General features: G+C 40.1%; 63 protein-coding genes and 1 riboswitch (1 of these 64 running past the window's edge). Of the genes, 37 read left to right on the top strand and 26 right to left on the bottom strand.

Annotation, left to right across the window (positions count from 1 at the left end; translation table 11 throughout):
• Positions 1 to 183, bottom strand: partial view of a signal peptide peptidase SppA gene (gene sppA, locus KO530_RS05890; RefSeq protein WP_216047487.1) — the start only. Its footprint begins 1680 nt before the window's first position; 183 of the gene's 1863 nt are visible here — the first part of the coding sequence; its start codon is at positions 181 to 183; the stop codon falls past the left edge of the window.
• 257 nt (positions 184 to 440) lie between these two features.
• On the opposite strand from sppA, the gene KO530_RS05885 reads away from it, so the two are divergent.
• Positions 441 to 992, top strand: coding sequence for an NAD(P)H nitroreductase (locus tag KO530_RS05885; protein WP_216047486.1), 552 nt, complete (start codon positions 441 to 443; stop codon positions 990 to 992).
• A gap of 144 nt (positions 993 to 1136) precedes the next feature.
• On the opposite strand, the gene KO530_RS05880 is transcribed toward KO530_RS05885, so the two are convergent.
• From KO530_RS05880 to KO530_RS05870, 3 genes are all read right to left on the bottom strand, one after another.
• Positions 1137 to 2309 (bottom strand): saccharopine dehydrogenase family protein, encoded by a 1173-nt coding sequence (locus tag KO530_RS05880; RefSeq protein ID WP_216047485.1) that lies wholly within the window; start codon positions 2307 to 2309, stop codon positions 1137 to 1139.
• 257 nt (positions 2310 to 2566) lie between these two features.
• On the bottom strand, positions 2567 to 4003 hold the full coding sequence (pyk, locus tag KO530_RS05875; protein WP_216047484.1) for a pyruvate kinase: 1437 nt from the start codon (positions 4001 to 4003) through the stop codon (positions 2567 to 2569).
• A 200-nt stretch (positions 4004 to 4203) separates the two neighbouring features.
• The gene (locus KO530_RS05870; RefSeq protein WP_216047483.1) at positions 4204 to 5055 is read right to left on the bottom strand and encodes a MurR/RpiR family transcriptional regulator; all 852 of its coding nucleotides are present in this window, start codon (positions 5053 to 5055) and stop codon (positions 4204 to 4206) included.
• 287 nt (positions 5056 to 5342) lie between these two features.
• Here KO530_RS05870 and zwf point away from each other — a divergent pair, with 287 nt between their 5' ends.
• The 5 genes from zwf to KO530_RS05845 are packed head-to-tail and all read left to right on the top strand — an operon-like array spanning position 5343 to position 10976.
• Positions 5343 to 6836, top strand: a complete 1494-nt coding sequence (zwf, locus tag KO530_RS05865) for a glucose-6-phosphate dehydrogenase (RefSeq protein ID WP_216047482.1) — start codon at positions 5343 to 5345, stop codon at positions 6834 to 6836.
• Position 6837: 1 nt separating this feature from the next.
• Positions 6838 to 7530, top strand: coding sequence for a 6-phosphogluconolactonase (gene pgl / locus KO530_RS05860; RefSeq protein WP_216047481.1), 693 nt, complete (start codon positions 6838 to 6840; stop codon positions 7528 to 7530).
• Positions 7531 to 7538: 8 nt separating this feature from the next.
• Complete coding sequence (edd, locus tag KO530_RS05855; protein ID WP_216047480.1) at positions 7539 to 9374, top strand: phosphogluconate dehydratase; 1836 nt, start codon at positions 7539 to 7541, stop codon at positions 9372 to 9374.
• The gene (locus tag KO530_RS05850; protein ID WP_216047479.1) at positions 9364 to 10317 is read left to right on the top strand and encodes a glucokinase; all 954 of its coding nucleotides are present in this window, start codon (positions 9364 to 9366) and stop codon (positions 10315 to 10317) included. Before edd ends, KO530_RS05850 begins: the two co-directional genes overlap by 11 nt.
• A gap of 5 nt (positions 10318 to 10322) precedes the next feature.
• Positions 10323 to 10976 carry a bifunctional 4-hydroxy-2-oxoglutarate aldolase/2-dehydro-3-deoxy-phosphogluconate aldolase gene (locus tag KO530_RS05845; protein WP_216047478.1) on the top strand — a complete coding sequence of 218 codons (654 nt, stop codon included), beginning with the start codon at positions 10323 to 10325 and terminating at the stop codon, positions 10974 to 10976.
• Between the two features lie 122 nt (positions 10977 to 11098).
• Here the strand turns inward: KO530_RS05845 and KO530_RS05840 are convergent, their stop codons facing one another.
• The 8 genes from KO530_RS05840 to KO530_RS05805 all read right to left on the bottom strand — a co-directional run bounded on the left by KO530_RS05840 (position 11099) and on the right by KO530_RS05805 (position 20290).
• The gene (locus KO530_RS05840; protein ID WP_216047477.1) at positions 11099 to 12466 is read right to left on the bottom strand and encodes an MATE family efflux transporter; all 1368 of its coding nucleotides are present in this window, start codon (positions 12464 to 12466) and stop codon (positions 11099 to 11101) included.
• Positions 12463 to 13689, bottom strand: a complete 1227-nt coding sequence (gene moeA, locus KO530_RS05835) for a molybdopterin molybdotransferase MoeA (protein ID WP_216047476.1) — start codon at positions 13687 to 13689, stop codon at positions 12463 to 12465. Before moeA ends, KO530_RS05840 begins: the two co-directional genes overlap by 4 nt.
• 155 nt (positions 13690 to 13844) lie before the next feature.
• Positions 13845 to 14702, bottom strand: a complete 858-nt coding sequence (locus tag KO530_RS05830) for a TraB/GumN family protein (protein ID WP_216047475.1) — start codon at positions 14700 to 14702, stop codon at positions 13845 to 13847.
• Positions 14703 to 14997: 295 nt separating this feature from the next.
• Positions 14998 to 15207 (bottom strand): hypothetical protein, encoded by a 210-nt coding sequence (locus KO530_RS05825; RefSeq protein WP_216047474.1) that lies wholly within the window; start codon positions 15205 to 15207, stop codon positions 14998 to 15000.
• 334 nt (positions 15208 to 15541) lie between these two features.
• Entirely contained in the window at positions 15542 to 17302 is a 1761-nt protein-coding gene (locus tag KO530_RS05820) for a sugar phosphorylase (RefSeq protein WP_216047473.1), read from the bottom strand.
• 18 nt (positions 17303 to 17320) lie between these two features.
• Positions 17321 to 18544, bottom strand: coding sequence for a glycosyl transferase (locus tag KO530_RS05815; RefSeq protein WP_216047472.1), 1224 nt, complete (start codon positions 18542 to 18544; stop codon positions 17321 to 17323).
• Entirely contained in the window at positions 18537 to 19379 is an 843-nt protein-coding gene (locus KO530_RS05810; RefSeq protein ID WP_216047471.1) for an HAD-IIB family hydrolase, read from the bottom strand. Before KO530_RS05810 ends, KO530_RS05815 begins: the two co-directional genes overlap by 8 nt.
• Positions 19376 to 20290, bottom strand: a complete 915-nt coding sequence (locus KO530_RS05805; RefSeq protein WP_216047470.1) for a kinase — start codon at positions 20288 to 20290, stop codon at positions 19376 to 19378. The genes KO530_RS05810 and KO530_RS05805 overlap by 4 nt, the downstream gene beginning before the upstream one ends.
• Before the next feature lie 250 nt (positions 20291 to 20540).
• A riboswitch (molybdenum cofactor riboswitch) is annotated at positions 20541 to 20712 on the top strand.
• Between KO530_RS05805 and moaA the strand changes: the two genes are divergently transcribed.
• The 11 genes from moaA (at position 20703) to KO530_RS05750 (ending at position 29114) form a co-directional block, all read left to right on the top strand.
• On the top strand, positions 20703 to 21671 hold the full coding sequence (gene moaA, locus KO530_RS05800; RefSeq protein ID WP_216047469.1) for a GTP 3',8-cyclase MoaA: 969 nt from the start codon (positions 20703 to 20705) through the stop codon (positions 21669 to 21671). Its footprint overlaps the riboswitch before it by 10 nt.
• Before the next feature lie 2 nt (positions 21672 to 21673).
• Positions 21674 to 22270, top strand: coding sequence for a molybdenum cofactor guanylyltransferase (gene mobA, locus KO530_RS05795; protein WP_216047468.1), 597 nt, complete (start codon positions 21674 to 21676; stop codon positions 22268 to 22270).
• Positions 22271 to 22301: 31 nt separating this feature from the next.
• Complete coding sequence (moaB, locus tag KO530_RS05790; protein WP_216047467.1) at positions 22302 to 22841, top strand: molybdenum cofactor biosynthesis protein B; 540 nt, start codon at positions 22302 to 22304, stop codon at positions 22839 to 22841.
• A gap of 1 nt (position 22842) precedes the next feature.
• Positions 22843 to 23358 carry a cyclic pyranopterin monophosphate synthase MoaC gene (gene moaC, locus KO530_RS05785; protein WP_216047466.1) on the top strand — a complete coding sequence of 172 codons (516 nt, stop codon included), beginning with the start codon at positions 22843 to 22845 and terminating at the stop codon, positions 23356 to 23358.
• Between the two features lie 7 nt (positions 23359 to 23365).
• On the top strand, positions 23366 to 23611 hold the full coding sequence (gene moaD / locus KO530_RS05780) for a molybdopterin converting factor subunit 1 (RefSeq protein WP_216047529.1): 246 nt from the start codon (positions 23366 to 23368) through the stop codon (positions 23609 to 23611).
• A gap of 2 nt (positions 23612 to 23613) precedes the next feature.
• Complete coding sequence (gene moaE / locus KO530_RS05775; RefSeq protein ID WP_216047465.1) at positions 23614 to 24087, top strand: molybdopterin synthase catalytic subunit MoaE; 474 nt, start codon at positions 23614 to 23616, stop codon at positions 24085 to 24087.
• Positions 24088 to 24356: 269 nt separating this feature from the next.
• Positions 24357 to 26612, top strand: coding sequence for a TonB-dependent receptor (locus KO530_RS05770; protein ID WP_216047464.1), 2256 nt, complete (start codon positions 24357 to 24359; stop codon positions 26610 to 26612).
• Between the two features lie 10 nt (positions 26613 to 26622).
• Positions 26623 to 27696 carry a dienelactone hydrolase family protein gene (locus tag KO530_RS05765; RefSeq protein WP_216047463.1) on the top strand — a complete coding sequence of 358 codons (1074 nt, stop codon included), beginning with the start codon at positions 26623 to 26625 and terminating at the stop codon, positions 27694 to 27696.
• Positions 27697 to 27717: 21 nt separating this feature from the next.
• Positions 27718 to 28194, top strand: a complete 477-nt coding sequence (locus KO530_RS05760; RefSeq protein WP_216047462.1) for a Rid family detoxifying hydrolase — start codon at positions 27718 to 27720, stop codon at positions 28192 to 28194.
• A 95-nt stretch (positions 28195 to 28289) separates the two neighbouring features.
• Positions 28290 to 28640, top strand: a complete 351-nt coding sequence (locus KO530_RS05755; RefSeq protein ID WP_216047461.1) for a RidA family protein — start codon at positions 28290 to 28292, stop codon at positions 28638 to 28640.
• A gap of 75 nt (positions 28641 to 28715) precedes the next feature.
• The gene (locus KO530_RS05750) at positions 28716 to 29114 is read left to right on the top strand and encodes a YkgJ family cysteine cluster protein (protein ID WP_216047460.1); all 399 of its coding nucleotides are present in this window, start codon (positions 28716 to 28718) and stop codon (positions 29112 to 29114) included.
• Positions 29115 to 29237: 123 nt separating this feature from the next.
• Here KO530_RS05750 and cmoB read toward each other — a convergent pair whose 3' ends face one another.
• Entirely contained in the window at positions 29238 to 30209 is a 972-nt protein-coding gene (gene cmoB, locus KO530_RS05745; protein WP_216047459.1) for a tRNA 5-methoxyuridine(34)/uridine 5-oxyacetic acid(34) synthase CmoB, read from the bottom strand.
• Positions 30210 to 30211: 2 nt separating this feature from the next.
• Complete coding sequence (cmoA, locus tag KO530_RS05740; RefSeq protein WP_216047458.1) at positions 30212 to 30940, bottom strand: carboxy-S-adenosyl-L-methionine synthase CmoA; 729 nt, start codon at positions 30938 to 30940, stop codon at positions 30212 to 30214.
• Positions 30941 to 31137: 197 nt separating this feature from the next.
• On the opposite strand from cmoA, the gene KO530_RS05735 reads away from it, so the two are divergent.
• The 3 genes from KO530_RS05735 (at position 31138) to KO530_RS05725 (ending at position 33706) form a co-directional block, all read left to right on the top strand.
• Entirely contained in the window at positions 31138 to 31776 is a 639-nt protein-coding gene (locus KO530_RS05735) for a response regulator transcription factor (protein ID WP_216047457.1), read from the top strand.
• Between the two features lie 45 nt (positions 31777 to 31821).
• Positions 31822 to 32817 carry an adenosine deaminase gene (gene add, locus KO530_RS05730; protein ID WP_216047456.1) on the top strand — a complete coding sequence of 332 codons (996 nt, stop codon included), beginning with the start codon at positions 31822 to 31824 and terminating at the stop codon, positions 32815 to 32817.
• 142 nt (positions 32818 to 32959) lie between these two features.
• On the top strand, positions 32960 to 33706 hold the full coding sequence (locus KO530_RS05725) for a hypothetical protein (protein WP_216047455.1): 747 nt from the start codon (positions 32960 to 32962) through the stop codon (positions 33704 to 33706).
• A 164-nt stretch (positions 33707 to 33870) separates the two neighbouring features.
• On the opposite strand, the gene fadE is transcribed toward KO530_RS05725, so the two are convergent.
• The 4 genes from fadE to purM all read right to left on the bottom strand — a co-directional run bounded on the left by fadE (position 33871) and on the right by purM (position 38944).
• Complete coding sequence (fadE, locus tag KO530_RS05720; protein ID WP_216047454.1) at positions 33871 to 36333, bottom strand: acyl-CoA dehydrogenase FadE; 2463 nt, start codon at positions 36331 to 36333, stop codon at positions 33871 to 33873.
• Between the two features lie 219 nt (positions 36334 to 36552).
• Entirely contained in the window at positions 36553 to 37293 is a 741-nt protein-coding gene (locus KO530_RS05715) for a DUF3108 domain-containing protein (protein ID WP_252728898.1), read from the bottom strand.
• Positions 37253 to 37903 (bottom strand): phosphoribosylglycinamide formyltransferase, encoded by a 651-nt coding sequence (gene purN, locus KO530_RS05710; protein WP_216047453.1) that lies wholly within the window; start codon positions 37901 to 37903, stop codon positions 37253 to 37255. Before purN ends, KO530_RS05715 begins: the two co-directional genes overlap by 41 nt.
• Positions 37904 to 38944 (bottom strand): phosphoribosylformylglycinamidine cyclo-ligase, encoded by a 1041-nt coding sequence (purM, locus tag KO530_RS05705; protein WP_216047452.1) that lies wholly within the window; start codon positions 38942 to 38944, stop codon positions 37904 to 37906.
• Positions 38945 to 39189: 245 nt separating this feature from the next.
• On the opposite strand from purM, the gene KO530_RS05700 reads away from it, so the two are divergent.
• Both KO530_RS05700 and hda read left to right on the top strand, forming a co-directional pair.
• The gene (locus KO530_RS05700) at positions 39190 to 40299 is read left to right on the top strand and encodes a DUF2066 domain-containing protein (RefSeq protein WP_216047451.1); all 1110 of its coding nucleotides are present in this window, start codon (positions 39190 to 39192) and stop codon (positions 40297 to 40299) included.
• 1 nt (position 40300) lies between these two features.
• Complete coding sequence (gene hda, locus KO530_RS05695) at positions 40301 to 41023, top strand: DnaA regulatory inactivator Hda (protein ID WP_216047450.1); 723 nt, start codon at positions 40301 to 40303, stop codon at positions 41021 to 41023.
• Positions 41024 to 41115: 92 nt separating this feature from the next.
• Here the strand turns inward: hda and KO530_RS05690 are convergent, their stop codons facing one another.
• From KO530_RS05690 to arsC, 3 genes are read right to left on the bottom strand one after another with little or no spacing between them, the layout of a single operon-like run.
• The gene (locus KO530_RS05690; protein ID WP_216047449.1) at positions 41116 to 41538 is read right to left on the bottom strand and encodes a DUF2069 domain-containing protein; all 423 of its coding nucleotides are present in this window, start codon (positions 41536 to 41538) and stop codon (positions 41116 to 41118) included.
• A complete protein-coding gene (wrbA, locus tag KO530_RS05685) occupies positions 41535 to 42125 on the bottom strand; it encodes an NAD(P)H:quinone oxidoreductase (protein WP_216047448.1) in 591 nt (196 codons plus the stop codon). Before wrbA ends, KO530_RS05690 begins: the two co-directional genes overlap by 4 nt.
• On the bottom strand, positions 42125 to 42478 hold the full coding sequence (arsC, locus tag KO530_RS05680) for an arsenate reductase (glutaredoxin) (protein ID WP_216047447.1): 354 nt from the start codon (positions 42476 to 42478) through the stop codon (positions 42125 to 42127). The genes wrbA and arsC overlap by 1 nt, the downstream gene beginning before the upstream one ends.
• Before the next feature lie 135 nt (positions 42479 to 42613).
• Here arsC and KO530_RS05675 point away from each other — a divergent pair, with 135 nt between their 5' ends.
• Positions 42614 to 43108: a TlpA family protein disulfide reductase gene (locus KO530_RS05675; RefSeq protein WP_216047446.1), complete on the top strand. Its 495-nt coding sequence runs from the start codon at positions 42614 to 42616 to the stop codon at positions 43106 to 43108.
• Here KO530_RS05675 and KO530_RS05670 read toward each other — a convergent pair.
• Positions 43105 to 44565 (bottom strand): beta-barrel assembly-enhancing protease, encoded by a 1461-nt coding sequence (locus tag KO530_RS05670; RefSeq protein ID WP_216047527.1) that lies wholly within the window; start codon positions 44563 to 44565, stop codon positions 43105 to 43107. The two genes, KO530_RS05675 and KO530_RS05670, sit on opposite strands and share 4 nt — an antisense overlap.
• 319 nt (positions 44566 to 44884) lie before the next feature.
• On the opposite strand from KO530_RS05670, the gene KO530_RS05665 reads away from it, so the two are divergent.
• Complete coding sequence (locus tag KO530_RS05665) at positions 44885 to 45958, top strand: AI-2E family transporter (protein WP_216047445.1); 1074 nt, start codon at positions 44885 to 44887, stop codon at positions 45956 to 45958.
• A gap of 66 nt (positions 45959 to 46024) precedes the next feature.
• On the opposite strand, the gene bcp is transcribed toward KO530_RS05665, so the two are convergent.
• Both bcp and KO530_RS05655 read right to left on the bottom strand, forming a co-directional pair.
• A complete protein-coding gene (gene bcp, locus KO530_RS05660) occupies positions 46025 to 46492 on the bottom strand; it encodes a thioredoxin-dependent thiol peroxidase (protein WP_216047444.1) in 468 nt (155 codons plus the stop codon).
• Between the two features lie 71 nt (positions 46493 to 46563).
• A complete protein-coding gene (locus KO530_RS05655) occupies positions 46564 to 47091 on the bottom strand; it encodes a glycine cleavage system protein R (RefSeq protein ID WP_216047443.1) in 528 nt (175 codons plus the stop codon).
• Between the two features lie 230 nt (positions 47092 to 47321).
• On the opposite strand from KO530_RS05655, the gene dapA reads away from it, so the two are divergent.
• The 4 genes from dapA (at position 47322) to KO530_RS05635 (ending at position 51184) form a co-directional block, all read left to right on the top strand.
• Positions 47322 to 48209 (top strand): 4-hydroxy-tetrahydrodipicolinate synthase, encoded by an 888-nt coding sequence (dapA, locus tag KO530_RS05650; protein ID WP_216047442.1) that lies wholly within the window; start codon positions 47322 to 47324, stop codon positions 48207 to 48209.
• A gap of 22 nt (positions 48210 to 48231) precedes the next feature.
• Positions 48232 to 49338 carry an outer membrane protein assembly factor BamC gene (gene bamC, locus KO530_RS05645; protein WP_216047441.1) on the top strand — a complete coding sequence of 369 codons (1107 nt, stop codon included), beginning with the start codon at positions 48232 to 48234 and terminating at the stop codon, positions 49336 to 49338.
• A gap of 36 nt (positions 49339 to 49374) precedes the next feature.
• A complete protein-coding gene (locus KO530_RS05640; protein WP_216047440.1) occupies positions 49375 to 50478 on the top strand; it encodes a phosphoribosylaminoimidazolesuccinocarboxamide synthase in 1104 nt (367 codons plus the stop codon).
• A gap of 91 nt (positions 50479 to 50569) precedes the next feature.
• The gene (locus tag KO530_RS05635) at positions 50570 to 51184 is read left to right on the top strand and encodes a flavin reductase family protein (protein ID WP_216047439.1); all 615 of its coding nucleotides are present in this window, start codon (positions 50570 to 50572) and stop codon (positions 51182 to 51184) included.
• A 17-nt stretch (positions 51185 to 51201) separates the two neighbouring features.
• Here KO530_RS05635 and KO530_RS05630 read toward each other — a convergent pair whose 3' ends face one another.
• On the bottom strand, positions 51202 to 51600 hold the full coding sequence (locus tag KO530_RS05630; RefSeq protein ID WP_216047438.1) for a hypothetical protein: 399 nt from the start codon (positions 51598 to 51600) through the stop codon (positions 51202 to 51204).
• A 270-nt stretch (positions 51601 to 51870) separates the two neighbouring features.
• Positions 51871 to 52251, bottom strand: a complete 381-nt coding sequence (locus tag KO530_RS05625) for a hypothetical protein (RefSeq protein ID WP_216047437.1) — start codon at positions 52249 to 52251, stop codon at positions 51871 to 51873.
• 608 nt (positions 52252 to 52859) lie between these two features.
• On the opposite strand from KO530_RS05625, the gene KO530_RS05620 reads away from it, so the two are divergent.
• From KO530_RS05620 to KO530_RS05580, 9 genes are all read left to right on the top strand, one after another.
• Positions 52860 to 53039, top strand: coding sequence for a hypothetical protein (locus KO530_RS05620; protein ID WP_216047436.1), 180 nt, complete (start codon positions 52860 to 52862; stop codon positions 53037 to 53039).
• A gap of 8 nt (positions 53040 to 53047) precedes the next feature.
• Positions 53048 to 53443 carry a hypothetical protein gene (locus KO530_RS05615; protein ID WP_216047435.1) on the top strand — a complete coding sequence of 132 codons (396 nt, stop codon included), beginning with the start codon at positions 53048 to 53050 and terminating at the stop codon, positions 53441 to 53443.
• A gap of 284 nt (positions 53444 to 53727) precedes the next feature.
• Positions 53728 to 53907, top strand: coding sequence for a hypothetical protein (locus KO530_RS05610; RefSeq protein ID WP_216047434.1), 180 nt, complete (start codon positions 53728 to 53730; stop codon positions 53905 to 53907).
• A gap of 21 nt (positions 53908 to 53928) precedes the next feature.
• Complete coding sequence (locus tag KO530_RS05605) at positions 53929 to 54348, top strand: hypothetical protein (protein ID WP_216047433.1); 420 nt, start codon at positions 53929 to 53931, stop codon at positions 54346 to 54348.
• A gap of 124 nt (positions 54349 to 54472) precedes the next feature.
• Complete coding sequence (locus tag KO530_RS05600) at positions 54473 to 55207, top strand: hypothetical protein (protein ID WP_216047432.1); 735 nt, start codon at positions 54473 to 54475, stop codon at positions 55205 to 55207.
• 452 nt (positions 55208 to 55659) lie between these two features.
• Positions 55660 to 55971 carry a hypothetical protein gene (locus KO530_RS05595; RefSeq protein WP_216047431.1) on the top strand — a complete coding sequence of 104 codons (312 nt, stop codon included), beginning with the start codon at positions 55660 to 55662 and terminating at the stop codon, positions 55969 to 55971.
• Positions 55972 to 56057: 86 nt separating this feature from the next.
• Complete coding sequence (locus tag KO530_RS05590; protein ID WP_216047430.1) at positions 56058 to 56504, top strand: DUF6174 domain-containing protein; 447 nt, start codon at positions 56058 to 56060, stop codon at positions 56502 to 56504.
• Positions 56505 to 56735: 231 nt separating this feature from the next.
• On the top strand, positions 56736 to 57155 hold the full coding sequence (locus KO530_RS05585; protein ID WP_216047429.1) for a DUF6326 family protein: 420 nt from the start codon (positions 56736 to 56738) through the stop codon (positions 57153 to 57155).
• 109 nt (positions 57156 to 57264) lie between these two features.
• Positions 57265 to 57657, top strand: a complete 393-nt coding sequence (locus tag KO530_RS05580; RefSeq protein WP_216047428.1) for a hypothetical protein — start codon at positions 57265 to 57267, stop codon at positions 57655 to 57657.
• Positions 57658 to 57671: the final 14 nt, after the last annotated feature.

The following is a 57671-nucleotide window of genomic DNA, read 5'->3' as shown; positions in this document are numbered from 1 at the left end:
AATATTGAGAACTAATGCTGTACTTTTAGGAACCAACACTTTGCCATCATCTTTCATTAGCATCGCAATGAAACCGATAGCCAAAATAATAAAGATAATATTAAAAAATGCTTTTCGACAGAAATTTAAAACTGTCCAGATTCCAACAAAAAAAGATTTAGTCCAACTACTACCATTTGCCATATAGAAATTCACCTGAAATTGTACAATTTGCTTATCCTAACGAATTTTAATAATTAAGCGACAATACAAATGTAATTTTTTATGAATGAAATGACTTTTGTGGTAATTGTGCTCAATTAAACGGCAAAAGATTCGAAACCTCGGGCGCTAAAGCTTTAACGACAATTAAATTCACAAGGAAATTCAGATTGCAGTTGCAGTAAAACAGTGAAGTTTGCATACTAATATATCAATTCTGATTTAGTCACTGGGTTAATATGCAAGCTATTGAATTATTGTTAAACAGACGCTCTCAACCAAGATTGAAAGGGCCAGCCCCTCAAGGTCAGCAGCTTGAAATAATTATGCAGGCAGCATTGCGCGCGCCTGATCATGCCGGTTTAACACCGTGGAAGTTTGTTGTTTGTCAGGGAAGGGGACTAATTAAGTTAGGTGAGATTTTCGAAGAAGCGGCAATTAATGAAGATCTAGATGAAAACCAGATTAAACGGGCACCACAAATGCCGCTTCGAGCTCCTATGGTTATTGTCGCTATCGCCAAATACTCAGAGCATGAGAAGGTGCCATGGATTGAACAAGTTGCTTCCGCTTCGTGTGCCGTCCATGCAATGCAAATGGCTGCGGTAGCACAAGGTTTTGGCGGTGTATGGAGAACAGGAACATTCGCTCAAAATGAAGATGTTAAATGTGCATTTTTCTTAGAAGAAAAAGATGAAATTGTCGGTTTTCTCTATTTAGGTACGCCTACAACAGAAGCGATGCCAGCCCCGCAGCGCAGCAGCAATGATTATTTTGAGTTTTGGAATTAGTTACTCAGACCATAATTTTGCCTAAGCGCTAAACGACTGAAAGAAAAAACGCCCCATTTTGAGGTGGCCCTCAGTAATTGGATTGTCCAACTATTGAGGCCTCGTTAGATTTGGGGCGTTTTAGATGGCTAGATAAAAAGCTATTTATTCGACATTAAATGTCATGCCTGCTTTGTCAATTAATCGGCTGATCAATTTATCTCCCATTGCTGGCGCCGTAGTCCAAATACCACCTTTCACCGTTAGCTCATCCTTAGCAAGGCAAACGGCAGACTCCGAAATCATTTTAGAGGTTGTGCCATAGCCCGGGTCCATGTTGCCTTTTACTGAAACAGTTAACTGATTTTGGTTTTCTTGAGCTGAGAAAATAACATCAAAAAAGCCTGCTTCACGTTCCTCTTTACTTGGCCCTTCACCAGGTTTTGGTCCCTCGTCACTGGCCATGCTTTTGTCTGCAGCAACGTGGTCTGCAATTGCTTTGCCTTTTTCACCAGGGCCGGTAAACATCATTTCGTCGTATACAAAATCCTCGCCATACTGATGGGATAATAAATAATTTGAACGATGTATATTCCGAGTATTGATTGCCGCCATAATAAAAGGAGCAGACCAACTATTAAACTCTTCTTCATATATAGGTTTATTACCCAAAGGCTGTTCAGGGCCGTTAAACGTCGGCGTTAGTGCAAATGGATTTAATAATACCTGCATTACCGATTTATCTTTTCTCGCGGCCGCCATGGTAGCTTGTAGACTGGCTTTAGTGCCACCAGAAAACGTACCTTTCATACCTCTTACGCGACCTTTAACTCGGCTAAAGGTATGTGAGAATTTTTCTTTTGCTTTTTGCTGAAGAAAATACACACCCAAGTCAAAGGGGATTGAATCGAAACCGCATGAAAATACGATTCTAGCGCCACTTTTTTCCGCGCTATCTTGGTGTGCGGCTATCATGTCATGCATCCATGTAGGCTCACCACATAGATCCACATAGTCGGTACCAGTTTGTGCACACAATGCGACTAAATCATTGCCATATAACTGATATGGGCCGACAGTCGTCAACACTACTTTGGTGCTTTGTACAAGAGATTTCAGGCTGTCTACGTCGTTTGAATCAGCGATTATGCAATCTACATCGGAACTTAGGTTTAAGTTCGATTTTATTTCGTTTAGTTTGTTGAGGTTTCTGCCCGCGATAGCCCAGTTTAGATCTTGTTTGCTTGGGTAAGTTTTTGCTAAATATTCTGCAACGAGTTGACCGGTAAAACCTGTTGCGCCATATACAATCACATCATAAGTTGGTTTCGACATCATAATAGCTACTAATCATTTTCTAATTATAGGAAGCATGATAGTAAACAAAATAGATACAAATTAAGAGTTGATAAGATTTATTAGCGACTATTGATATGGAGAATAGTTGATTTAAATAAGGGCTGATTGAAAAAGCCTTGCGGCTAGAAAAAGCAGAAACAAAAGATTGGGGAAGGGCAGATTTAGGAATTAAAAAAGCACCATTGCTAAGGCTAGCAATGGTGCTCATTAAATTAAAACTGAAATTGAAACTTTATTTAAGGAACAGTAACAATCTTAAATGCGTTAGTAGAGCCTATGGTTTCCATTTCATCACCATAAGTCATAACAAAACAATCACCACTTTCAACGATACCTTTGCTTTTTAAAACATCAATAACGTCTTGTTTCAATTTACCCGGCTCACTGCCTCGAGAATCGAAATAAACCTGTTTGACGCCTCTGAACAGGGCCATAGTATTTAACGTTGATTCGTGTCTTGATAAGGCATAGATAGGCAACGAAGTAGTAATGCGAGACATGATTTTAGATGTGTTACCACTTTCGGTTAACGCTATCAAAGCTTTGATGCTCGCCAAGTGGTTGGCTGCATACACTGCTGAAAGCGCAACAGTCTCACTCACTGATGTGAATTTTTCATCGACGCGGTGTTTAGATATTTTAACGCTTGGGTGAGTTTCTGCACCTTCACATACTCGCGCCATAGCTGCAACGGTTTCAATGGGGAATTCACCGGCTGCGGTTTCGGCAGAAAGCATCACTGCATCTGTGCCATCTAATACCGCATTTGCCACGTCCATTACTTCGGCTCGAGTTGGCATAGGGCTGCTGATCATCGACTCCATCATTTGCGTAGCAGTGATCACTACCTTGTTCATTTGTCTGGAGCGGGAAATCAATTTTTTCTGTACACCAACTAACTCTGCATCACCAATTTCAACACCTAAATCACCACGGGCAACCATTACCGCATCTGATGCTTGGATAATGTCATCTATTGCTTCATCACTGGCGACTGTCTCAGCTCTTTCGACTTTGGCGCAAATAAGCGCTCTACAACCTGCTTCTACCGCAAGTTTACGAGCATAATCTAAATCAGCTCCACATCTAGGAAACGACACGGCAAGATAATCAACGTCCATTTGTGCGGCCGTTTTAATGTCTTGTTTGTCTTTCTCTGTTAACGCTTCTGCAGATAACCCGCCGCCGAGACGGTTGATGCCTTTATTGTTAGACAGCTTTCCACCTACAGTTACTTTGGTGAATACTTTTCTACCTACTACTTTTTCAACTAGCAGTTGAATTCTGCCATCGTCTAATAACAACAAATCATCAGGGTGCACATCATCTGGTAGGGCTTTGTAGTCAATTCCTACAGATTTTTGGTCGCCATCTTCTTTGCCCATTTCAGCGTCAAGAATGAATTCATCACCGATGTTTAATTTAATTGGACCATCTTTGAACCGAGACACTCGAATTTTTGGACCTTGAAGATCACCAAGGATAGCAATGTATTTCCCCAATTTTTTGGCCACATCTCTTACAATTTTGGCTCTATTAATATGGTCTTCTGCAGTTCCGTGAGAGAAATTCATACGCACGACATTTGCGCCTGCCTTGATAATACCTTCTATCATTTCAGGGGTGTCTGTTGCGGGTCCAAGAGTAGCGAGAATTTTAGTACGTCTTAACATAGAGTTTAGTGTCCGACTTGGTTTGTTAAAAAATAACCTGAATTGGCGAATAAAAAGCCGATTTGTGCTTTTTCGGCAAATAATCTGACAGCAAACTCAGGTTTTTGTAATTTTATTACAAAATAGTAGTGCAAAGTTGCGTAAATGTGAATTAATTTAAGTAAATACTTTGATGAATATTAAATGACAGTCACTGTAAGCTACTCGTCTCGCTTTTCAAATCTAGACCCTCTGAGTGTATCTTTTACACGTTTTAGGTTTTCTCTAAACTTACCACCGCGTCTTAAAGTAAAGCCGGTAGCGAGAATATCAATTAGAATTAATTGCGCGATTCTGGATGCCATTGGCATGTACATGTCAGTATCTTCAGGCACCTCGAGTGATAAAACTAAATTACACTCTTTGGCTAACGGGCTATTTTTAGATGTTATCCCAACTACAGTTGCATCGTTTGCTCTGGCAATATGTGCGATCTCCACTAGGCTTTTTGTTCTGCCAGTGTGTGAGATCAATACGACGACGTCATCTTCAGTGCTGTTCATGCAACTCATACGTTGCATCAAAATATCTTCAAAATAGACAACGGGAACGTTGAATCTAAAAAATTTATTAAGGGCATCGTGGGCAACAGAAGCACTTGCCCCTAAACCAAAAAACGATATTTTTTGAGCTTGAGTAAGCAAATCAACGGCACGATTGATTGTATTGATATCGACTGATTGCCTTGCAACTTCTAATGACGCCATGGTTGATTCGAATATTTTTTTAGTATATTCCTCAGGCCCGTCATTTTCCTCGACATGTCGATTGACATAGGGCGTTCCGTTGGCAAGACTTTGGGCAAGATGCAGTTTGAAATCTGGAAATCCCTTAGTGTCTAGGCGACGACAAAACCGATTAACGGTTGGTTCGCTGACATCTGACATTTTAGCAAGTGTAGCTATACTTGAATGTATTGCTGTTTGAGGATTATCTAAAATTATATCCGCTACTTTTCTTTCAGATTTACTAAAAACGGATTTATTTTGTGTTATTTTTTCAAGAATATTCATCGGTGCATAAATCTTATTGTTTTGTTGCGACTTAGTTTAAACGACATTTAACACTACTTTTGTCGGTTTGTTACAGTAATTGTTGTAAGTTTTTACCAAATTAGCCAGCATTTTTTATAAGTTTTGTTAAAATAACCATATTATTTGTAATTAAACAAGAGACGTAATATGTTGTAATATTACAACATATAATGTTAAATTTTAGCTCAATTGTCATAATAAAACGTAATTCATTTGTTGTAATTACATTTTATTAGTGTTCATTCTTCTATATATAGGTCATTAAAATGGTGTTGGAAAATTCTATTGAACCGTGCGACTTTGTCCTTTTTGGTACTAAAGGGGATCTGGCCCGCCGTAAATTATTGCCGGCTTTATATCAGTTAGAAAAAGCAAATTTAGTCCACGCCGATTCACGTATCATCGGTGCGGCTCGTCAAGATATCAGCAACGAAGAATATGTTGAGGATGTTAAAGATAGTATCGTTGAATTTAGTGGCGAAGCCCTATGTGAAGATACTTGGAATCGTTTTTCAGAAAAATTAGATTATGTTTGTGTCGACATGAAAGACATAAATAGTTACCCATCGTTTAAACAGCATGTAGATAGATCGCGGACTATGGTTTGCTACTTAGCAACGCCACCTTCTATCTTTGGTGACATTTGTAAAGGCTTGCACAATGCAGGTGTTATCGATTCGAGTGTACGTGTTGTACTTGAAAAACCACTTGGTCATGATTTGAAGTCGTCAAAAGTCATCAACGATCAAGTTGCTGAGTTCTTCGACGAAAAACAAATTTATCGAATTGATCACTATTTAGGTAAAGAAACTGTTTTAAACCTTGTTTCATTACGCTTTGCCAATTCAATTTTTGCAACCAATTGGGATCATAACTGTATCGACCATGTGCAAATTTCTGTGGCTGAATCAGTTGGGATTGAAGGCCGTTGGGGATATTTTGATGAAGCTGGTCAAATGCGCGATATGGTGCAAAACCACTTGTTGCAAATCCTAACGTTGATTGCCATGGAACCGCCCGCAGTTTTAGATGCAGACAGTATTCGTGACGAAAAGTTAAAAGTGTTGAAAGCGCTTAGACCTATTACCGCTGCCAATGTACAAACAGATACTGTACGTGGTCAGTATGTAGGTGGTTTTGTAAAAGGCAAAGAAGTACCTGGCTATTTGGATGAAGAAGGCGCTAATACCAAGTCTGAGACAGAAACCTTTGTATCACTCAAAGTTCATCTAGATAACTGGCGTTGGGCAGGGGTTCCATTTTACCTGCGTACTGGTAAACGTTTGCCAAGCAAAACCAGTGAAGTCGTTATTTACTTTAAACGCCAACCTCACAATTTATTTGGGGAAAGTTTTGCGCAATTACCACCTAATAAATTAACCATTCGTCTGCAACCTGATGAAGGTGTTGAAATTACCGTAATGAACAAAGTACCTGGGCTAACTAGTAGTGGTTCCATGGACTTGCAAAAATCGCGCTTGAACCTAAGTTTTTCTGAAGAGTTCAAAGATGACCGTATTGCCGATGCTTACGAAAAATTACTGTTAGAAGTGATGATCGGTAATCAGGCATTGTTCGTGCGTCGTGATGAAGTTGAACAAGCTTGGACTTGGGTTGACGGAATATTCCGCGCTTGGGGTGCCAACAATGATTTACCAGAACCTTATCAGGCTGGTACTTGGGGTCCAGTAGCATCAATAGCGCTGCTAGCTCGAGATAATCGTGCATGGTATGAATCGCGAATTGGGAAGAAAAAGTAATATGGCGCTAATTGAAACTAAATATTCTTCAGTTGAGCTTTTGAATCAAGATTTTTCAAGTCAAATCGCAGATATCTTGAAACAAGGAATAGCAAAAAACGGTCGAGCTAGTTTAGCCGTTTCAGGTGGACGTACTCCGGCTGCGATGTTTAATCAGCTTTCTAAGCAAGACTTAGAATGGGAAAAGGTAGACGTAACCTTAGTTGATGAACGCTGGGTGGACGAAAGCGATCCGGCGAGCAATGCTGCAATGGTGAAGCGTGAACTATTGATCAATAAAGCCGCAGTGGCGAATTTTTTTGGATTAAAAACATCAGAGGCCGATGCCTGTGATGCCGTGTCTTCTTTGAATACGAATTTAAGCAAGATAAAAACGCCTTTCGATGCGTTAATTCTTGGCATGGGTGAAGATGGTCACACCGCTTCATTGTTTCCCTGTTCTGAACAATTGGAACAAGGCTTAAATACCAATTTAGATAGCGATTATATTGCGGTTACTCCTACCACTGCGCCAAATCAAAGAATGTCACTAACATTAAAAAGTATACTCAACAGTGAAAATATCTTTTTACATTTAGTGGGTGAATCTAAAAAACGTATTATCGACATTGCTCAGCAAAGTGATGACGCCTTGGAAATGCCTATTCGAGCCGTCTTTAATAATACCGATGTAAAACTTATTTGGGCTGCTTAGGAGAACATATGAATTCTGTGATTCAAGAAGTAACCGAGCGGATTATCGAACGAAGTCGACAATCCAGACAAAATTATCTAGACAAAATTGAAAGCGCACGCTTGCAAGGGCCACATCGTGGTGTTTTATCTTGTGGCAACTTAGCCCATGGTTTTGCTGCCTGTAATACAGAAGATAAAGCTGATTTAACTAGCTTAACTAAATCAAATATTGCCATTGTATCGTCATACAATGACATGCTTTCTGCACACCAACCTTATGAAGCTTATCCGCAAATACTAAAAGATGCTATTCGTGATATCGGTAGTGTTGCCCAGTTTGCCGGTGGTGTTCCGGCTATGTGTGATGGGGTTACTCAAGGTAATCCTGGCATGGATCTGAGCTTGATGAGTCGTGATGTCATTGCTCTTTCTACCGCAGTAGGGCTGTCGCATAATATGTTCGATGGCGCATTGATGCTGGGCATTTGTGACAAAATCGTCCCAGGATTATTAATGGGCGCTTTGAGTTTTGGACATTTACCAACAGTTTTTGTACCTGCGGGTCCAATGCCTTCTGGTTTACCTAATAAAGAAAAAGCGCGCGTACGCCAAATGTTCGCTCAAGGTAAAGTAGGCCGCAAAGAGTTACTTGAATCAGAATCGAAAAGTTATCACTCAGCGGGTACGTGTACCTTTTATGGTACCGCTAACAGTAACCAATTAGTGGTTGAGGTGATGGGACTGCATTTGCCAGGCTCTTCTTTTGTTAATCCAGGTACGGATTTACGGGATGAATTAACTAAAGCCGCTGCCCGTCAAGTGACTCGATTAACCGATTTAGGTGATAATTATACGCCTATTGGTCATATTGTGGATGCCAAAGCATTAGTCAATGGCTTAGTCGCATTACTTGCAACAGGTGGCTCAACTAACCACACCATGCATTTAGTTGCAGTCGCACGCTCTGCGGGTTATGAGATAAATTGGGATGACTTTTCTGACATTTCCAATGCAGTACCTTTGTTAACACGGATTTATCCGAACGGTTCTGCTGATATTAACCACTTTACTGCCGCTGGCGGTATGGCAGTTTTGTTTAAAGAATTGCTAAGCGCCGGTTTATTGCATAACGATGTGAAAACCATTTGTGGCGAAGGGTTAGAACAATATACCAAAGAACCTACATTGAAAGATGGCGAGTTGACTTGGCAAGATGGTCCGGCTGAGTCATTTGATCCTGAAGTGATCTCATCTGTTGCTAAACCATTTAAACCCGATGGCGGTTTATCTGTTTTGCATGGCAATTTGGGCCGTGCGGTGATGAAAACTTCGGCATTACGTGAACCTCATTGCAAAATTAAAGCTCCGGCAGTGGTATTTGAAGATCAGTTCGAATTGGCCGATGCCTTCAAGGCCGGTGATTTAGATAAAGATTGTATTGTTGTCGTTCGTTTCCAAGGTCCGGCAGCGATTGGTATGCCTGAACTGCATAGTTTAACGCCGCCTCTTGGTGTGTTGCAGGACAAAGGCTTTAAAGTTGCTTTAATCACCGATGGTCGTATGTCTGGTGCATCTGGAAAAGTACCAGCTGCTATCCATGTGACCCCTGAAGCCTATCACGGTGGTTTGTTAGCCAAAGTCGAAAGTGGCGATTTAATCGAGCTCAACACTGAAACCGGTGAGATGTGTTTATTGGTTAGCACTGAAGAATTGGCGAAACGAAAAACTAAAGTGGCACAAACTGACAAACACCAAATTGGTATGGGCCGTGAAATGTTTGCTTCTATGCGCAACTCTCTAACGGGTGCAGAGCAGGGCGCATGTTCTCTATTTGCTGGATCAGGTAATCAACATGACCTCTAAATTCGTAGCCGATGTCGGTGGGACAAATATTCGTATTTGCCAAGTTGAAGGACATAACTTAATCAATATCAAAAAATATTTATGTGTTGATTTTCCTACGATTGAAGATGCGATTAAACATTACTTTAGCGAATTTCCAGAGGTTAAGTTTAGTTTTGGGTGTATCGCAATAGCGTGCCCGGTAATCGGTGATTGGGTAAAAATGACCAATCACACATGGGAGTTTTCCATTGACCAGCTAACCAAAGGTTTATCTTTGGATTGGCTGGGGGTTATTAATGACTTCACTTCTGTGGCGCATTCATTGCCAGTGTTAAAGGATGATCAAAAAGTTCAAATTGGCGCTGGTGCGCCAAAATTGAATGCCAATATTGCTGTTTTTGGACCAGGTACGGGTTTAGGTGTAGAACACCTCACTTTTACGGATAAAGGTTGGAAAGCTCTAGATGGCGAAGGCGGACATGTTGATTTTGCCGCAAATGACGAGAATGAATTCGCTATTTGGCGCTACCTTAAAAAGAAATTAGGGCATGTGTCTGCTGAAGAGGTTTTATCAGGCCGTGGCATCGTACATATCTATGAAGGGTTGGCAGAGAAACATCAGCAAGCAGCTATTTTTGCTGATCCAGCCCAAATTACTGAAAAAGCGCTATCTGAAGAATGTGAAATCTGCGTAGAAACATTGCAGCAGTTTTGCAAAATTATGGGTAGTTTTGCAGGTAACTTAGCGCTTAATTTAGCAACCTATGGCGGCGTATATATCGGTGGTGGTATTGCTTCACGTTTTGTTGACTTTATTAAAAGTAGTAAGTTTCGTGCTCGTTTTGAAGACAAGGGACGATTTAGACATTATGTCTCTAACATCCCAACCTACATCATTACAGAACCTGATCATGGTTTACTGGGCGCAGCTGCCTATTTACAACAGAATCATAAGGAGTAAGCAATATGTCATTTAATTGGAAAATGAGTTCGCAAGAAATTTTTAGTCAGGGGCCAGTCGTACCTGTATTAGTTATCAAAAATATTGAACATGCAGTACCTGTTGCAAAAGCTTTAATAAAAGGCGGCATTAAAGTACTTGAAGTGACATTACGCACTGAAATCGCTCTTGATGTGATCAAAAAAATCGCCACTGAAGTTCCTGAAGCCATTATTGGTGCTGGTACAGTGACTAACGAAGCGCAGTTAAAGCAAGTTGAAGAAGCAGGCGCTATTTTTGCAATTAGCCCAGGGATGACTACCAGCTTATTGGAAGCAGGCAAACGTTGTTCAATATCTCTAATCCCAGGTATAGCTTCAATATCTGAGCTGATGACTGGATTGGATATCGGTTACACACACTTTAAGTTTTTCCCTGCAGAAGCTTCAGGTGGTATAAAAGCGCTGAAATCTATTGGCGGTCCTTTCCCTGATATCACGTTTTGTCCAACAGGTGGAATCGGTCCGAATAATTATTTAGATTACTTGGCTTTGCCAAACGTTCAGTGTGCTGGCGGTTCTTGGTTGGTGCCAGACGATGCGGTTGAAGCGGGTGATTGGGATCGTATCACTGAGCTTGCTAAAGCGGCGGTTGAAGGTGCTAAAACACTTTCTAAGTAGTGTTTTTTAGCCACTGAAATGAAAAAAGCTTGTATTTATTGCAAGCTTTTTTTGTTGGTGAGACAGATGTGTTTAAACCTTTTTTTGAAAGCTCTATTGTCACCGGTTTAGTCTAAAAAACCTTAAGCATTGTCAAATATTTCAGGGTGTAATCTCAATCGTTTTTGAATAACACTCAATCTGAACCCCAACATAATAGCGGCACTTGTTAACCCGCAAATAAAACCGATCCAGAATCCAGATGCACCTAAAGCAGGTACAATAAAATCGGTTAGCGCTAGAATTATTCCGGTTGGCAAACCCACGCCCCAATATGCAAAAAAGCAAATAATGAACATCGCAGTTGTATCTTTGTATCCCCGTAATGCACCTGCGGATATTGCTTGAACAGAATCGGAAAGCTGAAACATTGCAGCTAGGGTCATTAGGCTCATGGCCAGCTCAATCACTTGCCGATTTTCAGTGTAAAGCATGGATATTTGTTGTTTAGCGACTATGGTTATGATTGCTGTAAAACACGCAATAAAAAGGCCTAAAAGGATTGCCGTTTTGGTTGCCAATGCTGCGCCAACCTGATCTTGTTTACCCCAAAAATGACCTACACGTATAGTTGTTGCCATCCCTAAACTCAGTGGAAACATAAACATGGTCGCTGAAAAGTTGAGGGCGATCTGGTGCGATGCAACGGTTAATGGTCCAAGTGGTGACAATAGCAGTGCAACCACACCAAATAAGGTCACTTCAAAAAGTAAGGTCAACGCAATCGGAAGTCCCAACTTTAAAGTAATGTAAATTTGTCTAATATCGGGTTTTGACCAGTTCTGAAATAAATTGCTGTTAATACGCTTAGACAAATGGATATAGAGTGCCGTGCCAATAAACATCGCAAAAAATACTAAGCTTGTTGCCAAACCACATCCAACACCACCCATAGCCGGCAAACCAAATTTACCGTATATCAATATATAGTTTGCTGGAATATTGATGATTAACCCTAATCCCATGATTAACATAGTCGGTTTAGTAAATGACAAACCTTCGCAATAATTACGCAAAATTTGATATCCAGCAAACGCTGGGGCTGATACAACAATGTACTTCATGTAATCAGTAGTGATATCGCGTAATTTGTCTTCGATGTCCATCAACGAAAACCAGTACTCTATAAAGAATACTGAAAGAGCAATACAGATCGATACTGGAATAATCAAATAAAACGCTTGGTGAACCTTTTGCGCTGCTTTTTCCGATTCGCCAGCTCCGTGCAGTTTCGAGACGATTGGCGGAATGGCCATCGCTAGACCTTGTACAAAGCACAAGATGGGAATGGTAATGCTGAACCCAATTGCCACTGCTGCCATATCGGTTGCTGAATAGCGGCCTGCCATGATGGTATCGGACACACCCATTAAGGTTTGGGTAATTTGAGCAATAAGCAGCGGCCAAGCAAGGTTTACTAGCTGCTTTAATTCGGTTTTTAAATTAGTCAAAATAATTCAATCTTAATTTTTGCGCCTGTCGGCAAGTTAGTCTGTTCTTTTTCCAGGAGAATATAACAATTTGCGGATGCTATGGATGACATGATGCCAGAGCCTTGACTACCATTAGGTTTTACCCAATATTCTCCGTGTTCGTCTTGGTATGCTATGCCTCTTTGAAAATCAGCACGCCCAGCTCGCTTAAAAATAGGAGCAGCGCAGGTAGCGTTAATCGTAAACTGGTTAACGCTTTTGCGTCCCATAAGTTTATGTAATAGGGGCGTTACTAGTTTTTCAAAGGTGACATAAGAGGAAACGGGATTTCCAGGTAAACCACAAAATATGGCATCATTAACCATACCAAACGCAAAAGGTTTTCCTGGTTTAATCGCGACTTTCCAAAAATCGATGCGTCCTACTTTTTCTAATACTTGCTTAACATAATCAGCATCGCCTACGGAAACCCCGCCACAGGATAAAATTAGATCCGCCTTACGACTGGCATCTAATAAAACGTCTGCAATTTTATCGGGATCATCTTCTATGATGCCATAATGAATGATATCTACATTCATTTGCTGCAATAAACCCTGTAATGCGAATCTATTACTTTCGTATATTTGACCATTTTTCAACTTATCGCCAGGCACCACTAATTCATCCCCCGTTGCGATAATTGCCACTCTAGGTTTGCGCAATACAGTTACTGAAGGTTCTCCAATCGAGGCTAATAATGCCATATGTGCAGGCGTGAGTTTTTCTCCCGCTGCGATAACTTGCTGTCCTAATTGGATGTCTTCACCGGCAAGGCGAACACTGTTACCTGCCTTTGTAGCTTGATTCAAAACGATGTTATTTTCGTGTATCGCTACGTTTTCTTGCATCATGACGGTATTCGTACCGGCGGGCAGGATTGCGCCTGTGGTTATTCTGATGCAGTGTCCCGCTTTTACCTCATCATCAAAGGGCTGCCCAGCTAAAGCTTGTCCTTGAATGGTTAATGTGGTGCCTTGGGGTAATTCGTGGTCAACTTGAAACGCAAAACCATCCATTGCTGAGTTATTTTTTGGCGGCACTTGCAGTTTTGCAAAAGCAGCCTCTGCGGTGATTCGGTTCAATGCATCTATGATTGAAATAGTTTCCTGCTCTACTAAGGTTTCGCATTGCTGCAACATTTTATCTAGTGCATTTTCAATTGGCATTAAGTTCGGCATGGTGGAGTCACTATTTTTCATTCAAATTAACACTAAAGCTGGAAGTAAAGGAGGGCGCTAATATAACGTGATTTTAATGGGTTACCAAATCAAAATAATCAAAACTTTGACTATGATTGTATATAGAAAAGAGGTAGTTAGCGCATTGTGATTATACTAACTACCTAGAAACGAAATTAGTATTTTTCGATGCTGTAGCCTTTTTCTTGCATTAATTTAAGTACGCTTTGCTCACCCGCTAAATGTAATGCCCCAACTAAAATTAATTCGTTTTGTTGGTTGTCAAAAAGTTGTTCAATCTTAGGTAGCCAGTTTTTATTACGCTGAACTAATAATTGATCATATATCTCTGGATAATCACGCTGCATTTCATCAATACCTATTTCTGCTAATTTGTCTAAATCACCGGCACGCCAGGCATTAATCAGTTTTGGCATCATTTCTTTTATTTTTGCTACATCTTTAAGGCTATAGGCAATCATGGCGTCTTCTTCCCCTTTACCCATGTCTGCCAGCATAGCCATTTGTTCTTCAGGCTCTTCAAACCATTTTGCTTGCTTTTGATCGCCCATACCCTTGGTAGAGTAATATACATCTACGCCAGCACTGCTTACCCCCATCATTTGCAGTTCAATCATCGACAAGGTGACGGATAAAAAGCTCGGTTTTAGCATAGAAAATTGTTGCAAAGAGAGATTACGTTGTTGTAAATGAGTTTCAAGATCTTGGTAGGTTTGCTCTGACAAAAAGTCTTTAATGGTCTTACCATCTTGCAATAAAATATACTGTAATGATTGCTGTTGGAATTCGGGACTATTCATTCTGACGATATCGGATTCAAATACTAGCGTATCTGAAGCTTGATAAGCTTTTTCAAACTCTTCAGGCAAAGGATAATCTGTTGCACTTAATACATGGATTGTGCCACCGATAATTACAAAGTCATCTCCTTTACTTATTTTCCATAAGGGTGCTGCTTGCGCATAAAAAGATTGCAAAACCATAAATAATGAAATGAATAAAATTTTGTACATGCTGTAAATTCCTTGACGTATTGCTTACTAATTATCCAAATAAAAGAGGGAGTACTTTAGGTTAATCGTGACAGAACAAGTGATGTTGTTTACTTGACCATTTCGTTCAATTAAACGTCGATAATACTTTTATATGATGTCTGAACCTATTGATAACATATTTTAATTATTAAAAATATGCCTAATTAGGTTATGGCTGGGGAAATAATATAGGCAATTGCGTTAGCGGGAAAAACAAAAAACAACACCCACTCAAGGTGGGTGTTGTTTGAATGTTGAATGACTATTCGAAACCTTAGTGTTCGGCTAACTCACTAGGGGTTAGGTAACCATCTTTGTTCATATCTAATTCTGCAAAAACGGCTGACAAAGCTGGATCGCTTGCCGCTTCTTCTACACTTATACGACCATCTGCATCTGTATCTAAAATTGATATTTTGTCTTCTTGTGCATAAACAGAACTACTGGCTAAAACGAACGCGCTGATAAGGATAGCTTTTTTCATCTTCATATCTCCACTTGATTTAGATTTTCGTGTTTCGGATTAATACAGGCACTACTCAAATTGCCTCTTAACAAAACAACAATAACGTTTGTTGTATAAGTGGGGTATTACACTTACCGTGCCAGAATGGAGATGTCTTTTAATATCATATGGTTATGATTAATTTGTGTGGGGAGGGTTGAAATGCTGCGAGAAAAGCATGTAAATAACATGTTAATGTGTGTATGTTCGGTCACACTAATCGAAGGGGTAAAATATTTATCAAATAAATCATGGAGATAGGGTGGTGCAAAAAAGTGACAGCAAACTATCCCCATGACTTATAACATAGACTTTACATACTGCGAGTGTTACTTATCCAAACCGTTTGATACGGCGATAAAATAAAATCAGAATGATCTAAAATGATTTCATTTCCAGTGATGAGATCCCACCAACAGTCTGTTCCAATTAAGTTAATATCCGACATAACAACAGTTTGCTGTGTATCAGTGATATTGCTTATACAGAATATGCTTTGTCTTCTATCGATACTTTGTCGCCAAAAGCCAAATAATTTATTCCCTAACTGCAAGGTAAATTGTGTGGCGTTGGGATGAAATGCCTTTTGATTAATTCGAATTGACAGTAAATGATTCATCCGTTGAAGTGCTATGGCATGCTGGCTGTCTTTATTACTCAGTTGATCTTCAAGTTCCGACATATCCCAGCGCCTACGGTTAATGGAGCGATTCTGGCTGGTATTAGTGACCCTTTCATAATCATTCCCGGTGGCCAGTAAACTATGCACATACAACCCAGGTATGCCTTCAAGTGCAAACATAATTTCGTGAGCACAAATGAATCTTTCCATACCTAAATTATCAGGTCCTTTAGTGGTTCCTTTTAACGCATCGAATAAAGCGATATTAATTTCGTAGGGTTTTTGCTTGCCACCGGGTAGGGTACGCCAAGACACCATCCCGCCAAAACTCTGCATAGTGTTAACCAAGGTATTGATTTCTTTTTCATCGAGTAAACCCTCTGCTGGGCGCAGACCTATGCCGTCATGGGAGGCAATAAAGTTAAAATAGGTCGTCCCGTTTTGTGCAGGGGGCATGCTCATTTGCCAGTTCTTTAAATAAGTACAGTCTCCGGTAACCAATGTGTTGACCAACAGCGGTGGCAATGAAAAGTTGTACACCGCATGGGCTTCGTTAGCATTACCAAAATATGTGAGGTTTTCACGATTAGGAATGTTAGTTTCGGTAATAATAATACTGTCGTTTTGCGCATATTCGATTAATGTTCGAAGTAAGCGAATAACTTCATGGGTTTTTTCCAAATTGATGCAGGTAGTGCCTGATTTCTTCCAAAGAAAAGCAACCGCATCTAACCTGAAAATTCTGACACCATGATCCAAGTATTGACGGATTATTGAAACAAAGGCCGCCAAAACCTTAGGATTTTGAAAGTCAAAGTCCACCTGATCATGACTAAAAGTGCACCACACTTTTTTAATTCCGTTCTCGGTTTTGGTTTCCCGTAACAATTCCGATGTGCGCGGTCTTACCACGTTAGAGATATCGTAATCGTCATCAACAGTGAAGAAAAAATCACTGCCAGTGCCTTCACATTTAATAAAATTATCAAACCATACGCTGCGCGAAGAGCAGTGATTAATGACCAAGTCGGACATTAAGCGATAATTGCTGGAAATTGACTTAACGTCTAACCAATTACCCAGAGATTCATTCACACTCGAGTAGTCAATCACCGCGAAGCCATCATCTGAACTATAAGGAAAAAATGGCAATATATGCACCGCATTAATTGTATCTTTCACATATTTGTTCAAAAACTGGTGTAACGTTACCAATGGATTCTGCGTTTCTGACTCTAGGCTATCCCCATAGGTAATTAATATAATGTCCTGTTCGTTCCAATGATTTTGATGAGGCACTGGAACCTGTCTATCGCTTACCTCATCTAATCTCATTGTAGTGATAAGAGACTTTGCGATTTCCTCACTACTTTGAGGAATATCAACCCCTTGATAAATGACATCTAAGTGATGTTGTACTTTTTCACACAGCCAGGTATAAGCTTCAGACATTTATGTATCCCCTTACTGTTAATATCGAAACTCTTCGTAATCTAATTCAACAGCATCTTTGATGCGTTCGAGTATATCTGGAACCGCACTCATTACTCGGTTCCAACTAGGTATGAAGGGTGTTTCCATTGGGTTTTCAAGGAAACTTTGACCTGCTTTCATAATGTTTTCAGCAAACATTTCTACCGCTTTTTCTTCTCTATGGATGTCTAGTTCTAAACCATTCATTACCGCATCGTTGTGGTATGTTTCAACAAAATCTAATGCAATACGAAAATAGGTCGCTTTGAGTGTACGGAAGGACTCATTGGTGAATGTAAACCCTTGCGTTGCCAACTTACGAAATAGTGCTTTGGTAATGTCTATGGACATTTTAGACAAGCCACCTTGATCGTTATGTAAGGATAGATCTTGGTGTTTGTGGTCATAAGTTTCAGCAATGTCTACCTGACACAAACGATTATGGGAGTAGTTTCGGTGCATTTCGGACAACACGCCTATTTCTAATCCCCAATCGCTAGGAATACGAATATCATTTAACACATCACGTCTGAATGAAAATTCGCCCGCCAATGGATATCTAAAACTGTCCATGAATTCTAAGTATTCGTTATTACCTACGGTGCGTTTTAACGCTCGTAACAACGGAGTCACTAATAAGCGGGAAACACGACCGTTAATTTTCCCATCTGCTACACGGGCATAATAACCTTTACAAAATTCATAATTGAACTGTGGATGAGCAACCGGATAAATCAATTTGGCAAGTAAGCTTCGATCATAGGTTAAAATGTCACAATCGTGCAGCGCGATGGATTCTGCCCGTCCTGTGGCAAGAATATAGCCCATGCAATACCAAACATTGCGGCCTTTACCCATTTCTTTTGGCGCTAAGCCCATGTCGGCTAATTCTTTATCAATGGCTTTTAAACGCGGGCCATCATTCCACAAAATACGATGGTGTTGCGGAAGTTTGTCAAAAAACTTAATGGCGTGCTGATATTGCTCTTTTGAAGCTCTGTCCAAACCAATTACAATTTCATTTAAATAAGGAACTTTGCAAATATGATTGATGATTTCAGGCATTGCTTCGCCCTCAAGTTCAGAAAACAAACTTGGCAATAGCAGCCCTAAAGGACGTTTTTTAGAAAAGGCCAACAATTCAGATTCCATTTCATCAATGGGACGTTTTGAAAGTTGGTGTAATGTTGTGGTTATTCCGTTTTGGTAAAAATCAGCCATTTTCTGGCTCCTTTAACGTTAAATTTAATATTTTTTGAAGACATTCAGTCCAACCCTCAGGTCCTTCGAGTTGGCTATCAAACACATTTTCTGTACGTTGTAATTGCGGGTAGTCGTTAACGGGAGACTTGATGCGCACTGCAATGTCTGCAGCATCAAGCATAGCAGCATCATTTTGACCGTCTCCTAATGCAATTGAAACCCAGTTTATCTCTGGATATTGGCGTTGTAATTCACCGACAAACCAATTTAACGCAGCACCTTTATCTGTTTCTCCTGAAATATGAATAAAGCGTCCGCCTATCAGGGTTTTAGCCCCCAATTGCGTGACGCACTTGATAAATTCTTTCTTTTGTTGTTCGCTTCCAAGCCATAATACTGGTTCACCGTATAACCTATTTGCAGCCCGTTTTGCTTGTTCCGGTTCTAATCCAGTAGCATCACATATCTCGGAAAGTGTCATTTTTGAAAAGTGGGTAAATTGACCGGCAAAATCACTTTCAATTTTCTTTAGTAAACTTAACCAATAACTTTTCTTGGAGGTGAAATTGCGAACCCAATTTTTACCAACCCATTGGGTATGTGCGGGTTTTTTCTTGAAGAAACCATGTGGGATATGGATTGCCGCGCCATTTTCCACAATGAACGGACCTTGTAAATCTAATTGCTCGGTCAATTCCTGCATTTCATCATAGGTTTTACTGGTATTCGGAATTACTGGAATATTATTTTTTTTCAAAAAAGCGAGCATCTTTTTTGCGGCTTCGTGGCTGTAAGAATGATGATCCAGTAATGTGCCATCCATATCGGTAAAAATGACAAACTGGTCGCTCATTTTATCCCCTTTACGTTGATAATTTTTCGATGTTTATCTAATTCAAATACGACATCACAGGTTTCACTAAGAGTAGCCAAACTCTGATCCGTTAGTCTTTGATAGTGCTGAATAAATCGTTTAATTTCGTTTGCTGACATAATCCCACTGTTAGCTTCAGAATTCGAAGCAGTTGCCAATTTTTGGATAAGTTTTTGTTCTTGCTGCAAGCGCCAATCAAATACACATTCAAAAGAAGGTGCTTTTAACATTACCCAAAAATCCATTAATTGATATAAGTTTTGATATTCAGTTTGCAGTTGTTGATTAACAAAAGTGCGCCAAACGCTATTGCTGTCTTCTTCAGACTCTAAGGTGTTTACCGGCACTGACAGCTGCTCGTTGGTTTGCGCAGTGACTCCCCAGCACCAACCTTCCATCAATATAATATCCACAGGCTCTTCGATGATAGGCCAATCTTCCGTTGGGAAAGGGTCGTCTGTTGCTTTATTAAACCGTGGAATGGCAAACCCTGTTTTGCGTTCCTTTAAACTGAGCAATACTTGTTTTAATAACGCTGTATCGTGGGTCCCTGGTACGCCACGGGTCGCTAATAAAGGATGTATATTTTGCGCTAACTGTTGTCGATAATCTTTTGAAAAATAAAAGTCATCGAGTGAAAGGTTTATCACGCGCAGTTGTTTTATTTCTACTAAATAGGTGAGTATCAGTTCTGTTAGGGTGGATTTACCGGAACCTTGGCAACCATTAATACCAACAAAAATCGGTCCTTCTGCACCGTCATGGTGCATTTTTAGTTTTTCAGCTAAAGGGATGAACCATGTTAGCGCAACGTCGCCAAAGTTCGCATCGAGTTGGTGTTTTTCGATAAAGGCTTCAAGTAGCCTTTTAGATTCTGGGGTTACCTTCAAAATTAGCCTTTATAGAGTAAATAATTAATTGGAATTTTCATTATCATCAAATAGAACTTACAACAAACGTGCCAATATGGTGCTAATTTTATTTATACAATTGTGCAAAATAAGATTCATTGATTTCAAATAAGCTCGATTATCTTCATCAACAATAAACAATTTGCGTTGCACCTCAATAGTGAGGTTAAATGCCATTATCAACAATGCTATACTAACGCTCAGTAAGATCTTAATATAGTAAGTGATAGTAAAAATGAAACTCCGAGCCTCTATTACTAAGTATTGAAATACAATATAGGTAGTTTTGGCCGCAACTATAATGGGTTGCCAGGGTAAATTGGGAAACTAGTTTGCCTCCCGCTACATGTTCAACAATTTGGTTGTTCGTGACTTTGGAAAGGTGTTTAACGTGTTAAAAGATAAATATGGACGTCGCTTCCATTACTTGCGGCTGTCCGTCACAGATGTTTGTAACTTCAGTTGCGACTATTGCCTTCCTGATGGTTACCAATGCGACTCCGATCGTAATTTTTTAAGTTTGTCTGAAATTCGCCAAATATGTGCTGGTTTTGCAGAGCTAGGAACTAAGAAAATTAGGATAACCGGAGGTGAGCCCTCATTACGCAAAGATCTCCCTGAGATTATACAAATTGCCGCCTCAACACCTGGTATTGAACAGGTTGCAATTACCACCAATGGTTATCGTTTAGAACAGCAAATCGACTCTTGGGTAGATGCGGGTCTGAATTCGCTGAATGTCAGCATAGATAGCCTTGATCCTCGCATGTTCGAAAGTATCACCGGACACGATAAACTCGAAACGATTTTGGCAGGTATCAGTCGTGGTATTGAACGTGGCTTAAAAGTCAAAGTAAATGGCGTGCTAATGCGCCAATATAACGGTAACGAACTCAGTGTATTTTTAAACTGGTTAAAACATACACCTATTACCTTTAGACTTATTGAATTGATGGAGACGGGTGAAAACAAAGATTTTTTCAAATTAAATCATTTGTCTGGTGAGCCAATTCAGCAGTATCTAACTGAAAACGGTTGGAGCCCAGTGATCCAAAATAACACCGCCGGGCCCGCTCAAGAATTTTGGCACCCTGATTATCAGGGTAAAATTGGCCTTATCATGCCTTACAGTAAAGACTTTTGCGCGACCTGTAATCGACTTAGAATAAGTGCAACTGGTAAGTTACACCTATGTCTTTTTGCTGATAAAGGTTTGGATATTCGAGAATATTTACAACAACAAGATACACAGCAATTACAGCGACAATTGCAAAAATTGTTAGGTGATAAAGATGCAACGCATTGGTTAGATCAAGGTTTCACGGGTGCCACTAAACACTTGGCAATGTTAGGCGGTTAAAGATGTTGGCTGAACCAGACTGCTTAAGCAAAACCTTGGGACTGATTTTAGCCGGAGGGCGGTCTAGTCGAATGGGGGTTGATAAGTCCACATTGAATCTGGCTGGCGTGTCTTTTTTACAACTTGCCATCAATCGTTTTGAATCCATCGGGATCAAAAATCAGGTGATTAGTTCTAACACCTTAAAAGGTGCGCTTACCGACAGATTGATTGATAAGGGGCCTTTAGCTGCACTGGATGCGGTATTAAGTCTTCCTGAACATCGATTAGCCAATGTCGACAGCTTTTTAGTTGTTCCCATTGATATGCCGGTATTCCCAGCAGATAGTCTAAAGCAACTTGCTTTACAGGGGCGAGAACAGCATTCAGCTTGTTATTTCCAATCTCATCCTATGCCGTTTTTTATCATCTTAGATGATAATTTTAAGCAAACACTCAATGGGCAAATTCAATCCAATGATCGATCTATATTTTCGTTGCTGAAAAAACTCGCCGCAACTGAAATTGAATTGTCTGAAGACCAAATTTCACAACATGCTTTTTATAATGTAAATACGCCCGAACAAATGCAACAAGTGAAACAAATGTTTCCATGCTAGATGGGGTTTAGAACAGTTTTATGGAGGACAAATGCCTGCTACCAGTAAGTTTATAGCACTGAATATCGCAGTGTTAACTGTGTCGGATACCCGAGATGAGGAAACTGACACATCGGGACGTTACCTAGTTGAGGCGGCAAGCAATGCTGGGCATCAAGTGGTGGAGAAGCGAATTTGTAAAGATGATAAATATCAACTGCGTAGTATCGTTTCTAATTGGATCTTAGCGGAAAATGTTCAGGTAGTGATCACCACTGGCGGCACAGGCTTTACACCAAGGGATATGACTCCAGAAGCATTAGAAGTACTATTTGATAAGCAAATCGAAGGGTTCGGCGAGCTATTTCGACATATTTCTTATCAACAAATTGGTACTTCTACTGTGCAATCCAGAGCGCTGGCAGGAATGGCAAACGGCACAGCTATATTTTGTTTACCTGGTTCAACTGGTGCATGTAAAACCGGCTGGCAAGATATATTACTGGAACAATTAGATAGTCGTCATAAACCTTGTAATTTTGTGGTTCACCTAAAAAACCTCAATATTGAGCAATGCGAAAGTAGGGGATAAGGTGAGTAATCAGTCAACAGAAAGTGGAAAAAGCCTAAGCCATATCGATCACAAAGGTCGGGCAAATATGGTGGATGTAACCGACAAAGCCGTCACACAAAGAACAGCCAGTGCGTCTGGATTTGTGCAAATGCAGGCTGATACATTAAGTATGATCGCAAATGGACAACACGCAAAAGGTGATGTTTTTGCGGTGGCTCGCATTGCAGGTATACAAGCCGCGAAAAAATGCGCTGATCTAATTCCGCTGTGCCACCCATTAATGCTATCTAAAGTACAAGTGGATTTTAATGTTGATACAACAACAAATCGCGTAAATATTTTGGCTACCTGCAAACTGGCGGGGCAAACTGGCGTTGAAATGGAAGCGCTGACGGCTGTTTCTGTCGCTGCATTGACGCTTTTTGATATGTGCAAAGCGGTTGATCCGCATATGTTAATTGGCGATATTAAAGTTGAGCAAAAAAGTGGTGGAAAGACAGGCAATTGGCACCGCAGCGAATCTCAATCGTGTTAAAGAGGGTTTGATGAAAATACTGTTTTTTGGTCAACTGAGAGAACAACTGGGTGTTGCAGAATTATTGTTAAGCGAAACCCCCGATACTGTGCATGCTTTGCGTGATGTTTTGGCTTCTAAGGGTGAACTTTGGCAACAGTATCTATCAAGCGGTAATATTTTGGTTGCGGTTAACCAGACCATAAGTGACTTTGATACTGTTTTACAAGCAGATGACGAAGTGGCGTTTTTCCCTCCGGTCACTGGAGGCTAATAATGTTTAAAGCAAGCCAGTTAATTAACATTCTCGTACAGCCGCAAGATTTTGAGCATGCTGAAGAATATCAACGACTAAAAAATCATGGTACTCAATATGGTGCCATTGTTACCTTCACTGGTTTAGTTCGGGATATGAATTTAGGTGCAAATGTTAAGGGATTATTCCTCGAACATTATCCTGGAATGACGGAGAAAGTACTCGAAGATTTGGTTCTACAAGCGACCCAAAAGTGGTCATTAGGTGCAATCACTATCATTCATCGAATTGGGCAGTTAGATGTCAATCAACAGATTGTGTTTGTCGGAGTGAGTGCTAAACATAGAAAAGAGGCGTTTGAGGCTTGCCAGTTTTTAATGGATTTTTTAAAAACCCAAGCTCCCTTTTGGAAAAAGGAACTTAGGGACGATGCTGAGTATTGGATTGAAAAAAGACAATCTGATGATCTTGCTGTACAAAAATGGAGCAAGTGATAGGCTTCGACTTTCACTATCCCATAAACTCTTCCTAGACCTAAATAACCGATAATTTGGCCTTAATTGTAGCCTCATTGGCTATTTATATTGCCGTTTATAGGCGCGTTTTATCCGCAACAAATCATGTGTAAATTAACAAATTTTCTAATTTCATTAACAACTTAGCTTGCCAAGTTAAGAAAATACTATCAACATGGTACAACTGAACAAAATAGTTAATCTAATTAAATGATTTGTTTTATAAAAAAGAGTAAAAGGAACCTCTAATGAAAAGTCTAGTTACTGATTTACCCAGCAAATTTTCCATTTGTCAAAAAGGCCTGATTACCAGTATCGCATTAGCTTTGTCTTCCAACAGTATCGCTCAACAAACACCGCAAGCGGATACTGACAATGAAGAAGAATATGAAGTCGTTGTTGTTACCGCCCAAAAAAGAACCCAACAATTATCTGAAGTCCCCATCGCAATTTCGTCTTTCAGTGCGTCCAGTATTGAGCAAACTGGGATTACCCAATTAACTGAACTTGCTGATTTCATTCCTAATTTATCCATTACTCGCACCACTGACTTTACCTCGGCCATTACGATTCGTGGGGTAGGGGCGAACAGCCGAAATATCGGTTTTGACACGCGAGTAGGGGTTTATTTGGACGGCGTATATCTTGGTCAGTCTCCAGCTCTAAACCAAGAGTTACTTGATTTAGAACGAGTAGAAGTATTACGCGGACCACAAGGTACCCTGTTTGGTAAAAACACGGTAGCTGGTGCAATTAATTTAATATCCAAAAAGCCGTCTGACGAGCTCGAAGGAAAATTGAGTGCTTCTATAGGTAACATGGGCGCTCGGGAAATTCAGGGCCAGATTAACGTACCCATTTCGGATACCAGTGCGGCTAAATTTTCGGTTACTAAGTTGGATCGTGATGGGTATATCAAAAACCTTACGACAGGCAACGATTTAAACGAGCGTGATGCCTTAGCTTATCGCGGTCAGTTTCGCTCACAACTATCTGACAAGTTAGAGCTTAACTTTAGCGTAGATGGACTGAACACCGAACGCCTATCATTTTTAGGGGAAGCGATTTCCGATACCCTAAGCACTATGCTGGATTTGGCTGCTCCAGAGAAAGATGAAGTCGCCACCACTATAGATACCTTTGAGAAGCGCGATATAGTCGGCGGATCATTAGACTTGTCTTATTCTATGGACAATGGCTACGACATAAAATCAATTACAGCATATCGTGATACCGATATTTTTTATCGTAATGATTCGGATTATGCAGCGGCTGATTTATTGGTGATTGAATATTCTGATCAATATGAGCAGTGGTCTCAAGAATTTCAATTCATCTCTCCACAAAATGATTCCGGCCTTGATTACGTCGCTGGATTGTATTTATACCGTCAAGACGCAGATACTCGACGAGATGCAATCAATGGTGTCCATTCATTCTTGTTTGGGAACGTACCAGGTTCAGTAGTAACCAATACTGGCTTTGTGACAACCGACAGTTATGCCGCTTATTTTAACGGTGGTTATGACCTGAGCGAAGACAGCTCGCTAGCTTTGGGATTGCGCTATACGGATGAGACAAAAGATCTTGATTGGTTGCTAGACGGTTCTGCTTCAGGGATTTTTGGTATTGGTAGTACTGACGGTCAACTGGTCGACTCACGTAGCGACAACTATGTATCTTATGCACTGAGCTTTAACCATGCTTTTAATAAAAACCTAAACGGTTATGCTAAATATTCAACTGGTTTTAAAAGCGGCGGTTATAATCTCGACTTCATCACCAATGCCGACCTCGCAGCGGGTATTCAATTTGATAAAGAAACCGTTGGTAGTGCAGAGTTGGGTTTAAAAGGTAACTTTTACCGTAACAGCTTAATTTTAAACTTCGCAGCATTTAGTTCTGAATTTAAAAACTATCAAGTTAATCAATTTATAGACTTGGGTAATGGTGCATCCTCAATTTCAATCCGTAATGCTGCCAAGGCGAATACCCAAGGTATAGAGCTTGAAATGACTTATAGACCTATTAGCAACCTAGAAATTCAAGCAAGTATGGGATTACTGGACACTGAATTTGATAGCTTTCCCGGTGGCCTAACTGGTGGCGGTAATGCCGAAGGAAAAGATCTAATCAATGCACCAGACAGTAATTTTTCGATTGGTGCTCAGTATATAACTGAAATTAGTTCACTTAACGCTGATTTAACGTTGCGCTTTGATGTTACTCACAGTAGTGGATTTTTTACCACAGTTGATAATGTCAAAACTGCAACGTTGGCCGATGGCACTGTTGTCGATTTTGGCCATGTGAACAGCATCACTCTAGTTAACGCGCGCATAGGTCTACTCGGCACTAACAATGGTTGGGAAGCGTACCTTTGGGGCCGTAACTTAGCTGACGTTCGTGATCCGACTGATAATCGTAAAGACTTTTTCGGTACAGTTACTTCAAATTATCAAGAGCCTCGCACTTACGGTGTAGAAGTGGTTTATAGCTTCTAAGGAGAAAACAATGCGAGTATTTTTGTTGTGTTTAGCATTTGTCACATTTGCTAGTTTATCTCAGGAAAAGAGGCAGCCACCAGCGTTGCCTGATTTTCCAGATTATCCGCCAGTAAGTGAAGTAACGGCGCAGACCAATGGCGATGTTTACTTTTCTTCAGTTACCCCTGGAGATTACAAATGGCTTGTCTTAGCGGAACAAAATCTCGCTGAAACTACCGTAAAAGCGCAATTGTTCTTGCCCGAAGGGGCAAGTGCCAGCAATCCAGTTCCTGCAATGGTAATTATTCACGGCAGTGGGGGAATTCTGCCTAGCCGTGAAATTGCCTATGGTCAATGGATGGCTGATCACGGTATTGCTGGTTTAGTGGTTAATTCCTATGGAGCTCGGGGCGTAACTGACGAAACGCCCTATGGGCTGCGAGTGGCCATTGTCAGCGATGCAGATGAAACTGCTGACGCATACGGTGCGCTAAAATTTCTAAACCAACATCCGGCAATTAATCCCGAAAAAATTGGCTTAATGGGCTTTTCCTATGGCGGAATGGCGACCCGTGCCGCTTTGGACAGTCGAATTCATCAAAATATGGCCGCGAAGGTTTTGCCTTTCGCCTTACATCTAGATTATTACGGCCCATGTCATTTTGATTTACAAACCGCTAAAACTACGGGGGCGCCATTATTTAGCTTACGTGGGGCAGAAGACAAATCAAATGACTTGGAGGCCTGTGCACGTCTTGAGAATCGTTTAAGAGACGCAGGTTCCGCAATTGGCAGTACTATCTTTCCAAGTGCTGGACATGGCTGGGAAATGGCTACACCAAGACAATTCATCGCCACCTTAAATCCAGCACCCTGTAATCAAGTTTTGTTGGAAAACGGTGATTGGCAAATAGACGGTAAAACAATTACTGTGCCTGATGAACTAAGTCGCCAAGAAAAGTATCTTTTCCGACTCGGCTTATTAGGACAAATGAAACAGTCTTGTATGTCTGAGGGATATATCATGGGACAAGATAAACAAACCCATGGATTATCTAATTTGCTACTTTCCCAATATACCTCAGCCTATTTATTAAATTAATCTCAGCACAATGGAGTTGCTATGAAATCGTTTTCGACTGTAATCTTTGTTTTATGTAGTTTGCTATTGTTGTTTCCAATTAGCAGTCACGCCAATCCACAATCTAGCAACAGCATAAAACGTCTTAGTTCTGAGCAATTTAAACAGTTAAATTTGCCCTTTTCCCAAGCAGTAGAAGCGAATGGGATCTTATATTTATCAGGCGAGTTAGGTGTGATCCCCGGCCAACTTAAACTAGTGGAAGGGGGCGTGGTAGCCGAAACACATCAAGCTCTGCAAAATATTAAGGCAACCTTAGAGAGATTTGGTTCAGGCATGGACAAAGTGATCAAATGCACCTTGTTCTTAGCTGATATTAACGAATGGGGGGATGTCAACAAAGTCTATATTGAGTATTTCAAAGAGTCTCTACCTGCTCGCAGTGCCGTTGCTGGTAGCGGTCTAGGTTTAGGCGGTAGGGTTGAAATTGAATGTATGGCTTTGGCCGCAGACGCATAAAAATCGGAACCGGCGGCTGGTTATTTGACATTTAAGTTTAGCCAGTCGTTGTGTTATTCTCGCCCGCATTCAAACCTGCCAAACAAACATACACTATGATAGAAAGAATCGAAAGCACCCCGCGGATGAGCCGCATTGTTAAACATAACGGCACCATTTACTTATGTGGGCAAGTCTGCAAAGACGCTGAAAAAGATATTACTGAACAAACAACTACTATGTTGGAAAAAGTCGACGAGCTTTTACATAAAGCAGGAAGCGATAAAAATCACATATTGTCAGCAACCATTTATGTCAAAGATATGAGTTACTTTTCTGCGATGAATGCCGTATGGGATGCATGGGTTCCAGAAGGCCACGCACCGGCTCGTGCCTGTGTTGCTGCAAAAATGGCAAGAGAAGCGCTGTTGGTCGAAATATCAGTGGTTGCAGCAGAAAAAAGTTAAGCACAAGTTTTACGCCGCGCGTAATCTATATTTTTGTTAGACTAGCGCGCTATATCGATTATAAATTAGTAAATAATGAAAGATTGTAATCAATGCGGAAAGTGCTGTATTAAATACGGCGGTGGCGATCTTAGCGCGAGTAAAGAAGAAATTGATTTGTGGGAAATATTTAACCCCGAGATATTTGAATACGTTAAGAATAATCAAATATGGTTCGATCCTGAGTCGGGAAACAGATTGAAAACCTGCCCATTCTTGGAAATCGAGCCTCAACAAAACCCGCTTTCCAGCGAAAAGTATAGCTGTAGCATTTACCAAAATAGACCAGAAGATTGTCGCCATTATCCCAGTCTTATTTCAGAAATGATAAGGGATGAATGTGAAATGATTGAAGTTAAAGATTTAACTAATCAAAAGCAGGCGCAAAAGAAACTTGATGTTCTGATGCAAGATAGTCGCCCTGCAAACGGTTAATAAGCTGGCAATCACAAATAGGTGATTGCGCTTAATGATTTCACTCGCTAAGTTTGCGCAGAACATGTGTTGAAGTGGCGTTAAGCCTAGCGTTTGTATCTGCAGTTATCCCTAATTACATACTTAAACCGTTGCCGTGAGCACTGCTCGAATGGGGGCAGGGTAGCCCTCAATCGTTTTTGTATGATCGTTGGGGTCGAGAAAATCAGCTAATGATTGACTGTCCATCCACTCTGTTTTGCGTTGTTCATCTAAACTTGTAGGTCCTACATCAACCACTTTTACATGTTTAAAGCCAACTCGTTGCAACCACACAGTTAGCGCCTTTGTACTGGGCAAAAACCACACATTACGCATTTGCGCATAACGTTCACCGGCCATTAATACGCTGTGCTCATCCCCCTCAACTACCAGCGTTTCTAGGACCAATTGTCCACCAGGTCGCAGTTGCTGTTTAAGTTGTTGTAAAAAATCAATGGGGCTACGTCTATGATATAAAACACCCATAGAGAAAACCGTATCGAAGGCTTTTAAATCAGGGAGTTGTTCTACGCCAATGGGTAACAAATGAATGTTAGGGTTAGGATTAAAATGTTTAATGACCTGAAATTGCATTAAAAACAATTGCGTTGGGTCTATGCCTACAACAAAGTTTGCATCTTCCCCAAGCATCCGCCACATATGGTATCCACTGCCGCAACCAATATCTAATACTGTCCTGCCTGCGAGGGGGGCAATATGGGGCAGCACACGGTCCCACTTCCAGTCTGAACGCCATTCTGTATCAATAAAAATATCATGAATATAAAATGGACCTTTGCGCCAAGGTTTAAACTGTTTTAACAAACCGGTTATTTGGCGTTTGGTGTATTCATCAATATCGTCTGCAGTACCCATTCTAACCGCTTCTTTCAAATCGGTCTGTGACACATTAGTTTGCGGAAGTTTGCTTAGCAATTTTTGCCATTTGGCATAATCACCATGTAACTGCTGCTTTTCCCAAGCCGAAATTTGCGCGGGCAATACTTCTAGCCAATCACTTAATTGAGTCTGTGCAATAAGCGCATAAAATTGTTTAAACCAGTCATGAGCCATACTTATTTAACCACCAACATTGAAGTGAAATTGAAGCAACAAAACCACATCACAAAATTCTTAAAGCCCGCATTGGCCAACCTATTTTGATGGGTAGGTATGGAATCAATTAGCATGACGTTTTCAATTGCAGAGCGTTTTTGACTTATTTCCAATTCGCTGTATCCGTTATTTCGTTTAAATTCGTGATGTAAATCAATCACTAGTTCATTGGCTAAGCTGTTTTCATGACTAATTTTTTCAGACAGCACAAGAACCCCGCCAGGTTTCATCCCAGAGTAGATTTTTTGGATTAGAAAATCTCGTTGATTCGGAGGGATAAACTGCATAGTGAAATTCAGCACAACTACCGAGGCGTTGCTAATCTCAAAATCAAGAATATCATCACAGTATACATTTACCGGTATGTCAGATTTAAATGCGTTAAGGTGCAGTAGGCATTTATCTACCATTGCCTGAGAGTTATCAACGGCTATGATTTTACAGTCCGATTGTTTAACACTGCGACGCATGGCTAAACTCGCAGCACCTAACGAACAGCCTAAGTCGTATAGATTACTGTCTTGCTGAGCAAAGCGATTGGCAATTAAACCTATATTATCGATAATGGTGCTGTAACCCGGTACCGAACGTTGGATCATATCTGGAAATACTTGCGCAACTGCTTCATCAAAACAGAAATCGTTTACTTTTGATTTTGGTTGCGAGTATATCGCGTCTTTTTGGCTCATCGTTTTTAACTCACAAACACGATTAAAGAAAATTTTCGGCAATTCTACCTGTGGCGATCGGTGTAAGCAAATCGAGCTAAAACTTTGAATATTTGAATACAACTGTAAAAACTTAGTTTAAACTTATCAAAATATAGACTAAAGTCTAAGCGTAATTTTGACGATATATTAATAATTAAAAATACAAGGGAAGTTTCATGCCAAAATTTCTAATAGCGGATGACCATCCGTTATTCAGAGAAGCATTAAAAGGTGCTTTGACTCCTTTATATGAGGAAGTGCAATTCGTTGAATCAGATGGGCTTGAAACAACGTTAGAGTCAATCCAAGCTTGTTCGGATATTGATATCATACTGCTTGATTTAAGCATGCCAGGCTGTGAAAAATTTTATGGGGTTATTCGTGTTTGTGGAGATTTCCCTGACATCCCTGTGATTGTTATTTCTGCTAGCGATCATCCCAAGATAATCTCTCAGGCCCTTGGTTACGGCGCAAAGGGCTTTGTTTCAAAATCAGCTGCTGTTGCATCCATTGCAGAGGCAATAGATACCGTTCTTGAAGGTGGTACTTGGGTACCTGAAGATTTGAAAAGTAGTATCGATAGCATATCTGGTGAGCAGCAAGAGATTGCATTGATGGTTGCCGAGTTAACCCCAAAGCAGTTTCAGGTGCTGAATTATTTGCAAGAAGGCTTGCTTAACAAACAAATCGCTTATGATATGGATGTGACTGAAGCAACTGTTAAAGCGCACACTAGTGCCATATTTAAGAAGTTGAAAGTTAACACCAGAACGCAAGCTGTATTGTTAGTTGAAAAGTTGCAGTCTAATATTTAGATATTCCGAAAACTCAAATTTAACTAATTTTTCAAGGTCTTTTTGATGATAGATTATGCTTTGCCATTAGTTGATTTGCATCGGCATTTAGATGGTAATATTCAACCCCATACAATATGGGAACTTGCCCAAAAACATCATATTCAATTACTTGCTAACACGTTGCAAGAAGTGGAACAGTTAACCCAGATTAATGATAAAACCAGTGATCTGTTGGCTTTTCTGGCAAAACTTGATGTGGGTGTGTCAGTTTTGGCTGACTATGACGCTTGTTATAAAGTGGCATATGAGAATATGCGAGATGCTAAGAATAGTCGCTTAGATTACGTTGAATTGCGCTTTTCTCCTTACTACATGGCTAAATCTCACGATTTGAATATGGTTGATCTGATTGCCGCTGTTATTGATGGGGTCAGAGCCGGCGAAAAAGACTTTGCTGTGAAAGCCAATTTAATTGGCATATTGAGTCGCACCTTTGGTGCACAAACTTGTATGCAAGAACTTGATGCTTTATTGGCTTACCAAGACGACCTAGTTGCACTAGATTTAGCTGGCGATGAATTGGGTTATCCTGCTGAATTATTTATGGATCATTTTGTAAAGGCCAGAGATGCAGACTGGCACATTACCGTCCACGCCGGAGAAGCAGATGGTCCACAAAGTATTTGGAATGCGATATACAAGCTAGGCGCTTCTCGGATTGGTCATGGTGTTACTGCTGTGCAAGATGAAAAGCTGTTGGCGTATATGGCAGATAATAAAATTGCGATTGAGTCTTGCCCAACATCGAACTATCAAACCGCTACTGTAAAAAATTTAAAAAAACATCCGATGGCGACATTTTTAAAGCACAATGTTTTAGTCACTTTAAACACTGATGATCCTGCCGTTTCAAATATTGATATTGCCCATGAATACCAGATTGCGCATGAAGTTTTAGGGATATCAGAGCAGCAATTAAAAACCATCCAACTGAATGGGGTTAAAGCTGCTTTTTTAAGTGACGATGAGAAAAAAGCATTGTTAAATAAAGGCGTATAAGGGTCAGAGCATTCCGCTTAGCGTTAGCTTAAACCCAAGGTTGCGAATAATACAATTCAACAGTAGTAAAATCCCTAAGGTTTGGCATCTGCTAAAACAATCCTAGTTTTATGGCAACTAATGATAGGTTGCCCATGAAAATTTGCATGTAAAATATGACAGGTCCAAGCCTTCTATGAAATCAATTCTATTGTTAAACATCCTCGTTTTTATTGGGTTAATCAGCGGGTGCGCGTCGCAACCAAAGGTTTATATTTACGGCAAATACCTCGATAAACAACAAACTAATGAACTCAATGAAGCGTTAACGGCACGCAATTTTTTAGTTGAGTTTAATGATTTCGATTTTCCCACCTCGATTACCCAAAATACCATCTTGTATTCATTATTATTAGAGGATGCTGAAACATTAACGGTTGCACAAAACATATTTGAACAATTAGATATAGCTGTCGATAATGTGCAAGGTTTGACGAAAGGGAACCATTGGTACACGAAAAACTCGCTAGCTTTATTTGTATTTCCAGCTGAAACAAATCTTCATAGCGGTGTATTTAAGCAAGATCTTGCACAAACTTATCAGCTTGAAGTAAACGAAGATTGCCAATTGAAGGCTGATTTAGAATTGAAGCCCAATGGCAAATACCGTTTTATTATCGATAATCCCGCTACACAGCTTAACAAATATTTACAGGGCGATTGGCTTTATCGGCAATATCCATATTTAGAACTTCGTCCTGATAAGGAACCTTATAGTTCAGGGTATTTTCAGATTTCTAAAATCTCAGAGCAGGATCAGATCAGTAAAATTGATTTTATCCGTTTAACGGCTATTGAGTCTAAAGTTGTTCCTGCTGGTTGCACGCTAGAATTCGGCCTCCGCTATTAACCATTAGCAATGGGGGAGTTTTAATCTGGTTAATTTGTTAGCGCGAGGATGAACGCAGGTTTGTAGGTTTTAAGCTGACAAAAAAATCCCACTTAGTAAGTGGGATTTTTAGTTCTAGGCATATTTTCAGTTCTAGACAGTTTTTCTAGTTGCTAAAAAGTGCTTTAGCTTGCCTTGCTGCGGGGCTTTCTTTTAGGTTTGAGTAGGGTTTTATCAGCCATTAGCTCTTCAGGTGCAAAATCGTCAACGTTGATAGTATCTAATCTGCCTTGTTCAGCCCGTGCCATTAATTCAGACTCTTCTTCGGTTAGCACGCCCAATTCCAATCCTTTTTTGCCTACTTCATTTAGCTGCGTAAATGGATAGCGCTCATCTGCAGCTTTACACACTTTGTCATACAGTGGTTCAGCGGCTAAAATGTCATCTAAAATTTGCTCCAATTTACCCATAGGATTGCCTTCGTCACGACCTAGGTATTGACCTTCAGCTAGACGATTACGGGCCTCACCTGGGGTTTGTAAAAGGGTGGCAATTTTATGATCCAATTCATCACCAGGTTTGGTGAAACTCTTACCAAACGGCATAATAATCGCCCGCAAGAAATAACCTAAAACTTTATTGGGGAAGTTATGCAATAACTCATCAATAGCCGTTTCCAATGAATAAAGACTGTCTTGCATTGCCCGGTGTAACAGCACTAAGTCTTCTTTTTGACGACCTTGGTCATCAAACTTTTTAAGGGTAGCTGATGCTAAGTAAAGATAGCTTAAAATATCCCCTAAGCGCGCTGAAAGTCTTTCTTTGCGTTTTAACTCACCGCCAAGAACAGCCATTGCAACATCTGATAATAATGCCATATTGGCACTGTAGCGCTTCATTGCTTTGTAGTATTTACTGGTTTCATCATCAAAAGGCGCATCGGCCGTGATTGCTCCTGTTAACGAATACCACCAACTTCTGAAGAAGTTACTCATTGCAAAACCAATATGACCAAACACTGCATGATCAAATTCTGCTAAGGCTTCACTTTCATCTTCTTTACCTGCGGCATACATTTCTTTTAACACAAATGGATGGCAGCGTATTGCGCCTTGCCCATAAATCATCATGTTACGGGTCAAAATGTTTGCACCTTCAACGGTAATTGAAATAGGTGTTCCTTGATAAGCTCTACCCAAATAATTATTTGGACCAAGCATTATGCCTTTGCCGCCGTGAACATCCATGGAATCGTTTACTACTGAACGGATATTTTCGGTTAAGTGATACTTACAAATCGCTGAAATGACAGAGGGTTTTTCGCCTAAATCGACACCTTTTGTGGATAGACTTGTTACAGCATCCATCATATATGCGTTTGAGCCGATACGACCAAGCATTTCTTCGATGCCCTCCATTTTACCCACAGGAATTTTGAATTGGCGACGAATTCGCGCGTAAGCGCCCGTTGCTAGGGCAATTGATTTTGTAGCACCGGCAGCTGTTGAGGGCAGGGTGATACAACGTCCCACCGATAAACACTCAACCAACATACGCCAGCCTTGGCCAGCCATTTCTGCACCACCAATTATGTAGTCTAGTGGAACGAAGATGTCGGTGCCTTTCAAAGGCCCATTTTGGAATGGGATATTTAAAGGAAAGTGTCGATTACCAATTTCTAACCCCTTTGTATCGCGCGGGATTAAGGCACAGGTAATTCCTAAATCTGACTCACCACCCAACAGACCTTCTGGATCTGTCATCTTGAAAGCTAAGCCAATTACGGTGGCGACGGGAGCTAAGGTAATATAGCGTTTATCAAAGGTAAGCTTCATACCAATGATTTCTTCGCCTTGCCAAGTGCCTTTGCACACTACACCAGTATCTGGAATAGCGCCTGCATCTGAGCCTGCTTCTCTACCGGTTAACGCAAAACAAGGTATTTCTTCCCCAGTAGCGAGACGCGGTAAGTAGTGATCTTGTTGTTCAGTGGTACCATAGTGTTGTAACAGTTCGCCAGGACCTAAAGAGTTGGGTACACCAACGGTAGTAGCCAAAACCGCATTACAACCTGATAACTTTTGTAATATTCTGGATTGCGCATAGGCGGAAAATTCCAAACCACCGTATTTCTTTTTGATGATCATGGCGAAGAATTTGTTGTCTTTAAGAAACTGCCAAGTTTCAGGCGATAAATCGGCCCGAGTGTGGTGCACTTCCCAGTCATCAACCATACGACAGGCTTCTTCAACAGGCCCATCTAAAAATGCTTGCTCTTCCGCACTTAAAACTGCTTTTGGAATGGCATGCAATTTTCTCCAATCAGGATTACCACTGAAGATTTCACCGTCCCACCAAACAGTACCGGCATCAATTGCTTCTTTTTCAGTAGTGGACATTTCAGGCATGATTTTACGATACATATCGAGCATTGGCTGTGTCATGTATTGCTTTCTAACAGATTCCATATTCAACGGAATCGCAATGCCTAAAAACACTAACCAAGTGAAAAAGCCAACATATCCAAAGGTAGTTGCAAGTAGCAACACTAAGCCAACAATTACACAGGCGTTAAGTAACCTCAATCGGAGAAAACTGACTACGCCTACAGCACCGATAACGGTGACTAACCACAATATAATATTCATTCTAAAGACCTTTTTCTGACCAAGAAGTAAAAATATGCCTGTTTTTGATGGAGATCAAATGCATTCATCTTATAGCTAATTATAAGCATGGCTATATTACTGATGTTTTCAAGGCTAATTTGCTATTTAGAGGGTTTCCTTGAGTGAAAAATAAGCATTCAAAAGTAATTGAATGCTATTTATCACGTTTCTTGTACGTTATTGCTAACGAAATGGATGTTAGTTACTTGCCGCAGCTGTTGTAAAAGCAGAAAGCTGGATGTCGCCTTGTTCTTCGCCATCCTTAAATTGCTTCAATCTCACTAATTGATAGCCGAGTGATGGGGCAAACCATGCGTAGGTTTCGCGAGTGGAATTAGGACGGACTATTTTAACTTTAACACCTTCTAGTAAACCATAAGGAAGAGAAAGCTGCTCAGTTGACATCACAACTAAATTGTATTGTTTTAATTCGCCGCGATAGTTCAGCAGATTGTACTGTAATTCTTTTTTACCGGCAGCAAGCTGCAGTTGTATGTCTAACCGGTAAAGTTGGTTATCGAATTCATCATGCCACTGTACGCTGGATTCATTATTGATTTTGATGGAGTTTTTTTGCCGATCAAATTGAGCGACTAAACTTTTGTCAGAACCGAAACCGGTGCGTTCGTAACTGTATTTGAAGGGAATAATGTTATCGTCATTAAAGCTAAATAAACTCACTTCTGTGCGTTTATCGGATAAAAAGAACATTGAAACCTTAGACTGATAAGATAAGCGAAAACGTTGACGACCAAGAGACTCAAGTTTTAAGTTCGCGGTACCTAGTTCTTTACCAAAACGAAATGCTTTGTAATGGGCATCAAATTCGGTTAATTCGGCAGCGTGTACGCTAGCACCCAAGTTGAGGCAGAATAATACTATTCCCCATAACAAGCATTTAATCAGTCGCATATCCGTTTTGTGGAAGTTCCTGTCCATCTAATACTGCCTTATTGTTGATCATCATTAATCGCTGCTTACAAAACCAGTCTACAACAAGTGGATATATATTTCGCTCTTGTTGCTGGACCCTTTCGGCTAATTCAGCAGCTGTATCATGCTCAAAAACTGGTACTTTGGATTGAATAATCACAGGACCACCATCAAGTTCTGGTGTCACGAAGTGCACGGATGCACCATGTTCCAAGTCTTTTGCATCAATGGCTTTTTGATGGGTATTTAAACCTTTGTATTTAGGTAACAAAGAAGGGTGGATATTGATCATCCTGCCACTGAAGCTAGTTACAAATTGTTCGGTTAAAATACGCATAAAGCCAGCGAGTACCACTAAGTCAGGTGAGTATTTATCTATTGCTGCTTTTAAAGCTTGGTCATATTCAACACGGCTGTCAAACTCTCGGTGATTAACACAAAGTGCATCGATTCCGGCATTTTCTGCTCGTTGTAAGCCAAACGCAGAGGGTTCATTGGAAATAACCGCTGTGACTTTTGCTAAATCAGTTTTGTCACTGAAATAGTCGATAATGGCCTGTAAATTAGAACCATTACCGGAGACTAATACAACGATTGATTTTGCTGAACGACTCAATTAAACAATCTCAACTTGTTCTTGTTGCTCACCGCATTCAGCGATTTCACCTAGTACCCAAGCATTTTCGCCCAGTTCATTTAGGTAATTTACCGCTGCTTGCGCTTCTGCTTGTGGTAATACAATCATCAGACCAACACCACAGTTAAAAGTTCGGAACATTTCGTGGTCGGTGATATTTCCATTTTCTTGAAGCCAATCAAAAATGGCAGGTCTTGTCCAACTGTTGCGCTGAACTACTGCTTTTGCATTGTCAGGTAATACCCGAGGAATGTTTTCCCAGAAACCACCACCGGTGATATGAGAAATAGCATGAACACTGTGCTTTTCTAACAAAGCTAAGACAGATTTAACGTAAATCCGTGTGGGTTCGAGCAAGTGATCAGCAATAGTACTGTCTGCAAAGGGGGTTTCTGGATCTGTACCACTGACTTCCAGTACTTTTCTGACTAAAGAATAGCCATTTGAATGAGGACCTGAAGAGGCAAGGGCAATGATTGCATCGCCAGGAGCAACTTTACTACCGTCGATTACTTGATCGGCTTCAACAACACCTACACAAAAACCAGCCACATCGTAATCGTTACCGTGGTACATGCCAGGCATTTCAGCGGTTTCGCCACCAATCAGTGCACAGCCAGATAATTCGCAACCTGCACCTATGCCGCTGACCACTTCGGTAGCCGTATCTACATCAAGCTTACCGGTTGCGTAATAGTCTAAAAAGAATAATGGCTCTGCACCTTGAACAATCAAATCGTTAACGCACATAGCAACCAAATCGATGCCGATACCAAAATGACGTTTAAGATCCATCGCTAGTCTTAATTTGGTACCTACACCATCGGTGCCTGATACGAGTAAAGGAGAACGATACTTTTGAGGAATTGAGCACAATGCACCGAAACCTCCCAAGCCGCCTTTCACTTCTGGGCGGTGAGTTTTTTTGGTCACGGACTTGATTCGTTCTACCAGTTGATTTCCTGCATCAATATCGACGCCTGCGTCTTTATAGCTCAGAGATGGGTTAGAATCGCTCACAATATTCCTCAGTAAAAAATTTTTGCGGATTTTATCAGTATGACAAAAGAAAAGGTACTGTAAATCGAGGTATTTTCTATCTAGACAGTAAACATCGTCAATCAAGAGGTTATTTTTATCTGATAAATATTGCCAAATCGCTTGAAAAACGTACGGTAAAGGCAAACAAGCTTTAAACAAATGGTGAAATTTTAATTTAGATCTATGACAATACCGCTTTGAATTTTCAAGAGTGTTTAATACTAATGCGTTGTCTGCTGTTTTTAACATTGTTAATGGTCGCCCAACTTAATTGGGTAAACGCCGCTGTTGTCGAGGGTTTGTACAATGCGTCTGTTGTGGTTTCAGACCAATCTACGAATGCGCAGAAAAAGGCGGTTAAGCAGGCCCTAGCAGAAGTATTGGTTAAAGTTAGCGGCAATCGCGCGTTATTAAATGATCAAGAAATTAAATCGTATTTAAACAATGCACAAAATATTTTGTTGTCGTACGCTTATGAATCAACACCTGAAGGCTTACTTTATAAAGCTGAATTTGATGTCAATAAAGTGGAAAGTGTTCTACGTTCAACAGGATTTTCCATTTGGGGTAAGCATCGACCGCAAACACTTGCATGGATAGCGATTGAAGAAAAAGGCACAAATTCCCGTAAATTATTGACAGACAGCATTCATCAAAACTTGATAGAGATGGCAAAAGAAACAGCTCAACGTCGGGGAATAGAAGTTGCTTTTCCGGTGATGGATTTAACGGATATCCAACAGGTAAGTGTTTACGATGTTTGGTCGAGCTATACCCAAAATTTAGTCCAAGCCAGTGAGCGTTATGACACCGAATATGTGATGTCAGGGCGTTTATTCTATCGCGATGAGCAGCCCGTTGTTAATCAGTTTGAAGGTGATCCTGAAATACAACCAGAACCTAAAAAACTCGACGTTTGGGTTCTCGAATGGATAATAACTCGACGGGGAGCATTTGATTCTGGTGAAGTGGAAGCTAGTTCCCCTGAACTTGCAATGCAAAAAGCGATTGATATGGTGGCCGATGAGCTAGCTGCTAAATATGCTATTGAAGCTGTGGCTGGGAACTCAGTTGAAAACAAAACGGAAATTGTAATCGGCAATATTTCATCTCTAACTACTTATATGGAAGTTCTCAACTTTTTAAACAACTTATCAGTGGTTATCGACGTTAGATTGATTGAACAGCAAGGTAGTTTCTCTACTTTTGAGTTAGAGTTATTTGGTGCCAAAGAAAATCTTGACGAAGCGTTTAGGTTAGACAACAGAATGCAAAGTCCAATGGATGATTTTAGCCAACATGTAGTCAATAAACCCTATTTTTGGAGACCTTAATTTGGTTGGCGATCAGTTACCAAAACAAATTTCTTTAGATGTTGATTTGCCTGACGAACAGACATTCGACTCTTTGGTCGTTGGCAGTAATTCGTTAATTTATCAACATTGCGGTTTGCTTGTTGAACAAAACGACTCCACTGAATTGCCTTTTCTGACCTATATTTCAGGGGCTGCGGGTACGGGGAAAAGTCATTTGTTAGTGGCGATGTCACACAATGCAGCACAACAACAAAAATCCCACTTTTATTTGGCATTAGATGCCTCTCTTCGCTATCCCCATACTATTTTAGATGGAATGGAAAACATTCAGTTGTTGTGCATAGATAACATTCAACATATTCAGCACAGTGAAGATTGGCAAAGAGCGTTGTTCGATTTAATTAATCGTATTCGTGAAACCCAACACTGTAAACTTGTGGTGAGCTGTGATCGTGGACCTAAACAACTGCAATTTGAGTTAGCTGATTTGGTCTCACGTTTGGCTTGGGGAATTAGCTTTAGTTTAGCGCCACTAGATGATCAAGATGCGTGCGAAGCCTTAAATATTAAGGCCAAGCAGCGCGGTATCAGTATCTCCCGTGAATCACTGCAATTTCTGATCAGTCATGCTAAACGAGATATGCATAGCCTTGTCGCTGCCCTAGATGAATTGCAGTTTCAAGGCATTCAAGAAAAACGTAAAATTAGTATTCCCTTCATTAAACAAGTGCTTGAACTTTAATTGTTCAGTTTATCTTGGCCAATTAGCAACTAAATCATTAATCACTTTTAAACCACTAACCATTTCTCTGTAAACATCAAATGCTAAGCGGTTTATTTTCCGAATGTGGCTTTTTCTTTAGCCATTTCATCTTTCAATTTTGGAATGCTTAATCCTAATTCTTTACCTCTAAGACGTGCATAAAAGCTGCAACCAATAAACATTCCAACACTTAAAACAATCTCGATTAACGCATAATAACGTTCATTTTCTACCGCGTAAAAGCTGGTGAGGCCATGCATGATATAAAACATGACAATAAAATTGGCCCACGCATGGGTATAAGGTTTGCCCCTTAAAATCCCCGACATTGGTAACAACAATGGGATGGTCCAAACAAAGGTTAGAAAAATTTCAAATTGTTCACTTCTGCCTGTGGGGTTCGCCAACAGGAGATGCCAGATTGGAACCCATATTAACAACAATAGGTAACTTACTAAGGCTAATTTTCGATAAATACTGGTTGGAATTTTCATTTTTGTCCTAGTTTTTGCGCTAACATGGCAAGTCGTTTTCCCTGTGCAATGCACAGTGATTGTTCGTCTTGACTTAATATCGATTTGTTTTGCAAACTAACGTGGGTCACGCCATAGGGAGTTCCGCCGGTTACGGTGGAATGTAACTCGGGTTCAGAATAGGGCAGACCACTTATTAGCATGCCGTGATGCAATAACGGGATCATCATGGTTAATAATGTAGACTCTTGCCCACCGTGCATACTGCTAGAGGAGGTAAACACACATCCTGGCTTACCATTTAGATTGGCTGACAACCACAATGAAGAGGTTGAGTCCCAAAAGTGTTTCATAGCACTACTCATATTGCCAAAACGAGTCGGGCTGCCGAGAGCTAAACCACTGCAGTTCGCAAGTTCGTCCAAGCTCACATAAGGATCACCTGATTCAGGGACGGCCTGCTGGCTAAAATCTATGCCTGTGGCTACCTTAGGCACAGTGCGCACTATCACATCAGCGCCTTGCATCTGAGCACCTAAGGCTATTTTATTGGCTAAATTTCGGGTAGCGCCATGTAGGCTATAATACAAAACTAAAATGGGACCCACTAGAGAATTTCCAGCACAGCTTCTGGTGGTCGTCCGATTTTAGCTTGTGTGTTATTCACCACAATAGGACGCTCAATAAGCTTAGGGTAGGTGGCCATTGCCGCGATTAACTGGGCTTTGGTAACACTGTCTTCACCGAGATTATTATCCGTGTAGTCTTTTTCTTTCACGCGCATCATTTTTCGTGGATCATCGATATTCAATTGCTCCATGAGTTGTTCGATTTGCGAAACCGTTAATGGCGTCTTTAAATATTCAATTATTTCCGGCTGATAACCTTTTTCGGTTAACAACTCTAATGTTTGACGACTCTTGCTACAGCGAGGATTATGATAAATTCGTAAGTTTTGCATAATATGATTACTTTTCATTGCCAATTAAATTGCAGTATTCTAAAGGTTAATGCACAACGGCAACAAATGTTATTTGGATTTGTTCGAATAATTTCATGTTGAGACGAATTAGAAGTATAGGGTAGCGCAAAGTTTATGTTTAAAAAGTTAATCTTCGTGAGTTGCGGTTTAGCTGCGGCTATAGCTGGTTTTTACTTGTCGTTGAGCCTCAAATCTGATTTTACTACTGTGGAAGGGCAAAGTTACCAATGGCAAGATTTTAAAGGACAGTATTTAGTCGTGAATTATTTTGCAGAATGGTGCGCCCCTTGCCTGAAAGAGCTCCCTGAATTAAATCAGTTTGAATCTTTTGCGAAGGAGCAACCCGATGTGTCGTTGCTGGCGGTTAACTTTGATAATTTAGGTGATCCTGAGTTACAAGAGTTAAAACAGAAGTATCAAATTGATTTTAGGGTTATATCCGGATTGCCAGAAAATGCCGTTTTTCATAAGCCGAATTCCCTACCTACTACCTTTATTATTGGCCCTGACGGTGCACTAATTAAGCAGCTACAAGGTGAACAAAATAATGCTAGTTTACAGAATATTATCACTCAACTGCGTCAGCGACACAGCTTAGCGTCAAGTTAAAGGGCTTTAATCTTGTCTATTTGCTCTCTAATTTGATCGATTCTGGCTCTAATTCGTTGTTTCTCTAATTGTCGGTCACCGGCAAAATTATATGCACTGTGCAGCTCATCTATGGCTCTAGGATAAGCTCCAACTAATGCAAATACTTCCGCTTTACTTTGATGCATCTCTAGCATCTGACGATTTTCAAGGTAAGCATCTGTGAGTAACTGCAGGGCCAACAGATTATTCGGATTAACCAATAAGAAGTCTTTTAATAAGCTAGTAGCTCGTTTGATATCACCTTTTTTAACCAGTATATTGGCTAAATTCAATGCAATCACACTGTTATGAGGGGTGTGTTTTGCCTGTTCTGATAGCATCGCAATAGCAGGTTCATAATCCTTTTGCGCGATAGATAAGTCGGCGGCAATATCCAAGTAGAAAAGATTATCTGGATCGCTCTGAATCAGTTGCTGCACGATATTCTGCGCTTCGGCATATTGTTCATTTTCAAAATACGACAATGCTAATCCATACAAGGCGGATTGTTTGAACACATACTTTTGCTTATCAATGATGTCTTTGAAACCAGTAATATTGTCTTTCGGATTTCCATAATAGCGAGCCACGATTCTGGCTTTGGCTAAATGAAAACTGAGTCTTTCGGGAACCTGTCTAACGTTATATGAACTGGCTCTACTGCGGGCATCTGCAATACGAGATTGAGGCAATGGGTGAGTCATCAAATAAGCGAATGGAGTGGATTGAAGGCGATACTTTTCCGCTAACTTTCCAAAAAATGTGGCTGCCGCATTGGGATCGTAACCACTTTGTGCGAGCACTTGAATGCCAATTCGGTCAGCTTCGCGCTCGTTAGAACGTGTATAGTTAATCGACGCTTGTTGGGCAGCGGCGTTGGTTGCACTTAATGCTGCCATGCCCGCTTCAGGGTTTGCTAAGGCCAACAATACACTACCAAATATTGAGGCTAACTGAAGGGGCGAGGATTTTTGTTGAGACTGCATCTTACGAGCAATATGACGTTGGGTAACGTGGGCAATTTCGTGGGCTAGTACTGATGCCAATTCACTTTCGTTGTCTGAATTGAAAATTAACCCAGTGTGCACACCTATGTGACCACCAAAAAATGCAAATGCATTGATATCGGCACTATTAATTAGAAAAAATTTGAACGGAAATTTTACGTTATCAGCTTGCACAACCAAACGGTTTCCCAAATCTTGCAGGTATTCGTCTAATAAGGGATCGCTCAACAGCGGAGCTTGACCTCGAAGTTGGCGCATTAATATGTCACCAATTTGGATTTCTTTGTCAATGCTGATGGCATCCGACGCCACCACACCTATTTCAGGTAAGGCGTTACGTTGGTGCTGATCGCTTACCTGCGCTATCGCTGAAGTTGATGAAAAAGCGAAGACTGCAGAAGCTACTGCTATAAAAAGACTCTTGGTCATATTTTTCAAACTAACTTCTCTCAAATTTTTCTATCCACTCTAAATGTATGGGTTAATGCGTCTGTTTGAAACAGCTATAGGCAAATAAGTTCAGTTTTTTACGTCAATATTGTGTAAATCTATCGGTAATATATCATTACACTATGTATATAGGAGCAGATATCTTAAATTCTAATTTCACTTAAATTTAATTATTAATCGTGCAAATATAGTGTAAATTATTATGCAGTTATAAAACGAACCTCACAGCAAGTTGCATTACAGTCATTGTAGTGTTCAGGAAACAACCCCACAGAAGTAAAAATAGGCAGGAAATCACATGTTTGAGATGTTAGATCGCTGGTATAAGCGTAAGTTTTCGGATCCAGATTCTCTTATGCTGTTAATGCTATTGATCTTTGTATCGGTATTGTTCGCAATTTGGGGCGATATTTTGATGCCAGTCATTGTTGCAGCTGTTATTGCATATTTACTTGATTGGCCTTTGATGCAGTTAATGAAGTTGGGATTAAGCCGGGTCTATGCCACCGTGATTATTGTGTTGGTGTTTATTGCGGTTTGTATTTTAACCTTTATTGGTTTAGTGCCCGTTATTACTCAACAAAGTGTGAATTTGATTAAGGAAACCCCGCAAATCTGGAATAAAGGTCAAGAGTGGCTGTTAACTTTGCCGGATCTGTACCCCAATTTCATCCAAATTTACCATATTCAAAATGTGTTGCAGGAGATCAATCAAAAGATTGTACAAGTTGGTGAAACACTTATTTCAGCTTCATTTAGCTCGTTGGCAGATTTAGGCGCAATTTTAATCTATTTGATTTTGGTGCCGTTGATGTTGTTCTTTATGCTCAAAGATAAGGACGTATTGATTGCGAATCTGTTGCGGATATTGCCAAACGAGCGACGCTTGATCAAACAAGTGAGCTCAGAAATGAACTTGCAAATTGCCAATTATATTCGTGGAAAAGTAATTGAAATTATCATTGTTGGTGCGGTTTCATCGGTGACATTTGCGTTTATGGATTTGCGCTATGCTGTGCTGTTAGGGGTGTTAGTTGGATTTTCTGTGTTAATCCCATACATAGGTGCGGCAGTGGTTACTTTGCCCATCGCCATAGTGGCGTTATTTCAATGGGGTATTACTCCCGACTTTTGGTATCTAATGATTGCCTATGGCATCATCCAAGCGTTAGATGGCAATGTGTTAGTGCCGATCTTATTTTCAGAAGCGGTCAGTTTACATCCTATATATATTATCGTTGCCGTACTGTTTTTCGGTGGTCTGTGGGGCTTTTGGGGCGTGTTTTTTGCGATTCCCTTGGCAACACTGGTTAAAGCGGTGATAAATGCGTGGTCACCCAGTGTAACTTATACCCCTGAAAGCGGAACTTAAGGTAGGCTTTAAACACACAAAAGGGAGCTAATATGCTCCCTTTTTCGTGTTTAGCGTTTGTGCGTATTAGTTGTTGCTTAAATAGTCTAATACGACTTGGTGGTGGTCTTTGGTTTTGAATTTATCAAATACATGGGAGACAACACCTTGGGGGTCGATCAAAAACGAGATGCGGTGGATACCGTCGTATTCTTTACCCATAAACTTTTTTGGTCCCCACACGCCAAACTGATCTGCCACAGCATGATCTTCGTCTGACAATAATGTGAAGTTTAGTTGTTCTTTGTCGGCAAATTTCGGCAAACGTTTTTGTGCATCTGGGCTAATGCCTAAGGTAACCACATTAAGTTTGTCTAATTGTGCTTTTGAATCTCGTAAACCTTGTGCTTGCACAGTGCAGCCTGGGGTCATTGCTTTCGGGTAAAAATACACTAAAACATTTTTACCTTTAAAATCGGCTAATGAGACGGGATTATCATTTTGGTCTTGTAAGGTAAATAGCGGGGCTTTGTCGCCAGCTTTAAGTCGATTCATGGAAAAATCCTAATCAGTTGAGTTATGTTTAACAATCTATTGGCATCTACGAATTTATCAATTTGTCCAAATTAATGGTTTTCGCTGATTTTGCCTTGCAAATTTAAGCTATCCAGTAGCTCATTGAATTGTTTAGTGAGCCCGACCATATCACCTTCAAGAGGCATACTAGCTACAAATTTAACTTTCATCTTTTCTTTTTGGCTATCTTGGTCGGTAAAAGTGTGTTGACGCAATGCACTAATAGCAGCATCGAAACTGGTTAACAGGGTTGAAACCTTATGAATCACGCCAGGTATATCGTCGCCGCTGATTTGCACGTCGATGAGATGCTCCAAGTTTTGCTTACTGTGGCGCTTTGTACGTTTCATCATAGACAGGAGATCATGGCTCTGGCAGGTTTGTGGTATTTTCAGCTCAGCCTTGGTGATTTCTAATTGCGAACCTTCCAGAATCATAGTTAGGGAAAAGTCTTCGCCATAAATAGCTTGCCGACTATCCAATATATTGCAACCTGTGGCGCTAACGGTATTGGAAATTTCACTTAAAATTCCCACATTATTGCCGCCCATAATGGTAACGATGAGTTGTTGTTTCATTAATTAAAATTAATTCAAAGTAAAAACGATGGGCGCATTATAAAGGAATTTTTAAGCTATTAAAAAACAACTATTTAAGTTTATTGATAAGGAACTAATTTAGCAGCAGAAAATCCAACCCTGCGAATCTTGTCGGTAAACAAAATAGGGCATTACTATTTTATTGATTATGTGCTTGTTTTTAGCGGGCTTGATCATTACCATTAGGCGCTCATTTTTGTGGAGAAAACATGTTTAAAGGTAGTTTTGTAGCGCTTGTGACCCCGATGGACCAAAACGGGGACGTAGATTATGTTGGCCTTAAAAAGCTAGTTGAGTTTCATATTGAAAATGGTACTCATGGTTTAGTGTCTGTAGGCACAACTGGCGAATCAGCAACTTTACCCTTTGAAGAACACATCGAAGTGGTGAAAAAGACGGTTGAATATGCAAATAATGCTATCCCAGTAATTGCGGGCAGTGGTGCGAATTCTACCTCTGAGGCTATTTTCTTAAGTAAACAGTTGGCCAATACCGGTATCGCCGGTTTTTTGAGTGTGGTGCCTTATTACAATAAACCACAACAAAAAGGCATGGTTGCGCATTTCGAAGCTATAGCGGATGCCACCGATTTACCGGTTCTGCTATATAATGTGCCGGGCAGGACGGTCGCGGATATGCTTCCTGAAACGGTTGCGATATTAGCAAAACACAAAAATATCGTAGGTTTAAAAGATGCGACTGGCGATATGCAACGTTTAAAAGAAACCCAAGCTGTAGTACCTGAAGACTTTTTGTTACTTAGCGGTGACGACTTAAGTAGTTGTGAATTTTTATGCAACGGTGGTCACGGTGTGATTTCAGTAACGGCCAATATAGTGCCGGCGGAAATGGCTAAAATGTGTGAATCTGCGGCAGCTCAAGATTTTGAACAAGCAAAAAGAATTAATCAATCGATTGCAGCCTTACACGAGGCGTTATTCATAGAGCCCAACCCAGTGTTGCCTAAGTGGGCTTTATACAAAATGGGCTTGATAGACAGTGCTTTTTTACGATTACCATTAATTCTTCCGGAACTCCAATCCAAAAAAGATATCGAAGAAGTCATGCGTGCAACAGGCATTCACATTAATGGTTAGAAAATACACTAAGGAAAAAAGCATGGCTCGATTGACAATGTTAGCAGTATGTCTAGGTGTAGGCGCGTTAAGCGGTTGCACTAGCCTTGAAGAAAGGCAACGTGCCAATGGTAATTATGATTACGTAGAAGCTGAAGAAAAAGTACCGTATAAAGTACCCAGTGACGTAGATACACCCTATTTAAAGAGTGATTATGACATACCTCCAATAGGAGAAAATGCCCCTAAAGAGTTGGTTGGAGATAAAGTTACGGTGACATCACCTTCTTTAGTCCTGCCTTTAGTGTCTGGCTCACATGTAGAAGAAGGTTTAAAAGAAGCGACGGTTTGGTTTGATCAAATTGATGATTCAGAAGCCTTAGATACTACGATTTGGAATTCGGTTATCAGCTTTTTAGATGATCGGGATATCGGTGTCGTGAATTTTGACAAAGAAGCACAAATATTAGTAACCGATTGGATGATTATTGAGCCTGATAAAGATAATGGCTGGTTTAATTGGACGACGACAGAGCGGAGTATTGGTCGACGCTTTGAATTCAACCTTGAGATTAAACCTCATGGTCGAACGGCAAAACTGAAAGTACAATTACGTGATTACCTAGAAACCATTGGTGATGATGTTATTGCCGATATCAACTTCGAACAATCTCGCCGTAACGAAGTAGAAATATTAAACCAAGTTATTAGTCATTACGAAAAGCAAGTGCGCTTGGAAGATGTAAAGAGAATTCGTCAAATTCGTAGTGGGTTTGGTCTGGAAATGGGATTCAACCCAGATGGCAATCCTGCTTATGTAGTTGATGGTCAATATGATTTGGTTTGGCCCCGTCTATTGTTAGTGCTTCGTAAACTGGGCTTTAACGTGAAAGATTTAGATAAATCGACTGGGTTGCTGTTTGTAAATTACGGCGGAGCTGAGAGTTCTTGGTGGGATAACTTATTCTCTAAGAGTGATGGTCAGCTTGATTTAGAAAAAACCGACTACCGTATCCAAGTTAAGAAACAAGGTCCGAAAACGTCATTTACCTTATTGAGTGAAGAAAGCGAACCCTTTGAAGTCAAAAAAGTGACTGATTTGTTCCCCGCGTTTAAAGAAGCGATGGGCACAGAGAACTTAGATATTTAATCGAAACAACTAGCATTTAATTGGAATTTGCAACAAATGAGTTTAGCCAACACGGTTTTAGCGGTAAATGATGACTTACCGATTCGAACCCATGCTCCCGTTCATAGCGGAAAGGTTCGCTCGGTATATTGGTTAACTGAACAAGACAGTCGTCGGCTGATTCAGCAACACAATTATGATGTGGCAGAAGACACGCCTTTAGCAGTGATGGTTATCAGTGACCGTATTTCTGCGTTTGATTGTGTCTGGCGCGCTGAAGGTGGTTTAGACGGGGTATCTGGCAAAGGTGCAGCGTTAAATGCGATATCTAATCATTGGTTTGATTTATTTAAACAACAGGGTTTAGCAGACAGCCACATTCTTGATGTTCCTCATCCACTAGTTTGGATAGTACAGAAAGCCAAACCAGTTCTAATTGAAGCAATTGGACGACAGTACATCACCGGCTCTATGTGGCGAGCATATAGTAAAGGTGACCGTGACTTTTGTGGTATCAAATTACCTGAAGGTCTTGAAAAAGATAGTAAATTACCTGAATTGCTTATCACGCCGTCAACGAAAGGTGTTCTGAAAGGGATACCAGGTGTACAAGAAGCAGATGATGCCAACATAACAAGGCAGTCTATTGTTGAGCATTTTACACGTTTTAATTTTAAACAATTAAGCGATGTGGATTTGTACGAAAAGCTGTTAAAGCAAGGTTTTGATGTTATCTCTTCGGCGTTGGCTGAAATTGATCAAATATTTGTTGATACAAAATTCGAGTTTGGTTATGTCAAAGACAGACAAGGTAACGACAAGCTAATATACATGGATGAAGTGGGGACTCCCGATTCGTCACGTATTTGGGATGGTCCTGCATATCGCAATTCACAGGTAATTGAGAATTCTAAAGAGGGCTTTAGACAAATGCTATTGCAGTATTTTCCTGAGCCTGACATTTTGCTTAACAAAGACAGAATGACCGAGCGGTTCGCGTTAGCGCAAAATAATCTACTTCCGCAACAAGCGCTTATGGATTTATCTCAAACCTACGTGAATATAGCTGAAAAAATTACCGGTAAGCAATTACACCTTAGCGATAATCCTAAACAAGAAATTATTGACGTGCTCAAAGACAACTACGGGTTGGTTGATTAATTTAACCAGTCCGATAGCTCAACTCAAAAAAAGGTAGTAGCGCAAAACAAGCATTAACGTGAGTCAAGTTTAGGCTTTTGCAGGGGGGAATATGTCGAATAACTATCATTTTTATCAGCCCAAAGATGGTCATCCGTTAAAACATGATCCATTCAATGCCATTATCGCTCCAAGACCAATTGGTTGGATATCTACAGTCAATCAAGATGGTTCTGCTAACCTAGCGCCATATAGCTTTTTTAACGCATTTAATTACACACCACCGATTATCGGTTTTTCTAGCATCGGTTATAAAGACAGTGCAAGAAATGCGCAACGCAGCGGTGAATTTTGTTGGAATTTGGTTAGCGCTACGTTAGCCGAAGAAATGAACCAAACGAGTGCTATGGTTGATGGCGATGAGTTTGAATTGGCAGGTTTACAAAAGCGAAAATCAACTATTATCAGCCCCCCACACGTAGCCAAATCACCAGTGGTTATGGAATGTAAAACGACACAGGTTATTCAATTAAAAACCGCAGATAACAGCCTCTGTGAGACCTTTTTAGTTTTAGGTGAAGTCGTTGCGGTGCATATTGAAAAGTCGGCAATTGTCGATGGTGTTTACCAAACCGCCTTTAATCAACCCATTATGCGCGGCGGTGGGGTAGGAGACTATTTTTCAGTAGATGAAGCACAAAAATTTGAAATGTTAAGACCTAAATAACTCATTCGAATAAAATGCTAACTCGCTATTTGTTGTTTTTGGATTTCCTCAAACCACATTAACGCTTCATCTTTATTGCTGAAATATTGAATATTTTGATGTTTGAAAGATTTGACTCTGTGCCTAGCGATTTGTGCGATAATCTTGTTTTCTATGAGTAAGGCTTTGCCTATCATATTACGGGTGTTTAACCACTGATTAAACTCATCAATAATAGTGTAAGCCTCAGGAGTTGCACCTTCTAACTGCAGCATATCTGCAAAGATTAGAAAATCTTTATTGCCAAACTGTTCAAGCAACTCTCGCGCCTCCTGTGCAAGATGGGTTGTAGTTGCAGCATTAAACATTCCCACGAAACGCATAAATGCAATATTGCCGTCGATATACAGGTTGTAAGAACCATAAGGCGTTTTCATAATCATTTTCCTCTTGATTAAGTTTGCATAGCCCAGGTTGCAAACGGGTTAAATTATTCCTTGAATAGGTGAATAATAGTCAAGTTGACGACAAAATAAACATAAATAATGCCAATTTAGCCTAAAGTATAAGGCGCATAAAATGCTGTTTTTGCTGGTTTGGTGCGCTTGAAAGTAAGCTGAATCTGAAATAAATCGGTTTAGTGTTTATAAGCGTGTTTTTTGATAGATAGAGGTTGCTTAGGTTTGTAATTATCTAATTTGGAAAGTCTATTTTATCTGTTTAATCCACTTCACAGCTTCGTTAAAATCATGGAAATATCTTAAGTTCTGTTTTTTTAATTCAGGTACTCTTTCAGACACTATTTTTCCCACAACGTCGTTTGAAACTACGATCGCTTTGGCTGCCAAATTTTGGGTATTCACCCATTGATTAAATTTATCGATCATTTCATATCCCTCAGGAGTAAGGCCCTCCATAGCGCGAATATCGATAAGATTACAAAAGGGTTTACCATCAAATTGGCTAATCATTTTTCTCGTTTCACTCAAATATGCCTGAGCTGTACTGCCACTAAACATACCGGTAAACGTTTGATAAACAACGTTGCCTTCAACACGAAATTGATAAGATCCAAGAGGCGTTTTCATTGAAGCCGTTCACCACCCAATTAATTAATATGACTCGTTTTTAGAGGGGACTCACTATCACCTGATCTAAATATGACATAAGCGTTTAATTTGAGAAAGTATAAAGGGAATTATTTTTCACTGCGAAGAAAAATCATTGTATTGCTTTGCCGAAGCATCAATTTTACTTATTAAGTGAAAACAACGTTAAAAATCATCCTCAACTGGAAAACAATCAATCTCAATAATGGATTAATTACAAAATAGTGCTTTTTTCCAGATAACAGCGGATTTCAAGAAAATTTCCAGATTCCAATCAAATATCATTATTTAGTTTGCCTATATTTTTATACTGTACAGGGAGTTACCTACTATGCTAAAAAAGTAACAATAAATAATTAAGGAAAATTTCGGTGTTATTTCAAGGAATTTTTCTAACTAAGAATATTGTTAGAAGGCGCTAGTTTAAGGTGCATAGTTGTTTTAAAATCGCGAGAAATGCCAACATCATTTCTTTTTTCTTCTAGGTGGTTTTTAAAACAATAAACCATTTGGCAGTAATGGTTGTTTGAACTGTTTAGTTGTTTCAGGCTATCTTTAAACAAGGAAATTACAGGGGTTATTATCTGGTGGTTGTATTAGGTAATAGTGTTATTCAACAGACAAAGGATGTTTACAGCATGTTTATTGCGCCGTCTAACAAAGCAAATCAAGTACGCTCCTTCGTCGCCGGACGCATACTCGCTGGCTGGGGCTCATTCTTCGCCAAGTATAGCCAGCAAGCCTGCGCCGCTTATTTGAAGCGTTAGGTGCAGGTATGTTCAATTCATTTAAGAAAATGCCATTAGCTTTAAAATTCCTAACTGGTATGGCGTTGTTTTGTATATTACTGCTCTTCAAAGCTCTAATTCCAGGAATGTTTGGGACCTTTTCTTATAATGGAGAGGTACTGGAATACTCTCAAATATGGGAGAGAGGGTTTGGTGTACCACTGATTTTGGTGGGGTGTTTTATGCCAATGGCAGGAATGTCACTTCTTTTGCGACTGAAGTTTTCTCGTCACTTTTATTGTTGTACAGTAGCGCTTACTGTCTTAACTCCTACACTTTTAGCTGGTAACTATTACTCACTAGCATTTTTTGCAATTATTCCTTCAGCTATTACGGTTTATCTTTTTACGTCCAATAAAGTTCGTTGGTACTATGGCACCTAACAAAGCAAATCAAGTACGCTCCTTCGTCGCCGGACGCATACTCGCTGGCTGGAGCTCATTCTTCGCCAAGCATAGCCAGCAAGTCTGCGCCGCTTATTTGAAACGTTAGAAGGCGCTAGTTTAAGGTGCATAGTTGTTTTGAAATCGCGTGAAATGCCAACATCATTTCTTTTTTCTTCTAGGTGGTTTTAAACACAATAGGTAGTTAATCAGTAAAGGTTGTTTGAACTGTTTAGTTGTTTCAGGCTATCTTTAAACAAGGAAATTACAGGGGTTATTATCTGGTGGTTATATTAGGTAATAGTGTTATTCAACAGACAAAGGATGTTTACAGCATGTTTATTGCGCCGTCTAACAAAGCAAATCAAGTACGCTCCTTCGTCGCCGGACGCAAACTCGCTGGCTGGGGCTCATTCTTCGCCAAGTATAGCCAGCAAGCCTGCGCCGCTTATTTGAAACGTTAGCAACCTAAGGAATGGTCAACATTGAGAAAGTTTTTTAGATTTTTTTGGAACGCTGGTGCCACTATATTTTGGGGAGGGCTAATTATCCTTACCCCTATTTGGTTGCTCGGATTTTTAATGGCAAGTGGTTGCTCATTTGATGAATATGAAGAACTATATTCCCCGGATAAAAGTATGAGAGCGGTAGTTATAAACGCAGACTGCGGAGCAACCACAAATTGGCAAACCCAAGTGTATGTTGAAAAAGTCGATGGAAGCAGAAAAACTGATAATTTAATTCGTTTAAATGGTCACCCTAAGGATACGAATTACCAGATATCTTGGTTAAACGATAGAGAATTTCTAATATCAGAATTTGAATTTGATGAAATGCTTGGGTTTAAAAACCAAAGTTGGGGAATTGACTTTGTAAGAGTACATTTTAAGACTAACGGTAGCTAACAAACGCATAAACTCACTTGCAGGCTCGCTGGGACAATAACACGTAGGCTCAGTCGCTTCGCTCCAATTTTAGCCTACGTGTTATTGCCCGTTATGCGGGTGTTATGTTTCGAGTGGATGCCAGATGAAATTTCTCTTTATATTTGTTCTTTTAGGGAGTGTAGCCTGCACGTCGTTGGATGCTGAAAAAAATGATGTAGAAAGCAATTTCTTTGTAGGCATCCAAAATGACGTTTTAGTATATGAAGGGTCGATAACCAAGTCTTCGAACTTAGCGATTTTTCAAGCATTAAAAAAATCGAAGGAAAAGCCAAATAGACTTATTATTTCAAGTCCAGGCGGAGAAATTGGTGCAGGGATGGATCTCGGTGAGTGGATACACAGCAATAAGCTAAATATAGAAATAAAAAATCTCTGCTTATCGTCGTGTGCAAACTATGTTTTACCCGCAGCTAATATTAAATACTTACATAAAGACACAATTTTAATGTGGCACGGAAGTGCTTGGCAGAAACAGTGGGATACCACAAATTCTGACGAATCATTTTATTCTAGCTATCTACCCAAAATGAGAAAAAGAGAAGCCGCCTTTTATCGTAGAATAGGAGTCGATAATCTTATTACTGTGTACGGACATAATGAAATGACCATGTGGGATAAATTAAGATCTCTTTTTGGCAATGATTTAATAGGGTGGGATTACAGCTTAGATGATTTAGAGCGATTTGGTATATCGAAAATTATTCTCATAGACAATCATTGGAATTGGCGCGAGTATCAACCTAAAGCTCGCTATGCGATAAAACGAATTACATTAAAAAAGAATTATTCGTTTATGCTTCATAGGTTTGAAACATAACAAAAAAATTAAGTTCGCCCGCTACGCGGGCTGGGACGCAAACACGCAGGGCGGCTTCGCCATTATGCCCTACGTGCCTGTGCCCCTTATTTAAAAGTTAGGTGTCAAAAAAGGATTTCATTATGGATAATACAACTCAAATCTTAATATCTTGGTTTCCCTTGCTTCTTGTTTTATTAATTGCATAGGTAATTCCAATCATAATAATTTCTAGATCACAAAATGTTGGACGCCAAGAAAAGCTAGCATGGATAATAGGAAGTTTGTTTATTAGCTGGTTTTGTTTAATATTATTTTTGCTAATTGCACCATTAAAGCCTAATGATAAGTAACATGACACCTAACAAACGTATGTTGCTGACCCAAACTCGTGGCCATTGTTCGTGCCTCACAAAGTGTAGGCCACAAGTTTGTGCAGCAAATTCGGACGTTAAATGCCTAAAGGAATATCTGTGGACGCGAAAGAGTTTGTGGCTTTATGGAAGAGTGAGAAGGAATCCTTGCTAGAACTATTCAAGGATTCATCTCAAGATACATTAGTTTCTTCACTGATTGAAAAAATGAATTTGAGTGACGTACAAGAAAAGGAGTTTTGGGCTGTCGCAGATGCAATGCTCAACGATGCTTTCTATACTCTGCTGCTTGGGCTTGATGGTTGTGCACAAATTGGTGGCAAACAGGAAACTTATAAAATATACGATGAAAGTGGAAGCCTCATCTCAGAATGTGGTGATATTCAAGCGGAAGCTGGTGAGATTTTCTAATGACGGCACTTAACAAGCCAATTATTCCGACCTCAACTCGCTGCGCTCATTACGTCGGCATATTGGGGCGTTAGGAGTTCATTAGTATGATATTCAGACTTGGTAGCAACTCCGCAAATATTTTTATTTCTGCTTTCATTGGTTTCGTGTTGGTTGTCTTGTTTGCCTTTAATCATTTGATTATTCCCATTGATAAAGTAAATCCTTTGAACAGCTACCATAGGCAGTGGATTGAATCTGGAATTGAAAATTACCGCTATACACTTAGGTTTGGATGTATGGGGGTTTTGGAGTATCGAGTTGTCGTAAAAAATGGAGTGAAGATTACCCCAAGGAGCATAGACGTTTATTCTATAGATGATCTTTTTGAATATGCTGACCGCGCCGAAAAGAATGCAGATGAATATAATGTCACTTACCACGAAACAGGCTTTCCCTCTGAAATAGAAGTAAATTGGAGTAAAGAAATATGGGATGATGAGTGTTTTAGAGAAGTGACTGACTTTCAGGTAATTAAGCCACATGAACTCTAACAAACCAATCAAACGGACAAATACTCGCTGGCTTGGGTCGCTTCGCTCCCAGTATAGCCAACAAGTATTTGCCGTTTATTTGGGGCGTTATGCGGGGCTTACACTTGTATAAACCCAAAGTCATTTGGCTGGGTTTATCCTCAATTGTAACAAGGTATTTGTATTGTCTTGAAATAATTCCTTTTTTGTTTTCTATTTGCGTGTGTTGAAGTCATACTTTTAGGAAATTATATGTTCGAATGGAATGGCGATAGAAAACAGTTTCTATCAGTGTTATGGATTTTTCTCTCAGTTAACTATATCTACTGCGACATATTTTCTCTTCACCACGCAGAGACGCTCAAAGGGTTTATTGCCGGCGAAATCGGAGGTATGAAGCTTACGGAAGAGTTTTTGCTTTCCTTTGCGTTTATCATGCAAATCCCCATGGCAATGATAGTTTTGTCACGGGTTTTGGTGTTTCGTATTAACAAGTATCTCAATATTGTTGCAGCTTTAATAACTGGCTCAATACAAAGCTACACCCTTTATATGGGCGGCACCCTTCACTATGTGTTTTTTAGTATCATAGAAATAAGTACCGCTATACTCATACTTTATCTAGCGGTCACGTGGCACGAAGCGGATGCAGTTAAGAACCGCACCGCATAACAAAAAAATTAAGTTCGCCCGCTTCGCGGGCTGGGACGCAAACACGCAGGCCGGCTTCGCCATTATGCCCTACGTGCCTGCGCCCCTTATTTAAAAGTTAGGTTTCCTCATGGATAAGTCTGAGAAAAATATACTCTTATGGGGCCTTATTTACTGGATTGCATGTGTTAATACAATTGCGGCAATAGGGTTTACATTATTCACAGAATCATATAGTTACAGTTACGCTATTTCAGGCACTAAATTCGCTTTAATATGCGCAATTTTACAGTTTATGTCTTTTAAGCATCAAGGCGAACTTCCATTTTATAAGCATTTTTGTCTGATCTTTCTTTTAATATTTGCTTATGTTTTTTTTATTGAAATGGGGTTGTTAGTCTTTTCTATTGGCTGGGAAACTTTTGGGATATACGTTCTTTATGTATTTATCCTTTCTTTACCTGTTGTTTTAATATCATACTTTGTTAAGTATAGGCTGTATCGCTATCGCAAAAAAACCTAACACATATGAGCCTC

This window comes from Aliiglaciecola lipolytica (assembly GCF_018860635.1).
Lineage (GTDB): Bacteria > Pseudomonadota > Gammaproteobacteria > Enterobacterales > Alteromonadaceae > Aliiglaciecola > Aliiglaciecola lipolytica_A.
This window is presented reverse-complemented; position numbering and strand designations above follow the sequence as displayed.

Bases quoted from the DNA above. Each gene is read 5' to 3' on its own strand.
- KO530_RS05885 (WP_216047486.1), top strand. From the start codon at position 441: ATGCAAGCTATTGAATTATTGTTAAACAGACGCTCTCAACCAAGATTG.
- KO530_RS05880 (WP_216047485.1), bottom strand. From the start codon at position 2,309: ATGATGTCGAAACCAACTTATGATGTGATTGTATATGGCGCAACAGGT.
- pyk (WP_216047484.1), bottom strand. From the start codon at position 4,003: ATGTTAAGACGTACTAAAATTCTCGCTACTCTTGGACCCGCAACAGAC.
- KO530_RS05870 (WP_216047483.1), bottom strand. From the start codon at position 5,055: ATGAATATTCTTGAAAAAATAACACAAAATAAATCCGTTTTTAGTAAA.
- zwf (WP_216047482.1), top strand. From the start codon at position 5,343: ATGGTGTTGGAAAATTCTATTGAACCGTGCGACTTTGTCCTTTTTGGT.
- pgl (WP_216047481.1), top strand. From the start codon at position 6,838: ATGGCGCTAATTGAAACTAAATATTCTTCAGTTGAGCTTTTGAATCAA.
- edd (WP_216047480.1), top strand. From the start codon at position 7,539: ATGAATTCTGTGATTCAAGAAGTAACCGAGCGGATTATCGAACGAAGT.
- KO530_RS05850 (WP_216047479.1), top strand. From the start codon at position 9,364: ATGACCTCTAAATTCGTAGCCGATGTCGGTGGGACAAATATTCGTATT.
- KO530_RS05845 (WP_216047478.1), top strand. From the start codon at position 10,323: ATGTCATTTAATTGGAAAATGAGTTCGCAAGAAATTTTTAGTCAGGGG.
- moeA (WP_216047476.1), bottom strand. From the start codon at position 13,689: ATGAAAAATAGTGACTCCACCATGCCGAACTTAATGCCAATTGAAAAT.
- KO530_RS05830 (WP_216047475.1), bottom strand. From the start codon at position 14,702: ATGTACAAAATTTTATTCATTTCATTATTTATGGTTTTGCAATCTTTT.
- KO530_RS05825 (WP_216047474.1), bottom strand. From the start codon at position 15,207: ATGAAAAAAGCTATCCTTATCAGCGCGTTCGTTTTAGCCAGTAGTTCT.
- KO530_RS05820 (WP_216047473.1), bottom strand. From the start codon at position 17,302: ATGTCTGAAGCTTATACCTGGCTGTGTGAAAAAGTACAACATCACTTA.
- KO530_RS05815 (WP_216047472.1), bottom strand. From the start codon at position 18,544: ATGGCTGATTTTTACCAAAACGGAATAACCACAACATTACACCAACTT.
- KO530_RS05810 (WP_216047471.1), bottom strand. From the start codon at position 19,379: ATGAGCGACCAGTTTGTCATTTTTACCGATATGGATGGCACATTACTG.
- mobA (WP_216047468.1), top strand. From the start codon at position 21,674: ATGTTGGCTGAACCAGACTGCTTAAGCAAAACCTTGGGACTGATTTTA.
- moaB (WP_216047467.1), top strand. From the start codon at position 22,302: ATGCCTGCTACCAGTAAGTTTATAGCACTGAATATCGCAGTGTTAACT.
- moaE (WP_216047465.1), top strand. From the start codon at position 23,614: ATGTTTAAAGCAAGCCAGTTAATTAACATTCTCGTACAGCCGCAAGAT.
- KO530_RS05770 (WP_216047464.1), top strand. From the start codon at position 24,357: ATGAAAAGTCTAGTTACTGATTTACCCAGCAAATTTTCCATTTGTCAA.
- KO530_RS05765 (WP_216047463.1), top strand. From the start codon at position 26,623: ATGCGAGTATTTTTGTTGTGTTTAGCATTTGTCACATTTGCTAGTTTA.
- KO530_RS05760 (WP_216047462.1), top strand. From the start codon at position 27,718: ATGAAATCGTTTTCGACTGTAATCTTTGTTTTATGTAGTTTGCTATTG.
- KO530_RS05755 (WP_216047461.1), top strand. From the start codon at position 28,290: ATGATAGAAAGAATCGAAAGCACCCCGCGGATGAGCCGCATTGTTAAA.
- KO530_RS05750 (WP_216047460.1), top strand. From the start codon at position 28,716: ATGAAAGATTGTAATCAATGCGGAAAGTGCTGTATTAAATACGGCGGT.
- cmoB (WP_216047459.1), bottom strand. From the start codon at position 30,209: ATGGCTCATGACTGGTTTAAACAATTTTATGCGCTTATTGCACAGACT.
- cmoA (WP_216047458.1), bottom strand. From the start codon at position 30,940: ATGAGCCAAAAAGACGCGATATACTCGCAACCAAAATCAAAAGTAAAC.
- KO530_RS05735 (WP_216047457.1), top strand. From the start codon at position 31,138: ATGCCAAAATTTCTAATAGCGGATGACCATCCGTTATTCAGAGAAGCA.
- add (WP_216047456.1), top strand. From the start codon at position 31,822: ATGATAGATTATGCTTTGCCATTAGTTGATTTGCATCGGCATTTAGAT.
- fadE (WP_216047454.1), bottom strand. From the start codon at position 36,333: ATGAATATTATATTGTGGTTAGTCACCGTTATCGGTGCTGTAGGCGTA.
- KO530_RS05715 (WP_252728898.1), bottom strand. From the start codon at position 37,293: ATGGACAGGAACTTCCACAAAACGGATATGCGACTGATTAAATGCTTG.
- KO530_RS05700 (WP_216047451.1), top strand. From the start codon at position 39,190: ATGCGTTGTCTGCTGTTTTTAACATTGTTAATGGTCGCCCAACTTAAT.
- KO530_RS05690 (WP_216047449.1), bottom strand. From the start codon at position 41,538: ATGAAAATTCCAACCAGTATTTATCGAAAATTAGCCTTAGTAAGTTAC.
- arsC (WP_216047447.1), bottom strand. From the start codon at position 42,478: ATGCAAAACTTACGAATTTATCATAATCCTCGCTGTAGCAAGAGTCGT.
- KO530_RS05675 (WP_216047446.1), top strand. From the start codon at position 42,614: ATGTTTAAAAAGTTAATCTTCGTGAGTTGCGGTTTAGCTGCGGCTATA.
- KO530_RS05670 (WP_216047527.1), bottom strand. From the start codon at position 44,565: ATGACCAAGAGTCTTTTTATAGCAGTAGCTTCTGCAGTCTTCGCTTTT.
- KO530_RS05665 (WP_216047445.1), top strand. From the start codon at position 44,885: ATGTTTGAGATGTTAGATCGCTGGTATAAGCGTAAGTTTTCGGATCCA.
- bcp (WP_216047444.1), bottom strand. From the start codon at position 46,492: ATGAATCGACTTAAAGCTGGCGACAAAGCCCCGCTATTTACCTTACAA.
- KO530_RS05655 (WP_216047443.1), bottom strand. From the start codon at position 47,091: ATGAAACAACAACTCATCGTTACCATTATGGGCGGCAATAATGTGGGA.
- dapA (WP_216047442.1), top strand. From the start codon at position 47,322: ATGTTTAAAGGTAGTTTTGTAGCGCTTGTGACCCCGATGGACCAAAAC.
- bamC (WP_216047441.1), top strand. From the start codon at position 48,232: ATGGCTCGATTGACAATGTTAGCAGTATGTCTAGGTGTAGGCGCGTTA.
- KO530_RS05640 (WP_216047440.1), top strand. From the start codon at position 49,375: ATGAGTTTAGCCAACACGGTTTTAGCGGTAAATGATGACTTACCGATT.
- KO530_RS05635 (WP_216047439.1), top strand. From the start codon at position 50,570: ATGTCGAATAACTATCATTTTTATCAGCCCAAAGATGGTCATCCGTTA.
- KO530_RS05630 (WP_216047438.1), bottom strand. From the start codon at position 51,600: ATGAAAACGCCTTATGGTTCTTACAACCTGTATATCGACGGCAATATT.
- KO530_RS05625 (WP_216047437.1), bottom strand. From the start codon at position 52,251: ATGAAAACGCCTCTTGGATCTTATCAATTTCGTGTTGAAGGCAACGTT.
- KO530_RS05615 (WP_216047435.1), top strand. From the start codon at position 53,048: ATGTTCAATTCATTTAAGAAAATGCCATTAGCTTTAAAATTCCTAACT.
- KO530_RS05600 (WP_216047432.1), top strand. From the start codon at position 54,473: ATGAAATTTCTCTTTATATTTGTTCTTTTAGGGAGTGTAGCCTGCACG.
- KO530_RS05590 (WP_216047430.1), top strand. From the start codon at position 56,058: ATGATATTCAGACTTGGTAGCAACTCCGCAAATATTTTTATTTCTGCT.
- KO530_RS05585 (WP_216047429.1), top strand. From the start codon at position 56,736: ATGTTCGAATGGAATGGCGATAGAAAACAGTTTCTATCAGTGTTATGG.
- KO530_RS05580 (WP_216047428.1), top strand. From the start codon at position 57,265: ATGGATAAGTCTGAGAAAAATATACTCTTATGGGGCCTTATTTACTGG.